The following is a 57012-nucleotide window of genomic DNA, read 5'->3' as shown; positions in this document are numbered from 1 at the left end:
TCCGGTGCAAGGAACATGAAGGATGTCCGCCACGGGTCGCTCGCCTCCCCCTCCCGGGAGTGTCTCCGCGGGGTGCTCAGAACCCGGGATACATCGTGCTCATGGCGTTACAGGACGGGTGTGAAACAACGGCCGGCCCATCCAGACGAGGATGGACCGGCCGAGTCTCCGAGCCGCGTGAGCGGGCTCAGTTCACGCTGACGGCGGTCCAGGCCGCGCCCACCGCGGTGTACTGGGTGCTGGGATTGCCGTAGAGGTCCTTGGCCGCGTTGAGCGTGGCCGTGCGCGCCGCCTTGTAGTTCGTCGAAGACGTCATGTAGACGGTCAGCGCGCGGTACCAGATCTTCGCGGCAGCGTCGCGGCCAATGCCGGCGACCGCCAGGCCGTTGCAGGTCGGGCTGACGGGGTTGCCCGCGGAGCCTTCCGCCAGCAGGTAGAAGAAGTGGTTGGCGACACCGCTGGAGTAGTGCACGTCCAGCGAGCCCACGGTGCTGGACCAGCAGTTGGCCGAGGAGCCGTCCGTGTTCGGCTTGTACATGTAGCGGAGCGCGTCGCCGGCCTTGGTCGGCGTGTAGATGACCTCGCCAATGAGGTAGTCACCCGGGTCGTTCGCGTTGTTGGCGTAGAACTCCACCATCGAGCCGAAGATGTCGCTGGTGGCCTCGTTCAGGCCGCCGGACTCACCGGAGTAGACGAGGCCCGCGGTGCGGCTCGTCACGCCGTGAGACATCTCGTGGCCGGCCACGTCGAGCGCGGTGAGGGGACGGAAGGTGGTGCCGTCACCGTCGCCGTACGTCATGCAGAAGCAGCTGTCCTGCCAGAACGCGTTGTTGTACTTCGTGCCGTAGTGCACGCGGCTGTAACCGGTGTTGCCGGCGTTATCGATGCCGTTCCGGTTGTGCACGTTCTTGTAATAGTCATACGTGACCTGCTGGCCGTAGTGCGCGTCCACGCCCGAGGACGCGGCGTCGCTCGTCGCGCCGTTGCCCCACACGTTGTCCGCGTCGGTGAACACCAGACCGGTCGCGTAGTTCATCGTGTAGAAGCCGTTGCCGCGCGTCACGTCGCGCATCTCGTAGCCACCGGAGATGGTGTTCGTCCCGATGCTCACGGTGCCCGAGTTGATGGACTTGCCCGTGCCCACCGCCGCGGTGGTCTCCACGCCTTCCCACGAGCCGCGCAGCTCGCCGGTGCGCGCGTCCACCAGCACGTGCAGCTCACTCGGCGTGCCGTCCGGGCGCACGCCCTCGAGCACCACCTCGTAGGACACCGCCGGCTTCAGGTCCGGGCGCGCGTCCACCATCAGCTCCGCGCTGGACGGGCCGCTGCGCTTGCCCACGAAGGCCTTCTCCGCGTACGTCGTCGCCGCGGCCGCATCCAGCACCGGCTTGGTCGACAGGCCCTTGAGCGACACATCCGAGGCCCACGTCACATCCGAGGCCAGCCCCGCGCCCCGGTTGTGGACCACCACGTCACCCCCCAGCACGCGCAGGCCGCCGAGGGTGCGGTCGAACCGCACGTGCTCCGCGCCGGTGTCGTCCACGAAGACGGTCCGCGTCACGAACTTCTCGGAGGCGTCGCTGCTCGCAACCAGCCCCATCGCCCGCGAGGCGATGACGGACTGCTGGGACGCGTCCATGACCTCACGCGAGTCATTGACGATCGCGTGATTCGAATCACCACAACCCCACAGCGCAAGCGTAGCGACAGCGGCCGGCAGCATTCGCTTCATTCGGTTTGCTCCTCCAGGGGTGAGTCGGCCGGCCTTATATTCATCAATTGCTCGACTTTAATAGATGACACGTTTTTCACGGTAAACAACCCTGGAGTCGGAAGCGCCCCGCTCAAAAGGCAGGCGGGCGTGCGTCCGCGACACCCGAGGCGCGCTCCAGGGCGATACCGACTCGCCCGAGCGTGCCCTCGTCGAAGAGTCGGCCAATCAACGTCACCCCGTGCGGAACGCGGCGCGGCGGCGCGAAGGATGGCAGGGGGCGTCGCGGGTTCGGCGCCCAGTCGCTGCGCGCGCGGGTGATGTCGACGAAGCCCGTGCGCACGGTCAGCGAGGGGTGACCGGTGAAGTTGGTGAGCGTGAGCATTTCGTCACGCAGCGAGGGCACGAGCAGCACGTCCACGTGAGACATGACGCGCGCCATCTCAGCGGCCATCTTGCGACGCAGTCGGTCCGCCTGAACGAAGTCCACGGCGGACAGGAAGCGCGCCTGGCGAAAGAGATTGGGCCACGCATCTGGCACCTGCATGGTCAACGCATCCACGCCGTGAGACAGCGTGAGGTCCTCGAAGGCCGCGGCGGCCTCGGCGAAGGTGATGACCTGGAGGGAGGAGTACGGCCAGTCCGGCAGGGACACCTCCACGGGCTCCAGGCCCTGCCCTCGCAGCGTCTCCAGCGCGGCGCGATCCACCTCGGTGGCGGGGCTCTGCTCCATCCACGCCGGCACGTAGCCCACGCGCAGGCCCTTCACCTTCGCGGTGGCGTCGAAGTCGAGCCTGGACGGCACGCTCGCCACGTCTCCCGCATCCGGCCCGGTGAGCGCGGAGAGGACGAGCAGCGTGTCCTCCACGCCGCGCGCCATGGGCCCCAGCTTGTCGAGCGACCAGCACAGCGTCATGGCCCCCGTGCGCGGCACGCGACCAAACGTGGGGCGCAGGCCCGTGACGCCGCAGCGCATGGACGGCGCGATGATGCTCCCGCCCGTCTCGCTGCCCAGCGCGAAGCCCACCAGTCCCGCCGCGGTGGCCGACCCAGGCCCCGCGCTGCTCCCGGACGAACCTTCTTCCAGACACCAGGGGTTCTTCGTCTCGCCTCCGAACCAGATGTCGTTGAGCGCGAGCGCCCCCAGGCTGAGCTTGGCGACGAGCACCGCGCCCGCGCGATGCAGTCGCTCGACCACGGTCGCATCGGCGGTGGGCACGCGGTTGCGGAAGGGCTCGGCGCCGTACGTCGTGGGGATGCCCGCGGTGTCCACCAGGTCCTTGGCTCCCCAGGGGATGCCATGCAGGGGGCCCCGGTACTTGCCCGCGGCCAGCTCCGCGTCCGCGCGGCGCGCCTGCGCGAGCGCCAGCTCCGGCGTCAGGGTGATGACACAGCGGAGCTGCGGGTCGAAGCGACGCAGGCGCTCCAGGTAGATGTTCGTGAGCCGCTCGGAGGACAGCACGCGCGACTCAATCCACCGCGAGAGCTGGGTGACGGGAGCATGGGCGATGTCCTCGTCACGCGCGGGCAGCGGCGTCGCCGTGGCGCGGCTCCGCACGAAGCGGTCTCGCGTGGGCCCCACGTTCGTGCTGCCCATCGCGGGGCTCCACTGCGACGCGGGCGCGAGCGACGGCTCCAGCGCCACCTTGCGAGGTCCGGTGCGGCGCTCCAGGAAGGGCGCCATCGACTCGCGCCAGTTGCCCACGGCCTGGGCACGCTCGGCGGGCGTGTAGTGCACCTGCGCCAGCTTCTCGGCCTCGGCGAAGGTGGCGGCGCTCACCTCGGGCCCCACGGTGGGGCCCGCGCCGAAGGTGGGCGGTGCGCCCGGCGGGGGAGACGAGCCCGCCTCGGTGGATGCGGCGGCGGGGACTGCGGTGGCGGCGAGCCCCAGGGCGGCATGGGTCAGGAACTGCCTGCGCGAGCTGGACATGGGCGTCCTTGCGGAGAAGAGGGGCCGCGAGTCTGCCATGCCCATCCAGGGGCTCAGTCCTGGTGCACATCCTTGAAGGCCAGCATCTCGGGGAGCCGCTGCTCGCGTGCATCGTCGAAGCCGCACGTGGCGTCCCAGCGCGGCGGGTTCTCATACGTGCCGAAGAGCATGTCCCACCACGGGATGTCGCCGTAGTTGTTGCGGTGCTTCCCATGCTCATGGTGGATGCGGTGCATCTCCGGGCGCTGAAAGAACCAGCCCACCCACTGCGGCGTGCGCACGTTGGTGTGGTAGAAGAACTCGCCCAGCGCGGTGCAGGCCGTGTAGACGGCGCCCGCCGCCGGGCTCAAGCCCAACACCGTGTAGACGAGCAGCCCGCCGATGATGCTGTTGACCGTCATCTCCAGCGGGTGCTTGTAGAAGCTGGTGATGACCTCCAGCCGCTGCGGGCTGTGATGAATCTGGTGGAACAGCCGCCACAGCACATCGTTCGTATGTCGCACGCGGTGCCACCAATAGAAGACAAACGTCGCGATGAAGTACGCCACGACCCCGCCCACGACGGGAGACACGTGCGCGGACAGGTGAAGGAGGGACCTCGCGGACAGCCATCGCTCCCACGTGAAGCCCGCCAGCACGACCACCGCCACCTGCACCAGGTTGATGGCCACCACACGCAGGTGCCAGCTACGCACACGAGGCAGCGTCCAGCCACGGAAGACGTGCTCGATGACGAAACAGACCCCGGCGATGGCGACAAGGATGGGCAACATGGGACCCCTCATGGATTGCGGCCCCGTCATGACTCCCGGGAACTCGCGTCGGTTCCAGCGGATGCCACAGACACTGTCACTTCGCCGCGGCTCGCTCCGGAGAGACCCTGGCATGCTGCCGTCCATGGCACGCCCCTCTGCTCTCTCCGCGCGGCTTGGCTACGTGGACACCCAGGCCACCTTCGTTCAGGCCGCCTTCCTCGCGGCCCATGGCGCCTGCGCGCGGGCCGGCGGGTTCCGCGTCTCGGACGTGCGCTTCTACTTCCTGCTGTTCACCAACTGGGCGGAGCACGACGTCACCCGCCCCTCGCAGGACATCGACCTCACGCAGGTGCGGCGCACGCTGGAGCGCCTGCGCCGCGCGGGCTACGCGGAGGCCAGCACCCGCATGAAGGACCGCGGCGTCGCGCGCGGCCAGCGCTACATCCTCACGGACGAGGGCCTCGCGCTGCTCGCGGAGGGGGTCGCCGCGAGAGACCGCGCGCCCCTGGAGGAGGCCCTGTTCGTCGTCTGCTTCGCGGCCAGCTATCGCGCCGCGGTGCTCTCACGCGTGGAGGGCCGAGCCCGCGCGCCGTCGCTCTCCGTCCGCCGCCGCGTGGAGCGGGCATTGGATCCACTGCGCCTCGTGCGCGAGGCCCACCGCACCGCGAGCGCCGTGCTGCAGGACCTGGAGGAGCGCGTGAGCGCGGGACTGAAGTACGAGTCGAGAACCCGAGATGCGCTCGCGCGCGGCATGCCCGAAGCGGACATCGCCCGCGAGTTGGAAGCCGCGGGCTCGTACCAACTCCACCGCGTGCGCCCGCTGGCCGAGCTGCTGCTCGCCCTTCCCGAGGACCTCCGCCACTTCGAGCTGACGCAGGGCATGGGCCTGCGCTCGCGGCTGCTCTTCTCCCCGCTCGCGGAGAGAGCGCGCGCGGAGCGGGACGTGCTGGCGAGGCTGGAGCGACACCTCGCGGGCTGAGCGGCGCGGCCGGGAAGATTCGGCCTCGCGCGCGTTCGGGAGACGCCACCCCGAAGTCGCGAGGAATGACATGAAGCCTGTCCTGATGACCGCCGCGCTCGCCGCCGTCCTCTGCACCACGTCCGCCCACGCCGACACGTTCCAAGGCTCCGTGCCGCTGCCGGCGCACTATGCCGGCAACATGCCGTCCAACGCGCTGCAGGTCATCTCGACCCAGCCGTACATCGCGCTCGATTGGAGCGGCTACACCGCGCCCGCCGGACAGAGCCTCTATGCGCGCCTGTGCATGTCCTATACAGACAGCGGCTCGCTCTCGGCGAACGAGGGCATCTGGGTCGCCATCATCCCGTACCTCTACACGGGCTCGAACGCGCACTACTGGCTCTTCAACACCACGGGCTCGTCCTCGACGGTGTCGAAGCAGGCGTGCTCCAACTACAGCGACAGCGGGGCCGTGGTGAACGGCTGGATTCCCACCAGCGCCTTGTCCTGCCAGTCCTCGCCGCTGAACGCGAGCTGCACGCTCAAGGCCTACGCGAACGCGAGCGCCGCCACGCTGCCCGTCACCATCAACTCCGTCTGGTTGGAGGTCGTCTCGCGCTGACGCTCACGCGGCAGCGGCGCGCCCCTCTTGGAGAAACGCCACCGCGTCCCGCACCACGTCCGGATGATGCAGGATGCGGTGGTGGCCCAGCCCCGTCGTGCGCGTGATGCGAGCCCCCGGCCACAGGCGCGCGTAGACCTCTCCGGACGCGAGCGGCACCTCGGCGTCTCCCTCATCGTGGAAGACATGCAGCGGCACGCGCATCCGCGGCGCGAAGAGCCATGCCTGGTCCTCCGCGAGGCGATGACCCGCGCGCGCCTCCATCTTCCCCATCAGCCGTGACTCCACGCGCTCCGGCAGCCCCACGTGGTCCGAGAACCAACGCACGGTCGTGGTGGGGTCCGACGGCGGCGCCAGGAACACCGCGCGCTGCACCGCCAACCCATCCCGCATGGCCAGCGCCGACGCGGCCGCGCCAAAGCTGTGCCCCACCACCGCGTGCGGCCCACCCGTCGCTCGCGCCACCGCCGACACCATGTCCTTCATCTCGGGCAACGAGCTGGTGCGTCCCGACGACTCGCCATGCGCCGGCGCGTCGTACGTCACCACCGAGAAGCCCGCATCCACCAGCGGCGCCACGAAGGCGGTGAGCTGCCCACCGTAGCCGCTCCACCCGTGCACCAGCAGCACGCGCGGCCCATGCCCCCAGCTCCACACCGCCACCTGCTCGCCCCCCAGCCGGAGGAAGCGGCGGCGGCCCGTCGCCAGCACCGCCTCGGACGTGCGCGAGCGGCGCGGACGCCGAGGCGTGAGGAACGCCTGCTCCGCCCAGGACGCCACCCACCCCGGCGCCACCGTGCCCGCGCCCTGCACCGCCACCCGCAGCGCCTGGGACATCACTTTAGTGCGAACGTTCGTGCTATTTTCAGCCATGACGTGGGCCTCGGACAGGGAGCCCCAACGGGCTCCGGGAGAGTCGAAAGACGCGCGGCCCTAGGTGGGCCGGGCGCGAACAAAGGAGAGCAACACCTCGAAGGCACGCCGGGCGCGCGCCTCACCTCGCGGGTCCCTCAAGAGGCGCGCCGCGTGGTGGTACCCCAGGAACACCGCGTACTCGTCATGGGCGAACTGGTCCACGTCCGTGTCCGCCCGGAAGTGCCCCTCCGCCACCGCGATGCGGGCCGCCTGTGCCAGGCAGTCCAGCCAGTCCCGCTGCGTCTGCACCAGCCGGTCTCGCGCGGGCCCGGGCGAGTCATCCAGCTCCACCGACGCCGCCACGAAGAGACAGCCGCCCTCCAGCTCCTCGTCGCGCGCCCAGTTCGTCAGCCAGTTCTCGAACAGGGCCCGCACACGCGGCTCGCCACGCGGCTGCGTCAGCGCGGGACGGATGACCCGCTCGGTGAACCGCGCGCTGGCCGCCTCCAGCACCTCCACCTGGAGGGAGACCTTCGAGCGGAAGTGCGCGAACAGGCCGCTCTTGGACAGGTTCAGCTCGTCCGCCAGCCCGCCAATGCTCAAGCCCTGCAACCCCACGCGGCTCGCCACGCGGACCGCCCGCTCGAGAATCGCCTGGTGCGTCAGCTCGCCCTTCCGCATCACGCTCCCTGAGATAAAACGGTCGTGCTTTTTTCGCAAGTCCGTCGCCCCCGTGGGCGGCCGACTCAGCCCTCGGTGTTCCGGAGGAAGTCGGCCACCTGGGCGAACCGGTCATCCAGGAAGCGGCGCAGGCCGCCCGTGACGCCGCGCGAATCCAGGGCCCTGGCCATGCTGCGCAGCCACGCATCGCGCATGGCGACATTCACGGGCACATGGCCATGGCGCATCCGCAGGCGGGGATGGCCGTGCTGGGCGGCGTAGTGCTGGGGGCCTCCCAGCCATCCGATGAGGAAGAGGCCGAAGCGCTCGCGCGTGCCGCGGTTCACCCGGCCCGCCTCATCCAGCTCATGGATGCGGGCGAGCGCGGGCTCGGTCGCGTCCATGGCGTCATAGAAGGCCTCGGCCAGCGCGATGACGGCCGCTTCGCCGCCCAGGCGCGCGAAGGGCGTGTCGTCCAGCGTGGGCACCCAGTCATCAGAGGGGGGCAGCTTCAACTCGATGGGCATGGTCTCCTTCAACGTCGGGCCGGGCTCGGCCATTCGCGCCGGCGGAGTGTGCCCCAACCCAGCGCAGGGGACACGGCCGGAAGCACGGGCTCACTTCGCCCAGCGCTTGGGGCGCTTCTTGAGCGTGGTGAGGCCCAGCCCATCGCAGAAGGCCAGGAAGGCCGCCTCGGGGACCCCCTTCCACTCCAGGTCCGCGAGTGACCGCGTGTCCGGCAGCGGCGCATCCGTCACCAGGGTGGCCAGCGTGCGGTAGAGCCGCGCCTCCTCTCGGTGCGCGCGCAGCGTGGCGGCCAGCTTCTCCGCGCCTCGGGGCTTCGCGCCCCACGCCGAGGCGTCATCGGGGATGGACTCCAGGTGGCCATGCGCGGACAGCACCGCCGCCGCGCCCTTCTCTCCGAAGCCCGGCAGGCCCGGGATGCCGTCCGCGTCGTCGCCCATCAGCGCGAGCAGGTCGGGGATGCTCGCGGGCGGCACGCCCAGCTTCGCGCGCACCGCGTCCTCGTCCAGCTCCTTCTCCTGCCGTCGGTCCACCTGCACCACCTTCCGGCCGCGGACGCACTGTCCCAGGTCCTTGTCCGGCGTGAGCAGGCGCACCTGCTCCACCTCGCCCGCGAAGCGCGCGGCGGCGGTGGCGAGCGCGTCATCCGCTTCGTGCTCCTTCATGGACCACACGCGGACGCCCAGCGTGCGCACCGCCGCTTCCACGAGGTTGAACTGCGCGAGCAGCTCGGGCGGCACGCCCTCGTCGCTCTTGTAGCCCGCGAACAGCGCGTTGCGGAACGAGCGGATGGGGTTGTCAAAGGCCACCGCCACGTGCGTGACGGCCTCGGCCGGGTCGTGCAGGAGCGCCAGCAGCGACGACATCACGCCCACCGTCGCCTTCACGTCCCGCCCATCCGGAGACACCGTCCCCGGGCGCGGCGAGAAGTGCGCGCGGAACAGCTCATACGTGCCATCCACCAAGTGCAAGCGCATGGGCTCCCCTCTACCGCTCCTCGCGCGCGGCGGCCAGCAAGGAGCGCGCCCGCCGGGCGGGACGGTCATGCCCACCCGCCCGGCACGCGAGCGCCTCTGCCCCCGTTGTCATGCACCCAACGGGGACACACCTCTCGTCCTGTGAATGAAGGCGCGGTGCGCTCGCGCGCCCCCTCGCGCCTCGGCCGGAGGTGAACGATGCGACCGAAGCTTTGTGCCAGCTTGCTCTGCCTCACCCTCGCGGGCTGCGCCGGCAGTCAGGTGCGTCCCGCGACCCAATCGCAGCGCGTCCACGCGGAGGCGTCCCTGCGCGCCGCCGAGGAGTCCGGCGGCGAGCGGATCCCCGAAGCCGCGCGACACATGACCTACGCGCGCCAGCAACTCACCCGCGCCGAGCACCTGCTGGGCCAGGGTGAACAGAAGAGCGCCGCGCTCCAGTTCGAACAGGCCGCGGCGGACGCGGACCTCGCGCTGGCGTTGGCCCGAGCGGTGCCCCTCGAGGAGCAGGCGCGCCGCACCACCGATCAGGTCGAGGCCCTGCGCCGAGGCCAGCAGTAGAGAGCCGAGAGGAGAGAGCGTCATGTTGCCTTGGAAGCACGGATGGAAGGTCATCGCCGGAGCCCTGGCGCTCACGGCGGTGGGATGTGCCCATGCGCCGGCGCCTCGCGAGCTGGTCGAGGCGCGCTCGGCCTATCAGCGCACCGCCGAGAGCCCCGAGGGCCAGGCACGTCCCAAGGACGTGGCCGCCGCCCACGCAGCGCTCGAGCAGGCGGAGAAGGAGTACGCGAAGAGCCAGGACTCGGCGCGCACGCGCTCGCTGTCCTACGTGGCCCTGCGCAAGGCGCAGCTCGCCCAGGTGCGAGGTGGGGCGGAGCTGGCCGCGCGTCAGCAGGCCCTGTCACAACAGGCGCTGCTGGAGGCGCAGCAACAACAACAGCAGCGCACGCAGGCGGAGCTGGACTCCACGCGCCAGCAGTTGGCGGCCGCGGAGAACGCCCGGCAGGAAGCCGAGCGCCGGCATTCCGAGGCCAGCTCCATGGCGCAGACCCAGCAGTCCGCGTCGCAGCAACAACTGGAGGCCGAGCGTCAGGCTCGCGCCGAGGCGGAGCAGCGCGCCCAGGATGCGGTCAACCAGTTGGACAAGCTGTCCAACGTGAAGGTGAAGGAGGAGGCCCGGGGCACCGTGGTGACCCTGTCTGGCAGCGTCCTCTTCGCCTCGGGGCAGACGGACCTGCTGCCCGCCGCGCGCAACCGGCTCGCGGATGTGGCCGGCGCGCTCAAGGAGTCCAGTCGGCCGCTGCTCATCGAGGGCCACACGGACTCGCAAGGCTCGGATGCCTTCAACGAGCAGCTCTCGTTGCACCGCGCCGAGCGCGTGCGCGACTTCCTGGTGAGCCAGGGCGTGCCCGCGGACCGCATCGACGTGCGCGGTCTGGGGAAGCACCAGCCCGTGGCGAGCAACCGCACGCCCGAGGGCCGCGCCAACAACCGCCGCGTGGAGATTGTCGTCGAGCGCGGCATGGCGAACGCAGGCGGGCAGCAGCCCGGCGGCGTGGGCGGCAGCGGCGCGAAGGGCGAGAAGCCACCGCACCAGCAGCCGTCGCACGGCAAGTCGTCGCACGCGCATCCGTCGCACGACACGTCGCATGACACGTCGTCGCACGAAGGCTCGTCGAGCGAGAGCCCGTCATCGCCGCAGCAGGACTCCGCCCCCACCTCGCCTCAGCCGTGAGGACCTGGACGCTCCGGCCGGAGCTCCCTCCGGCCGGGGCGTCGTCACGCGGACGGAACAAGCAGGCGCTGTCGTCAGGCGCGCACCTCACGCCTGGACGCGCTAGCGTTCACCCAGGTCCGCGCCATGACGAGCGACAGCCCTCCCCTCTTGCTCACCACCGAGCGCCTCCACGTCACGCAACTGCCCTCGGATGCGGCGGCGCGCGTGCTGGCGTACTACGACACCAACCGTGAGCACCTGGGCGCGGTGTCCCCCACGCGGCCCGCCACCTTCTTCTCCACGGCGTACTGGCGCACGCGGCTCGCGCAGGACCGCGAGGACTTCCGCCACGACATCTCCTTGCGCCTGTATGTGCTGCCACGCGATGCACCGCCGTCCTCGGCGCCCGTCATCGGCAACATCTCACTCACCCATATCCGCCGGGGGCCGCTCCAGGCCGCGGACCTGGGCTATGGCCTCGACCGGAACCACACGGGACACGGCTTCATGACCGAGGCCCTGCGCGCCGTGTGCGACTACGCCTTCAGCGGCATGGGCCTGCACCGACTCCAAGCCAACCACCTGCCGGAGAACCTCAAGAGCGCCGCGGTGCTGCGGCGCCTGGGCTTCGCCGTGGAGGGCTACGCGCGGGACTTCCTCCTCATCGACGGACACTGGCGAGACCACGTGCTCACCTCGCTCGTGGCGCCACCGGAGCCCGGCCTGCTCGCGGGCCCCTGAGCTCGCGGCGTCACCCGCGCCGGGTCATGTCGAACAGCGCGCGGGCCTGCGGCCCCAGGAAGCCGTCGAAGTGGGGCGCTCGCTGGGCGATCTCGAAATACGCATAGGGCCACGCGCGCGTCGCGCCGCCCTGGAGCAGCACGGGCAGCGGTGAGGCGTGCGTGGCCGTCTGCCGGAGCGCCGTGCCGGGCTCGCCCTCGATGTCCGCCTTCATGGGCACGCCCGCCTCGCGCATGCGCCGCTGCCAGACCTCCACGTCATCCACCGCGCCGGTGAAGTGGTTCACCTTGCGCCCGAAGGCCAGGAGCCAGGCCCCGTACTGGCTCTCCTTCTCCAGCTCCAGCAACGCGGCCTCGGACGGAGGAGGCGGCGCGTGGAACCACGCGGCCAGCGCGTCCACCTCCTCGGGCGGCGGCGGATCCTCCGGCAGCGTCGCGAGCAGCTCGCGGGCCCGGGCCGACAGCTCCTCCGACCTCAGCTCGGAGATGAACACGCGCGGCAATCCTTCCGGATGGGCCAGGTAGATGGCGGACAGGCGTGCATCCGGGAACGTGTACGCGCCCGCCGCGCGCCAGCCGAGCCGCTCGAACGGGCGGGACATCAACGCGATGCCGCCCCCGGGGCGAGCCAGCGAGCGCAGCGCGACGTGGTCATTGCGGAAGGTGCCTCCACAGAGCGTCACGAAGGTGCGCGCGTATGGCACCTCGGAGGCGTAGCGCTCCCACAGCAGGTCCAGCAGATGCGAGGCGGCGGTCGTCGACATGCGCGCAGTCTATGCACCGCTCATGCGCCAGAAATGAGCGGCGGCGCGCGACTCCCGATCCTTGGAGGGGATTTCATCGGAGTCGCGCGCCGCCGAGAGCGACCTGCGAAGACCTATGGCTTCCCGCCGACACCCACCCACTCCCAGTACGCGTTGACATCCGTCAAGCGATCCTGCGGCGGCGCTCGAAAGCGCGCGGGGGAATAGGGTGTGCGGAGGAGAAAAGCCAGACCGTTGCAAGGTCTTTCATCAGAACCACATCGCACCGCCATTAAGTCTGTCTAATTTACTCTTTCTTGACCGTAAGATTGCGCCATGGGTGTGTATTGTCCCCACTCACGCAACCCGCCGTCACTCCAAGACTTTTCTGAGAGTCCCCCTGCCCTGCGCCGGCGCGTCACGTCCTCCCCGTGTTTCCAACGTTTCAGGTCACTGACGCTTTCTCGGAATTGTTGAAAGACAGTCGCGCGGCAGCGAGCCGCCGCCCTCAGTGCAGATGGTCGGGGAGCATGGGCAGACCGTGGAAGAAGCGGCGCCCGTTCTCGAAGCGGCGGTGAAACGCGGAGCGATCCACCAGGTAGAGCCGGGCCATCTCCTCTTCTCCGTAGGCGCGGAAGAAGACGGCGCGGGCCTCGTCGCAGGCTTCCTCGTAGGCGGCGCACAGCGCCTCCCAGTCCTCGGGGGGCGGCTCGTCCTCGGGCCAGCCCTCGTCACCGAGGCCATATTCGCGCTCCAGCGCGTCCAGCTCTCGCGCGAGGAAGCGAACACGCGCGTCATCGGAGATGGACTCATCCGCCATGGCGGTGAGCAGGTGGGCCACGAGGAAGAAGCCCGCGTCCGGCGGCACCGAGCCCTCGTCCCGGGCTCCGCGGAAAGCGACCAGGAGCTGCGCGTCCATCGCGTCGTCGCCGAGTTCCATGAGGCGCGCGGCCAGTCCGCGCCACCGGGCCTCGGTCTCACGTGCCTCTTGGAGCGCCGCCGTCAGGTCGTGTTCTCGCGTCTTCTTCATCATGCCGTGCTCCTGTCGGGGAAACGCCCGAGGCTCCCATTCCGGTCTGACGCGCGGAGGCCGTCCCCTCAACGCGTGAGCAACGAGCTGCGTGTCTGGGCCGCGCGCGACCCGTGTGGCGAGCAACCCCGCGCCGACGGTGGACGCACCAAGGACCCCGGAGCCATGCTCACGAGCACCGTGCTCGCGACCCTTCGCTCCGTCACCCCCGAGGACTCCGCCTTCTTGTTCGCGCTGTACGCCAGCACCCGCGCGGAGGAGCTCGCCGCCTGGGGTTGGGCTCCCGCCCAATCGGATGCCTTCCTGCGCCTGCAATGGCTCGCCCAGCAGCGGGACTGGTCCCTGCGCTTCCCCGGCGCGGAGCACCATGTCGTCCTCCACGACGGACGACCCGCCGGACGATTGCTGGTGGCCCGCGCGGAAGACGCGGAAGCCTGGCGGCTGGTGGACGTGTCGCTCCTGCCCGAGCACCGCGGCGTGGGCCTGGGGACCCACCTGCTGAAGTCCCTCCAAGCCGAGGCGGCGCGCGCGGGACGCCCCCTGCACCTGAGCGTGCGCGCGGACAACCCGGCGCGCCGGCTCTATGCGCGGCTCGGCTTCCAGGAGCAGCCGAACCCGGAGCCGGGCGCCCCCTCCGTGGCCATGCAGTGGAGTGCCCCCAGCCGTTGAAACACGCCCCTTGAAACGCGAACGGCCCGCGAGCCATCAGGCACTCGCGGGCCGCGTCGCGATGAGCGGGGACGCTCGGGGTCACCTCACAGCAGCAGGTCCTCCGGCTCGGGCACCACCGTCGTGAAGACGTAGCCCGGGGAGCCCGCCGACGCGGCCACGAAGGCCGCGCCGAAGACGGGGTTGCTGCCGCCGTTGCCGCCGTTGCCGCCGCACGCGCCGCCGCCGCTGCCCGCCGAGTTGGAGGCGGAGCCCACGCTGTCCGCGCCCGCCGCGCCCGCGTTCACTTCAATCGTGCCCGGACGGTTGATGGAGTTCGGCGAGATGAGGTGGATGATGCCGCCACCACCACCGCCGCCACCGCCCGCGCCCGCCGTCCCCCCGTTCACGTTGCGGCCCGGAGCGCCCGCGCCGCCATTGGCGCGCAGCACGCCGCTCACCATGATGGTGCCTCGGGACGCGATGACGATGACGCCACCCGCGCCTCCGCCCGCGCCGCCCGTGTCCGCGGTGGTGCTGGCCGGATCCGTCCCGGGGTTGCCATTGGCGAGGATGGAGGCGCCAGCCGCGATGGTGACGTTGCCGCGCGCGGCGATGAACACCGAGCCGCCGCCCTCACCGCCGCTCATCGCGGGAACCCGGTCACCCGCGCCGCCCGCCGCGGCCACCGGGCGCAGCACGTGCGAGGCCTGCAGCTTGCCCAGGCCCACGCCGCCTCCGATGGTGGTGGGCGCCGACAGCGCGAGGCCCGGCGGCGCGGTGCCCACGCCGGTGTCCTGCGTCCCCGGCGCCACGAGGATGGAGCCGTTCACGACGACGTCGCCCGTGGCGCGCAGCGTGGTGCCGCTCGGCAGGACCAGCGAGCCGCTGATGTTGATGCTCGAGAACTGCAGGTGGTGGCGACCGGCGAGCGAGTCGAAGCCCGCCGCCGTGGTCAGGTCCAAGGTCGAGCCCACCGCGACGCTGAGCGCGCCGCCCGAGCCATCCCCGTAGACATTCATCGCGCCCGCGGCGCCCTGCGGTCCCGTCGCGCCGGTGGCGCCCGTCGCGCCGGTGGCGCCCGTGGCCCCCTGCGGCCCCGTCGCTCCCGTGGCGCCCTGCACACCCTGGGGGCCCTGCGCGCCGTTGCACACGTAGCGCGTGAACGCGGGATTCACCTCACCGGACTCCAGCGCGCCGTTGCCGTTGGTGTCCGTGCCAATCTGGATCCGCGTGCCGCCCGTCGCGCAGTTCGCGCCCGCGGGCTCCGCGGCGGTGGCGGACAGCGAGTGCAGCCCCTGCGCGCCCTGAGGCCCCGTCGCGCCCGTCGCGCCCGTCGCACCGGTGGCGCCCTGCACACCCTGGGGGCCCTGCGCGCCGTGGCACACATAGCGGGTCTGGGCCGCATCCACCTCACCCGGATCCAGCGTGCCGTCCCGGTCCGTGTCGAGCCCCACTTCGACCTTCACGCCACCCGTGGCGCAGTTCGCGCCCGCGGGCTCGGTGGTGGTCTTCACCAGCGCGACATCGCCCTTGTCACCCTTGTCGCCCTTCACACCCTGCGGGCCCACGGCGCCTTGAGCCCCCGTGGCACCGGTCGCGCCGGTGTCTCCCTTGGGGCCCGTCGCGCCCGTGTCGCCCTTGAGACCCTGGACGCCCTGCGGGCCCACCGCGCCCGTGGCGCCGGTGTCTCCCTTGGGGCCCACGTCGCCCTTGAGGCCCTGCGAGCCCGTGGCACCGGTCGCGCCGGTGTCTCCCTTGGGGCCCGTCGCGCCCGTGTCACCCTTCGCGCCCGTGCCGCCCATGTCGCCCTTGAACCCCTGCGGGCCCACGGCACCGGTGGCGCCCTGCGCGCCGTTGCACACGTAGCGGGTCAGCTCCGCGTCGACTTCCTCATCGTCGAGGATGCCGTCCAGGTCCTTGTCGACGCCGACCTCCAGCCTCACGCCGCCCATGGCACACGAGAGCCCCGGCAGCTCCGGGGCCGTGCGCGCGACCGCGCCCAAGCCGCGAGGTCCCACCGGGCCCACCGGGCCTTCGGGCCCCTGCGCGCCTCCCGCCTGACCTGCGGGGCCCTGCGGGCCAACGTCACCCTTGTCGCCCTTCTCTCCCTTCGCGCCGGGCGCTCCCGCCGCGCCCTGAGCGCCAGCGGGGCCTTGGGCGCCCTGCGCGCCTTGGGCGCCCTGCGCGCCTTGGGCGCCCTGCGCGCCTTGTGGACCCGTGGACTCCGAGCATCCGGAGAGGACCAGCAGGGTCGTGAGAGACAAACTGCGGAACATCTTCCAGCCCGTAAGGCTGTGCGCGCGTGCGTCGGCCATGAACAACTCCGTGAGTTCGAGAGATGCGGTCAGAGTCGGTCGACACAGCAGGTAGACCGGACCGCGGAATCACGTGCGGGGCCGCGCACACCAACTCAACGACAACGGACAGGAATCTTGCCTCGAAGGGTGATTTTTGACTAGACCATGCTTTTGCGTCCCCACGGGACGCCCAGCCGGATGCGGCCCCTTTCGCCTGGCTTTCGCTGACCCCACACCCCCCGGACTCTCCGCTCGCCTCGCGCGAGGACGCTCCCCTTGCGCGCATCGGGAACGCCCGAGTCCTCCACGTGTGGGCCCGCACGCACTGTCGACCACGCAACACCGCACCCGAGAGGTAGTCGCTCATGTCGGATCCATTCATCGGTGAAATCCGGATGTTCGGTGGAAACTTCGCCCCGCGCGGCTGGGCGTTCTGCAACGGCCAACTGCTCTCCATCGCGCAGAACTCCGCGCTGTTCTCCATTCTGGGAATCACCTACGGCGGCAACGGGCAGACCACGTTCGCGCTGCCGGATCTGCGCGGCCGCTCGCCCATGCAGTGGGGCCAGGGACCGGGCCTGTCGCCGCGCACCCTGGGCGAGCAGGGCGGCACGGAGACCGTGACGCTCGTCGCCAACCAGATGCCCGCGCACACCCACTCGCTGGTCGCGAGCGTGACACAGGCCGACGCGGCCAACCCCGAAGGCATGTTCAACGCCATCCAGGTGGATTCGAGCACGCAGCAGCCGGTCAACATGTACAACGCCACCGCCGGCACGACGATGAGCCCTCAGGCCATTGGCATCGCCGGGGGCAGCCAGCCGCACAACAACATGGCGCCGTACCTGTGCGTGAGCTTCATCATCGCGCTGCAGGGCGTGTACCCCTCGCGCAACTAATCCCACGCGCGCCCGGGCGGAGGGCATCGCACCTCCGTCCACGGCGCGACATCCGCGTCACGGCGGGGCTGGTCTCGGCCCCGCGCCATGCACATCCCGAGGGAACGGGGCGCTACGTCGAGCGGCCCCGGGGCACGGGGATGGTGGCGGAGCACGAGGCGACAAGACCGCGGTCCCAGGTGACGCCGCGCACGGTCTACACCGTGTGTTTCACCGCGCTGTCCGTGCTCGTGCTCGTCGCGCTGGTGATGCGCACGCGCATGGCGCTCACGCTGGTGGGAATCGCGGCGCTCCTGTCGCTCGCGCTGGAGCACGGCGTGTCGTGGCTGGAGCGGCGCAAGCTGCGGCGCGGACTGGCCATCGCGGTGGTGCTCACCGCCGCGCTGCTGGTGCTCGCGGCGATGGCGCTCCTGGTCATCCCCGCGGCGGTGTCGCAAGTGGACGCGCTCGTGCAGCAGTGGCCCACCCTGTGGAGCGAACTGCGCGAGGAGCGGGCGCTGCGCGTGGTGAACCAGCGGCTGCGCAGCCTGGGCTGGGCCCAGCGGCTGGAGCAGGCCACGCCGGAGCTCGCCGGCACGCTGCCCTCGCTGCTCGCCCGCGCCATTGGCGGGCTCGTGGGCGTGCTGGGCGGCGCGCTCAGCGTGTTCTTCCTCGTGGTCTTCATGCTGTCGTTCGGCGGCGGCCTCTTGCGCCGCGCGCTGGACCTGGCCGGGCCCGAGCACCGCCTGCGCTACGTGCGCGTGATGCGCAACGTGTACCGGGCGACGGGCGGCTACCTCTCCGGCATCACGCTCATCTGCACCATCAACGCCACGCTCACCACCACGTGCCTCGCGGTGTTGGGCATGCCCTTCTTCCTGCCCCTGGGCATCGCCAGCGGCTTCTCCAGCCTGGTGCCCTACGCGGGCCCCATCGTCGCGGGGGGCTTCATCACGCTGCTGACGTGGGCCACGGGCGGGCTGTGGAAGGCCGTCACGGTGCTCGTCTACTTCCTGCTGTACGGCCAGCTCGAGGGCAACGTGCTGGCCCCGCTCGTGTTCAAGCGCACCACGCACGTCAACCCGCTGGTGACCCTGCTGGCGGTGCTCTTCTGCGCGGAGCTGGGGGGCGTGGTGGGCGCGGTGGTGGCGGTGCCCGTGGCCGCCACCGCCCAAATCATCGCGCGCGAGCTCCTGCTCTTTCGTCAGGAGCGGCGCGACGCGTCCCCTCATCAGGCCCCACCGTGAGCGACAGCCCGCTGAGACTGCTGCTCGCGCATGGCTCGGCGCCGCTGCTGTATGGCGCGCTGGTGATGGGCGGCCTGGGCCTGCCGCTCCCCGAGGATGTGGTGCACCTGGCCGCGGGCGTGCTCGCGCACCGGGGGGTCATCGCGCTGCCGGTGGCCTACGCGGTGTGCATGGCCGGCGTATTGAGCGGGGACACGGCGCTGTTCCTGGTGTCTCGCCGGCTGGGCCCGGCGCTGTACACGAACCGCTACACCGGCCGCCTCTTCCCCGCCGAGCGTCGCGCGCGCGTCGAGCAACTCTACGCGCGACACGGCCCGCGGATGGTGTTCTTCGGGCGCTTCATGTCCGTGCTGCGGGTGCCGGTGTTCGCCATGGCGGCGGTGGAGGACATGCCGCTCGCGCACTTCCTGCTGTGGGACGCGCTGGCCCTGTGCATCAACTGCCCCGCGCTGGTGACGCTGGGCTACCTGGGCTCGAGCAGCGTGGATCGCCTGGCGCGCGGCGTGGGACACGTCGAGCACCTCGTCGCGCTGGTCGCGGTCTTGCTCGTGCTAGGGGGGTTGGTCGTGCGCTGGCGACGCACGCGACGCGCCAGCGCCCCGTCCCCCACGTCCCACGCGGGCCTCAGTCCTTCGCGACCTCGCGCAGGCTGTCCTCCACGCCCGCCAGCAACACGTCGAGCGCGGCGTCGGGGATGTTGAGCGGAGGCGCGATGTACACCGTGTCGCCGAGCGGACGCAGGTACAGCCCCCGGCGCCGCGCCGCCTCGTAGACGCGCCAGCCCCGGTTGGCCAGGTAGCCGCCGCCGCCCAGGTCCACCGCGCCCACCATGCCCACCGCGCGCGGCCGAGTCAGTCCGGGAATCTCGCGCGCCATGCGCTCGAAGGCCGCCTGGATGCGCGGCGCCTTGCGCACCACCTGCCCCAGCACGTCCTCGTCGCGATAGACGGCGAGCACCTCGCGCGCCACGGCCGCGCCCAGCGGGTTCCCGCAGTACGAGTGGCCGTAGTACAGCGCCCGGCTCTTCTCACCGAGGAAGCCGGAGAAGACGCGCTCGGACGCGAGCGTCACCGCGAAGGGCAGCAGTCCGCCGCTGAGCGCCTTGGCCAGACACAGCAGGTCCGGCACCACGCCCGCCAGGTCCACCGCGAAGCGCGCGCCCGTGCGCCCCATGCCGGTGAAGACCTCGTCCGCGATGAGGAAGGTGTCCACCGCGCGCGTCGCCTCGCGCACCGCGCGCACGAAGTCCGGCGAGTACATGAGCATGCCGCCCGCGCCCTGGATGACCGGCTCCAGGATGACGCCGGCGATCTCCTCCGGGTGTGCGCGCAGCGCGGCCTCTACCTCGGAGAAGGCGCGCGCCCAGCCCCCCTCTTCCGCGGGCGACGGCACGTGCACCACGTCGAAGAGCAGCGGCCCGAAGACGTCGCGGAACACCTTCACACCGCCCACGCTGGTGGAGCCCACCGTCTCGCCGTGGAAGGCCTCGGTCAGCGTGATGAAGCGCGTGCGGCGCGGGCGCCCGTTCTGCGCCCAGTACTGCGCGGCCATCTTGATGGCCACCTCCACCGCGGTGCTGCCGTTGTCCGAGTAGAAGACCCGCGACAACCTCTGCTCGGCCGGCACGTCCGCGCGGTCCGCGCCCGGGGCAATCGCCGCCAGCTCCGCGCCCAGCCGCGCCGCGGGCTCGTGGGTGATGCCCGCGAGCGACACGTGCGCCAGGCTCGCCGCCTGCTCGGTGAGCGCGCGCACCAGGCGCGGGTGGCGGTGCCCCAGCGTCGTCACCCACCAGGAGCTGTTCGCGTCCAGGTAGCGCCTGCCATCCGCATCCAGGAGGTAGGGCCCTTCGGCGCCCACCACCACCAGCGGATCCGTCTCCGCGATGTACTGCGCCATCGCGGTGTAGGGGTGCCAGACGTGCTGCTTGTCCAGGCCAATGATGTTCGCCCGCTCCACGTGCGTGCTCCTCCGGGAAGACGCGCGATGACGCGCGATGACGGGCGTTCTGCCCGCCCACCGCACCACCCGCAACCCTCACGTTCACCCGCCCTCGCTCGACCGAATGGATTGCCGCACCGCGGCTTATCCCCCGGAAGACAGGGCGCCCGCCCGCCGGCGCCAGCGGCCCGTCTCGCGGATGCCGCCCGCCCTGGGCGTCCCCACCTTCGTGCGCATCGCTGACACGCCGGTGACAGGGTCGATGTTAGCCAGACACTGCCACCGCTCGTGGAGAACTCATGGCCGTCCTCGTCTTCTTCGTCAGCCACTGGTTGCTCTGTGTCTTCTTCCAGAGCTTCTTTCAGCACCGCTACGCCGCGCACCGCATGTACAGCATGGGGCCGCGCACCGAGCGCGTGGTGCACCTGTTGACCTATCTGGTCCAGGGCTCGTCGTATCTCTCACCGCGCGCGTACGCCATCCTGCACCGCGAGCACCACGCCTTCTCCGACACGGAGAAGGATCCGCACTCGCCGCACAACTTCCGCGATGTGATGCGGATGATGTGGCACACCAAGAAGCGCTACCACGCGTACGTCCACGAGTACGAGCAGCCGGAGGCCCGGTTCCTCGGTGGCTATCCGGACTGGAAGCTCATCGACCGCACGCTGGGCATGTCCTGGTGGGCGCCCATCTCCTGGGGCGTGCTGTACTCGCTCTTCTACATCGCGTTCGCCACGTCGCCCTGGATGTTCCTGCTGCTGCCCATCCACTTCCTGATGGGGCCCGTGCACGGCGCCATCGTGAACTGGTGCGGCCACAAGTACGGCTACCGGAACTTTCAGGGCAGCGACAAGTCGCGCAACACCCTGCCGGTGGACTTCCTGTGCATGGGCGAGCTGTTCCAGAACAACCACCACAAGTACGGCAGCAGCCCGAACTTCGCGGCCCGCGTGTTCGAGATCGACCCCACGTGGCAGGTCATGCGCGTGCTGGCGAAGCTGGGCATCATCCGCATCACCACGCCCCAGCGCGCCGTGTACCCCGAGCCCCGCGAGGTCGCCGCCCGCGAGGCCCCCCAGGTGGCCTGAGTCCCACGGGCGAGGCTCTCCGCCTCGCCCCCGGCCCCACCGCGGGGGCGCGCTATCTGGCCTTCTGCGTGACGAGGGTCTTCCAGTCCATGGTGAACAGGGCCCCCAGCAGCCGGCCGGGCCCGCTGGTGGGACTCACGTTGCCGCGCGCCAGGTCATTCCAGGTGGGCGTGCCCGAGCCCAGGTACGCCACCAACATCTGGATGTCCGCGGGAGGCCGCGAGGCATCCATCAGGTCCGGATTGAGCTCCTGCTGCGGACCGCGCGGCGTGTTGACGGTGACGGTCAGCGGGCGCTTCGTGTTGAGCACCACCACGCCCAGCCCCGACCCCACGCGAACCACCGAGTGCCCGTTGTAGGTGCCCAGCACCTCCGGGGTCGTCTCCAGCAGCGACGGGTCATTCACCACGACGTTGAGCGAGTCGCCTTCCCCGGGCGTGTAGTACGTGCCGTCCGTCCGGTGCACGGTCGACTTGTCCTCGAGCCGGAGGGGGAAGGCCATCAGGTAGGTCTTGCCCGCGATGCCCTTCTCCATGGGGCCGCCCCGCGACATTCCCAGCGCCACGCCCTGCCCCAGGCTCACGCCTCGGACATTCTTGAGCGCCGGGTTGGCCTTCATCGCCTCCAGGATGCGCTGCAGCTTCTTGGACATCTCGCTGGCCCCGGGCAGCTTGAGGTCGCCCGCGCTGGCGCCCACCACCAGCTTCTTGGCCACGTAGCCCGGCGCCTGCGCCGAGGGCGTGTTCTCCAGCGGCGGCGAGTCCGGGTGCAGGCGCCAGTGCTCCACGATGTACGCCGCGGTGAAGGGCGTGCCGGACTCCAGCTTGGGGCTCGCCGCGCCCTTCCCCGTCTCGGCCTGCATCGCCAGCCGAGGCGTGGCGCCTCCCACATCCGCCCGGGCCTCGGTGGTTCCCGCGGCCAACAGCAGCGCGGACAGGGACAGGGTTCGCAACGTCGTCATGGGTTCCTCCGGTGAGCCGCCGCCTCAGGGCGACGGCAGTGTACGAGGTGACACGTCCGGAGGCCGAACAGCCCTGGGTCCCCCGGAATGCCCGGCCGCCCGTCTCATGACGGTCGAGCCTTCCGGCGCTTCACTTCCCCGCCTCAGGGCGCCTGGAGCGGCCCCCGGAACCACGCCGGCTCCGCCGTCACGTGCGTGTTACCCGCCACCATTCCTCGCGTGAAGAACGGGCTCTCGAAGAAGACGTAGGGGTGGAGCAGCTCCGGCCGGCTCGCCTTCTCCAGCCTCGCGGAAAGTTCGGCTGGCAGCGTGAAGTCCAGCGCATGAAGGTTGTCCTCCAACTGCGTGAGCGAGCTGGCACCCACCAGCGTCGAGCCCACGCCGGGCCGCGTCGCGACCCAGTTGAGCGCCACCTGCGCGGGCGTGCGCCCCACCTCGCGTGCGACGGCGAGGACCTCGTCCAGCAACGCCCACGGCCGATCCTTCAGGAACTTCTCGGCCACCAGCGGCACGGCCTGGAGAAGCGCGTGGGCGCGGCCCTCGCCCTTGGGCTGATTGCCCTGGCGGGTGTACTTGCCAGTCAGGAGGCCGCCGGCCAGCGGACTCCACGGCGTAATCGCCGCCCCCATCGAGAGCGCGGCGGGGATGTGCTCGCGCTCGATGTTGCGCTCCGCCAGCGAGTACTCCAACTGGAGCGCCACCACCCGCTCCCAGCCGTGGCGCTCCGCCAGCGTCTGCGCCCGCGCGAAGTACCACGCAGGGACATCCGACAGGCCGAGGTAGCGCACCTTGCCCTCGCGAACGAGCGTGGTGAGCGTCTGCATCACCTCCTCGACGGGCGTCAGGCCATCCCAGAGGTGAACCCAGTACAGGTCCACGTAGTCCGTCTTCAGGCGCCGCAGCGACGCCTCCAGCGCGCGGTAGATGTTCTTGCGACCATTGCCGCCCGCGTTCGGGTCCCCCGGCGAGGCATTCGCGGTGAACTTGGTCGCGATGACGGAGCGCTCGCGTCCGCCTTGCCGCGCGAAGTAGTCGCCGATGATGCGCTCGCTCGAACCGGCGGTGTAGCCATCCGCCGTGTCGATGAAGTTCCCGCCCGCCTCCAGGTAGCGCGCCAGAAGGGAGTGGGCGCGCTCCTCGGGCATGCCCCAGCCGAAGTCCGTGCCGAAGGACATGGTGCCCAATGCCAACGGGCTGACCCGCAGTCCGGATTGGCCAAGCAGGTGATAGCGCGAGAGGGATTCGATAGGTCCAACAGACATGGGGTGCGCACTCCAAGGTGGCGCCGGGGTGTTCCGACGCGAGCCAGGAGATAGGCGAGCCCCCTCGGGCAAACACTCCGGTCCTTGCCGCGCAATTCGCACGACGCCCGGAGGAATTCCTCTCACTCCGTGCGCATCAGTCCTTCCAGACGCTCCATCACCTGCATCTTGTAGACCTGTGAACTACATTGGGCGCACTCGCCCTGCGGGATGTCGGTGAGCACCACGCTGCGCTGGGCCACCGTCAATTCCACTTCGATCAACCTGTGCTCGTACGCGCCGGTGCAGGGGCACTTGCCATAGTCGATCTCATTGCCTCGATGGTTCTCCGCCATGACGTTCGGCTATTCTAGCAGATACCGTGGCTCACATCCCCCGTCGCCCGCCCCCGCTCACGCTGCGCCCCACCACGCGCCGCGAGGTCCGTCCTCGACGCAACGTCGCGGGAAAGAATGGCCCCTACGTTCCGGGCCAGGAAGAGGATGACGAGGAGGAGGACCTCACCCAGGACCCAGGCATGTCGCTGGGCCAAGGCGGTGAGCGCAAGCGCTCCGCGAGCGAAGAAGAGACCTTCCGTCAGCTCGAGGAGGGCCGCACCCGGGACCGCCAGGGCACCTCGAAGACCGAGCAGGAGAGCGGCAAGACGGGCGGCGTGGGCGGGGAGTCCTCCTCGGGCAGCCGCGCCGCGGCCATGGCCCGGACCACCACCGGCTCACAGCTCGTGGCGCAGACGGACTTCCAACCCGCCAGCGTCAACGCCCCCATGAAGGCCGCGCAGGCGCAGCGCTTGGGAACCACCTCCGCCGCCATGGGAGGCATGCCCCAGGCCACCCCCGCGAGCACGCGCGCCGCGCCGCGCATGAGCCCTCAGTTCGTGCTCAGCACCTCGAAGCCCGCGGGCACGCACGCAAGCCAGCACCCGCCGCTCTCCGCCGAGGAGTCCGCGCCGCACACCGCGGTGGGCAAGGCCCTGGCCGAGGCCGCCAAGCTGGTGACCTCCTTCCTCAAGGAAGTCGACGGCATCGAGCCCCGGAGGAACGCGGCGGGCGAGACGGTGCTGCTCGTCAAAGCCAATCGCAGCCTCAGCCAGGCCTCCCTGAAGAACATTCCGGAGAAGGTGCAAGGCTTCAAGACGGTGATTCAGCTCACCTTCGCCATGCTGCCCCTGCGCCGCTCCAGCGCGCCCGCGCTCCCTCCGCCCGTGGGCTTCGTGGTGAAGAAGTCCACGCCCGTGAACAACAAGTAGGCCATGGGGGCATGCGCCCCCGTCGTCCCGCCCCCGGCGCTCCGGGAGCGGGGCAATGTCAGACAGCGAACAGTCGCGCTCCGGGCCCCTTCAGCCCGACGGCGACATTTCATTCTCGCGGCAAGCCAGCACATCCCAGGAGGACCGGATGTGCCCTGGCGTGCAAGCCCATTCCGGGAATACCCGCGGCGCCCGCATGTCTGTGTTAGCTCTGCTTGGTCGCGCAGTCAGATTGGAGTCCGGACGCCATGAAGGCCACCCAAATCCCGAAGCCCACCCTGACACAGGTTGGAAACACGAAGCTGAAGGCCCGCGCGGATCCCCCCAAGCAGCCGCCCCCCATCATCCCCCCGCACACCAGCAGCACCGCCGCCCCGAGCCACCCTCCCATCGCGCTCGACTCCAGCGCCTTCAGCCCGGCGGGCGCGGTCTCCAGTTCGGCCAAGAAGCCCGCGGCCCCGACGCTGCATCCACAAGGTCCGGCGCCCGCGCTCGCCAAGGGCACGCGCGAAAGCAAGCCGCTGAGCATCGACAAGACCGCGTGCCTCACGCACGGAATGAGCCCGGACTTCGTCAAGGACGCGCTGAGCAACGGGCAGCTCAGCTCCGCGTACAACCGGCTGGGCAAGAGCGGAAAGTACTCGCGGGACGCGGACCGCAACGGCGGCGGCGCGCTGGGGGTCTACACCCGCGCCGTGGGCACGGAGCAGAAGGGGTGGAAGGCCGAGGGCTACGGGGTGGGCAGCAACGCGGACAAGGTGCAGCTCATCCTCAGTCCCAACTTCCTCATGAAGCCCGGCCACACCTTCGAGGCCTCCTCCAGCGGAGGCGGTGGCACCGAAGCCTGGCGCGCGTCCTCGACGGACAACATGGGCCTGGTGCCGGGCGCGGCGAAGAAGGACCAGGTGGGCCTCCCCAAGGGAGATCCCCTCACTCGGACGAAGGAGATGTGGGGCAAGCAGACCGAGTCGGGCCGCAATGACAACTTCAACACCACGGTGAGCGGCTCGGACCTCAAGGTCCAGAACGAGCAACTCCACTGGGAGAAGATTCCCCTCAAGGACAACCTCAAGGGAATGGTCTGCACCTCCGAGGCGAGCTTCAACAAGATGATGCAGATCCCCGGGTCGAAGCGCAGTCAGCTCAAGATGCCCGAGGGCACGGGCATCCAGGCCATGGGCACCGTGTTCGTGGGCGACCAGAAGATCAAGGTCGCCCTGACCACCCCTGACTCCTCGATGCTGTCCACCCTGCGCGCCTCGGGCATTGCCAACAGCAACAACCAGGTGCGCTGAGCGCACCTTCCACCCGATGCGCTGAGCGGGTGAGCGCCGTCGCTCACCAGCTCGTGGCCATGGGGGCCCACCCGGCTCCCACGGCCAGCAGGAGCGCGTCCGCGCCGAAGCCTCGCTCCGTGTTGACGAAGCGCTCGTAGGCCACGTCCGCGAAGACGTGGAAGCGCCCCGTGCGCAGGCCCAACCCCAGCCCCGCGCGCCCGCCCACCGCGCCCTGCGGAATGAAGGCGGTGGCGCCCAGCAACCCATACGGCCGCAGCAGCAGCCCGCCCGAGCCTTGAATCCCAGGCAGGAAGAGGCGCCCCTCCGCGCGCACGTCCGGCCCCGCCTTCTGGCCCAGCACCGTGAGCGCCGCGCCATACCCGAAGCCGTCCGGCGCCTCGTGGGGCGCGTGGACCACCTCGGCGGTGACCGCGGGCAACATCCCGGAGCCCACCATGTCCCGCTCGCCCCGCAGGCCCACCATGCGCAACGCCCAGCCCCCCTCGGGGGAGGGGGGCAGCGACGGAGACGCCTCGGGTGTCGGAGGCGGCGCCGCGGGGGCCGGCGGGGGCGTGACCGGAGGCGCGGGCGCGCGGGCCTGCATGCGCTGCTGACGCAGGCGAGTGAACCGCTCGCGCAGCGTGCTCGACGCGTCCTCCACCGGCAGCGACACCGTGGCGTCCTGCGCCAACGCGCGCCCGAAGGCCGCGTCGGACGGCTCCATGCGGCCCAGCCCGTACTGCAGCATGCCCTCCATCAAATCCATCCAGAGGACATCCTCGGGGCCATTGCCCGGTTGGGCACGCACCTTCTGGAGCAGCGACAGCGCCTTCTCGTACTCCAGGTCTCCATAGAGCCGCTCCACGCGGCGCAGCGAGGGATTGTGCGGACGCGGACACGTGGGACACGAGGCCGGCTCCGCGACGGCGCGCGACGGCACGGTGAAGACACACAGCGCCAGGACCACCGCGGCGCCCCGCGAGGCGCCCCGCAGCCAGCGCGCGCTCAAGAGGAACAGCGCCGACACCCAGGCCCACGGGCTGGGCGCCCCACCCGCGCTGCCGCAGCCGGCGTAATAGCTATCCGGCCGCGTCTGGATCTTGAGCGCGGGGGAGCCCTGGCTGACATTGCCCGCGACGTCCGTGGCGGTGGCGGTGAGCGCGTGGGTGCGCGAGTCCACATCCAGGCCGGACTCGACGCTCCACTTTCCATCCGTGGCCGTCGCGGTGCCCGCAAGCTCCCCATCGAAATAGACAGACACCTGGCTGCCCACCTCCGCGGTGCCGGTGATGGTGGCCAATCCCGTCACCTCGTCGCCCTCGGCGGGAGACGTCACCACGGGCGGCGCGGGCGGCTGCGTATCCAAGGTCCAGGTGCGGCGCTCGGGCGTGGCGTCCATGTTGCCGCTCGTGTCGATGGCGCGCGCCGCGAGCGTGTGCGAACCGTCCGCGAGCGCGGGGAGCGTGGGCGTCCGTCCGCAGGGCGCGAAGGCCGCCGAGTCCAGGCTGCACTCGAAGCCCATCAAATCACTGTCCGGCGAATCCAGCGTGAACGGCCCGGCGCGCACGTTGGTGATCGCCGCGGGCGCGGTCGTGAACCGCGTCTCCGGCAACGTGTCATCCGCGACGCGCACCTCGCGACTCGACGACACCCCGTTGACCAGGACGGAGAGGACATAGGCGCCCGGCGCGATGCGCGGCACCTGAACCGTGGCGGACGTGTCCGTGAAGCGGTCCACCGTGAGCGTCACCCGGGCCCCCGACTCCAGCGAGGTGAGCGCGAACAGCGGGATGCCGCTCGGCGAGGAGTTGAAGCCGCCACTGCTCGCCTCGGACAAACCGCGCAGCAGCTTGCCGGCCAGCACCACCGTCGTTCCGGGGGGCAGCAGGTCCGGCGAGGTCACCTCGGGACGCCACTCCTCCAACGCGCCGCGGTCGTCCAGCAGTTCGACGTTCGCGGTGAGCCCGCCGGTCAACAGCACCTTGCCCCGAGGCAGCAACGTCGCCGAGTGATTCACATACACGCCGCCCGCCGGAGGAATCGACGTCCACAAGCCCGTCGCCGGCTCATACAGCTCCGCCGTGAGCGGCTGTGTCGTCTTGGAGCCCCCCGCCAGCAGCACGCGGCCCGATGGCAGCAACGTCGCCGTGGCCCCTCGGCGCCCCGCCGTCATCGTGTTGGTCGTCGCGGTCCACGTCCCCGTGACGGGGTCATAGACCTCCGCCTTGGTGAGGAAGGCCGTCCCATCCGAGCCGCCCGCCACCAACACCCGCCCCGACGGCAACACCGTCACCGTGGGGTCCTGGCGCGCCACCGACATGTCGCCCGTCACGGACCACTTGCCGGTGACCGGGTCGTACAGGTCCGCCCGGCCCAGCGTCGCGGTGCCATCCGTGCCCCCCGCCACCAACACCTTGCCCGTGGACAGCAGCACGGCCACGTGCCGCGCCCGGATATTGGGCATCACTCCCGTGGGGCTCCACGTCCCCGTGGCGAGGTCATACAGCTCCGCCGTGTTGGTGAAGCCATCCTCGTTCTGGCCTCCCGTGACGAGCACCTTCCCCGACGGCAACAGCGTCGCGGTGTGATGTCCCCGACGCAGGGTCATGTCCCCCACGGGAACCCAGACACTCGCCTGCGGATCGAACAGCTCTGACGACGCGAGCACCCGCGTCCCATCGAAGCCGCCCACCGCCAACACGCGCCCGGAGGGCAGCGGCGTGAGCGTATGGTTCATGCGCGCCACGGACATGGGCGTCGCACCTGCCCACGTCCCCGGCTCCGGGTCATACAGCTCGGTGGTGGCCAGCACGTGGCCATCCTGAGCGGCCACGCCCCCGGCGATCAGGACCTTGCCCGTGGACAGCAGCGTGGCCACATGGGAGTTGCGCGCGCTCGCCACAGTCCCCGTGCTGCCCCAGTGTGGCGACTCGGCGTCATACAGTTCGTTGGTGGCCAGGGCGGTGTTCGTGTCGAAGCCGCCCACGACCAGCACCCGCCCCGAAGGAAGCAACGTCGCCGTGTGCCAGTAGCGCCCCACGCTCAGCGACGGCGCCGCGCTCCACGTCCCCGTCGCGGGGTCATACAACTCCGCCGCCGCGACGACGGGGATCGGCGCGACTCCAATCAGGCCCCCCGCCACCAGGAGCTTTCCGGACGGCAGCGCCGTGGCGGATGGATACATGCGCGCCATCGACATCGAGCCCGTCGCGCTCCAGCTGTTTGTTGCAGGGTCATACAGCTCCGCGCTGGCCACCATCCCATTGCTCGACTGGCCCCCCGCCACCAGCACCCGGCCTGACACCAGCACCGTGGCGGCCGGGTAGTTGCGCAGGGTCGTCATGGTCCCCGCCGGGCTCCAAGTCCCCGACGCAGGGTCATACAGCTCCGCGTTGGTGACGCCCGCGCCGCCGCCCACGAGCACCTTGCCAGACGGGAGCAGCGTGGCCGTGTGGCCCGAGCGCGGGTTGACCAGCGAGCGCGTGGCGGTCCAGACGTTGGTGGACGGGTCATAGAGCTCCGCCGAAGCCAGCGAGGTCGTCCCCGAGCTGCCGCCCACCACCAGCACGCGCCCGTCCTTCAACACCGTGGCCGTGTGTCCAGACCGGGCCGTCGACATCGGCCTGGCGGAGCGCCAGGTCCCGCTGGCCAGGTCATACAGCTCCGCCGTGCCAATGGGCTTCGTCCCATCCTCGCCGCCCGTGACCAGCACCTGCCCGGAGGGCAGCAACGTGGCGCAATGGACGAAGTGCGCGCCCGGCATGGCGCCCGTGGGCGTCCAGAGGCCGGTGGTGGGGTCATACAATTCCGCCGTGGCAACAGCTTGCGCGCCATTGGAGCCACCCGCCACGAGCACCTTTCCCGAAGGCAGCAAGGTGGTCGAATGGGAATGGCGCGCGGTCCCCAGGGGCTGCACGGCATCCCAGACAGGCGCGAGCGCCGCAATCGCAGGCGGGGCCGCCAACGGGCGCCCTGGGTCCGCGATGACAACTGTCTGTTTCTCGACATGGGGGGACGGTGTCGATGCGCTCTCGCCGCCAGGAGTTGGGGGCGTACACGCCATCACGAGACACAGCCACGACCAGGAAAGGCGAGCAAGAGCGGGGGTCTGCATGGTGTGCTAAGGGGGAGCACCTCCTCTCGAACCCATATCACAGCAAAAGGACTCATGGCGCAGATGGAAATGGGCCGATACCTGCTCACGAGAAAGCTCGCCACGGGCGGCATGGCTGAAGTCTTCCTCGCCAAGACAGCCGGCCCCATGGGCTTCGAGAAACTGTTGGTTGTCAAACGCATCCTCCCCCACCTCGCGGAGGACCCCCAATTCGTCGAGATGTTCCTCTCCGAGGCGAAATTGGTGGCGAAGCTGGACCATCCCAACATCGTCCAAATCTTCGACTTCGGACAGGAGGAGGACGCGTACTTCATTGCCATGGAATACGTGGAGGGCCCCAACCTCCGCGCCCTCTTCAAACGGGCGCTTCAGCAGGGCCGTCGCATTCCGCTGGAGTTGAGCACTCGCATCGTCGCGCTGGCCTGTGAGGGATTGGCCTATGCCCATGAGCTGTGTGATTCGCGCACGGGCGAGCCCCTGAGCATCGTCCACCGAGACATCAGCACGGACAACCTGCTCGTCTCACGCTCGGGCAACGTGAAGGTGATGGACTTCGGCATCGCGAAGGCCGCCAATGCCAGTCAACACACCCGCTCGGGAATCCTGAAGGGGAAGCTGGGCTACATGGCGCCCGAGTACCTGATGGGGCAGCCCGCCAGCGCGCGCTCGGACCTGTATGCGTTGGGCGTGGTGCTGTATGAGCTGGTCACCGGGCGCAAACCCTTCGAGGGCGAGAGCGACGCGCAGCTCATGCGCGCGGTGCTCCAAGAGCCGTTGATCGACGTGCGGGAGCTGAGCCCGGAGACTCCCGAGGCGCTGGCGCTCGTCATCGACCAGGCGCTCGCACGCGAGCCCGAGAACCGCTACGCCAGCTGCCACGCGTTGCAGGCGGCGCTGGATGACCTGCTCCTCCAATGGGGGCGGCGGGTCGGGATGCGCGAGATTGGCAATCAGGTGAAGGAGCTGTTTCCCACGCTCCCCTCCGATGAATCAGCGCCCCCGCCCTCATCTCCCTCCTCGCCGTCCACGCCGTCGGCCCGGGTGAACACGTCGCGCACGCCCCGCCCGGTGTCCTCGGTGAGCGGCGTCGCGTCTCATACCGAGGCCACGCACCAGTCCGCATCGAAGGCCGCGCCCGAGCACGTGGTCACCGCCGCGCTGCCTCGGCGCTCCGCCTCGCGGCCGTGGGTGGCGGGGCTCGGCATCCTCGCGGGCCTGGGGCTCGCCGCGAGCGCGGGGGCGTGGTGGGCAAACCGCAACCACGCCGAGCCCACGCCGGTCGCGCAGGCGGACGCGCCTCGGCCAGCCGCGGGCGCACAGGGCACCGCGCCTGGAGCACCGCCAGCGGCCCCTCCTCCCGCGCCCACCGAGAGGGGCACCCCGACTTCGCCCGGCGGCAATGGCACGCAGGTCGCGCGCGGCAATGACATCCAGGCGGGCAACCCCGCCGCGCCCGCGGACAATGCCCCCCACGGCGCGGACCACCCCACCGCGGTCACGGCTCGAGCCCTGGACATGGGTGAAGCCACACCGGAGGCCGACACCACGGGCACACAGGCCGCCGATGCGCCCGAGCCCACCGCCACCCAGGCGCTGCTGCGAATCGAGTCACGCCCATCCGGCCAGGTGCGACTCAATGACCGCGTCGTCGGGCGCACGCCGCTCGCGCTCTCGGTGGACCCGGGCGTGGTGCGCATCGAGCTGTCCGGCACCGCCAACAAGTCACGCTTCGACAAGTCCGCTCGGCTTCAACTCAAGGCGGGCGAGAAGCGCACCGTCTCCTTGAACCCCCAGCAGCTCAGCGTGACGCTGCGAGGCAGGCCGGACGACATGACCGTCCTGACGGTGGACGGACAGCCGCTGCACGGCCCACCGCAGGTGACGCTCTACGAAGGGCGCCACCAGCTCACGCTCCGTCACGAGCCCACGAAGCGGACCTACAGCACCGACTGCGAGGTCCGCCCCGGAGACAAGCTCTGCAAGTTCTTCGTGCGGCTGGAGAGCGCCCAGGCCCGGCCCGAGTGAGACACCGCGAAAGAGGCGCGCGCATCCGAGCGCGTCCCTCCGCGGCGCGTCTCAGCGCAGGTGCGTGAAGACACGCGGCGAGGCGGGCAGCACCACATCCGAGGTAGGGAGCAGACACGCCACCCGGCCACCGCTCAACCACGGCAGCCAGCCCGAGCGCCACATCACCTTCGAGGGCCCGCCCGCCAGGCGCAGCATCGCGGCGGTGCTCACGCCCTGCTGCTCCATGTCTTGCATCGTGACCTGGAGCAACCGGCGCTGCTCGCTTGGCGAGACGCCGTCCTTGAAGGCCATCAGGTCCACCACGCCCATCGACCGGGTCTCGCGCGCCCGCAGCTGGAGGGTGTAGTAATTGACGAGCCCCTGGATGACGCCGTCGCGCTCCAGGACGAAGGTCCTCGGCATGTCTCGATATTGAAGCTGATGCGCCAGCCGCTCCGTGGTGTACGCATAGCCAAACGTGACGGGCTTCATCACATGCTGGATGAGCGCCGTGCATTGCGGCAGGTCCGTGGGCCGGTAGAGCCGGATGCCTTCCTTCGTGGCCGCCCGGTAGCTGTGCCGCTGAAAGGGGCGCAGCAGGCGGAAGAAGGCGCGCTCGGAACGATGAAACGACCAACGCGTCATCGCCTCCGGCTCAAAGACATGAATCCACAGCCCCATCTCGTCCATGAAGCGCGTCTGTTGATTCTTCCCCCAGAACCCCGCCCCTTCGGAGCCGTGCGCCACACAGCCCAGCGCCAGCCGCGCGCCGCGCTCCCGGTGCCGATGCAACAGCTCGGCGGCGAGCTTGCGCCCGATGCCCAGCCCACGATGCGACGTGTCCACGCTGGCCCAGCTCGCGAACGTGCCATCCACCTCGCCCTCGCCCAGGCGGATCCGCGTGCGCTCGGCGAAGAGGGTCCCCACCAACTTCCCGTTCAGGTAGGCCCCCAGCAGAAAATCCGTACCCGCGTGGCGATTGCCAAAGAGAAGCCAGTCGAAATACCGCTCGTCCCACAGCGCGAGTGGCACCTTCCCCCCGTAGCTTGCTTGCCAGACCCGGTTGGTGAAGCGCGACGCCTCCGCGGCATCCCCCTCGAAGGTACGGACCTCAACCATGGCGCAATTCCAGAGGCGGCGAGCCAGCGGTGTCCGCCGGGTGGGCGCCGAAGAGGTGGGTGAAGAGCGCTCGCGTGGATGGAATCAACACATTCCAATCCGGCAGGTGCACCTTCTCCGGCCCCACCAACACCTTGGCGTAGAGCGCCTCATACACGCGCTTCACGGTGCCAGGCCCAATGGCATCCACGTCGAAGGCAGGCACGAGCCCCACCAGCTTGAAGCCATGGCGCTCGGCATTGCGCTGGGTCCGCGCGACCTTGAGCGTCGAGTAATACAACGCGACCTCCGCCCCGATGCTCCGACCCACCACCTCCAGCACGGGGACACCCAATTGGCCAATCCCCAAGCCCCGATACGTCGGCTCCACCGCGCCCATGGGGGCGGAGATCTGGAGCCCTCGCACGTTCTTCTCCAGCGTCAGCAGACCAATGATGTCATTGCTCTCCCGCGCGCGGCAGACCAGCGCGGTCAGCGGGCGGTCCTCGGACTCGCCCCGCAGGGAGAACTCGCGCTCATAGAACGCGGGCTCCAGGTGACGGCTCTCCGTCCCCACCCGGATGTCCGGATACCACGCCCGCAGCAACGCCGTGACCTTCGGGATGTCCTCCCTCGCCAACAGCTCCACGGAGTAGATCTCCGGCACCACCAGCCCCTTCAACATCTCCTCCAGACTTCGCCATTGCATCACGTTCATGGCCGATATTTGTAATCAGCCACGTCACGCCCCACAGCCGGTGCAACGAAAAAAGGGGCAGGACTTGTCAGTGGCGCGTCAAACGCATCACGAGGAACGTGCCGTGCTCTACAGGCCTTGCTCCTGAACACAGCTCACCCCGCCAATTCGTTGCAAATCATGCCGGCCTGCCTGCCCGCGCCGCGAATGACACCTCGCCGCCCGCGGGCCCGGCCCCCTCCCCCGGGACACCACACGGTGGAGCCCCTCAACAGTGGTTCCCTCTCAACCTTCTGAGGTCCAACACCTGGGTCCGCGCGGTGAGAAACGCGTGTCCGGGGGTCGGACGGGACTCGCAGTATCGAAATCGTTTGAAATATGACATGGTCCGATACGCTGGGCCGGCGCGAGCGTTCGCCACATTGCCACCCACAGACTCCCCCCTGGAAAGCGTCTCGACATGACATCAATCCCCTGGCGCCGGACATCCGGTGCCGTCCTCGTCGCGGGCCTGCTGTGCGGGTCCACGGCTCTGGCTCAATCCAGTGTCATCATTGGCACGGTCCTCAACACCGAGACCAAACAGCCAGCGGCGGACGTCGTGGTGACCGCCACCTCACCCAACCTCCAGGGTGAGCAGACCGTGGTGACAGACGCGCAGGGCCAGTACCGCATCCCGCAGCTCCCACCGGGCACGTACGCGCTCCGGTTCGAGAAGGAGTCGTTCAAGCCGTTCGCCCGGTCCGACGTGCAGCTGCGGCTCAACCGCACCATCCGCGTCAACGTCGAGCTGCTTCCCGAGGCATTCACCGAGGAAGTCACGGTCATCCCCCTCGCGCCCACCATCGACGTGGGCTCCACGAGCACCGGCGTGAACGTCGGAGACGACTTCATCCGGCGCATCGCGGTGAACCGCCCCGGCGGCAAGGGCGGCGCGGCCCGCTCCTTCGACAGCCTGGCCGAGCTGGCGCCGGGCGCGCAGACGGACACCTTCGGCGTGTCCGTGAACGGCGCCACGTCTCCGGAGAACGGGTATCTGGTGGACGGCATCTCCACCGGCGACCCGTCCGTGGGCATCAACGCCAGCCCCATGACCGTGGAGTTCGTGCAGGACGTGAACGTCATCACCGGCGGCTACATGCCGGAGTTCGGCCGCTCCACGGGTGGCGTCATCACGGCCGCGACCAAGTCAGGCTCCAACGAGTTCCACGGCACGGTGTTCGCCAACCTCACGCCGGGCGCGCTGGAGGGAAAGCGCGAGCTGGTGGTGAGCCAGGGCTCCGCCATCAGCGGCGTCACCAAGCTGCACAACCTCGGCGACTTCGGCGCCACGTTGGGCGGCCCCATCCTGAAGGACAAGCTCTGGTTCTTCGCGGGCCTGGCGCCCTCCGTGACACGCTTCGCGCACGAGCGAGCGTTCAACTCGTTCAACGTCACGTATGACGACCAGGGCAAGGCGTCCCGCGTGGTGGATGGGCGTGGCTTCTTCGCCACGACGCCCATCCCCGGCTCCCAGCGCACGTACTTCGCGGACTCGAGCTCCGTGCAGTACATGGGCAAGCTCACGTATCTCATCAATCAGGACCACAACGTCTCGCTGAGCCTCCTGGGGACGCCGTCCACCACCGGTGGCAATGGCAAGCTCCTGGTGGACCCGCAGCAGGGCACCGTCATCCTGACGCGCATGAGCTCGTCTCCCGCGTACCACACCGCGCTGGTCCAGGACGCGAGCGCCCGGACGCTGGGCGCGGCCTACGCGGGCGCGTTCATGGACAAGCGGCTGCTCGTGGACGCCAACGCGGGTTGGTTCCACCAGATCTCCTCGCAGCTCCCGTCTGACGGCAGCAAGATTGGCAGCGACGAGGGCCTCGCGGGGACCGCGCGCGTGACGTACGCCACGCTCAACAAGTTCCCCCGCGCCCTCACCGAGTTCGAGTCCGTCCCGGACGCGGACACGTACTGCGGCACCACGCTGGCCGAGCAGCGGCTGCGCTGCCAGGTGACCAACTACAACCTCGGCGGCGGCGCCATCTTCGACTCGAAGCTGGACCGCTACCAGGTCAACACCAAGCTGACCTACATCCTCAACAACTTCGGCGGCAGCCACATCATCAAGGCGGGCGCGGACGCGGAGTTCCTCAGCTACGACAACCGGAAGGCCTATACGGGCGGCGTCCTCCTCCAGGAGGCCGAGGTCGCCACGGGCGTGCTGGGCTGGACGGACGCGCGCCGCTACGGCTACCTGCACGCGCCGGATGACCCGCAGGTCTTGATGGTCCGCGAGTCCCACAGCACCAGCAACACGGTGGGCGGCTTCCTTCAGGACAGCTACACCATCGCGAGCATGGTGACGATCAACGCCGGCCTCCGCTACGACGCGCAGTGGCTCTACGGCAGCGACGGCAAGCTGGCCTTCTCCATGGGCAACCAGGTGTCTCCGCGCCTGGGCGTCATCGTGGATCCGATGCGCAACGGCCGGAGCAAGCTGTTCGCCAGCTTCTCGCGCTACTACGAGCAGGTGCCCATCCGCATGCTGGATCGCGGCTACCCGCCGGATCCGCGCTACGTGGCCAACCACTACGCCAAGGACACCAACCACCCGAACGGCTGCGACCCCTCCACCGTGGAGGGCCAGCGCGCGTGCGTGGACCCCAACAGCCACAACGAGGTGGCGACCCCCGAGTCCTCGCGCGACCCGAGCCGCCTCTACTCGGGCGGCAAGGCCGAGGCCCGGCCGGTGGACCCGGACATCAAGCCCCAGTCCTCGGATGAGCTGGCGCTCGGCGGTGAGTACGAGGTGATGACCAGCACCCGCGTGGGCCTGACGTACACGCACCGGAAGATGAACGCGGTCATCGAGGACATGAGCCGCGACGAGGGCAACACGTACTTCCTCGGCAACCCGGGCTTCGGCTTCGCCAAGGACTTCCCGGAGGCCAAGCGCGACTACGACGCCGCCACCGTCTACCTGACCCGGTCGTTCAGCGACGGCTGGCTCGCGCAGGCCAGCTACACGTGGTCGCGGCTGTACGGAAACTACGCGGGCCTCTACCGCCCGGAGACCAACCAGCTCGACCCGAACACCAACGCGGACTTCGACATCATCCCCATCCTCCAGAACCGCACGGGCCTCTTGCCGGCGGACCGCACCCACGCCATCAAGCTGTTCGGTGCCAAGGAGGTGGCGCTCACCCAGAAGCTGGTGGCGAACGTGGGCCTGTCGTACCGCGGCAGCTCGGGCACGCCCATCAACTACCTGGGCGCGTACCTGCGCTACGGCCAGGGTGAGACGTTCATCCTGCCGCGCGGCTCGGGTGGCCGCACGCCGTGGATCAACACCATCGACACGAGCCTGGGCCTCACCTACCGGTTGGCCAAGGAGCAGTCGGTGGCGTTCACGGTGGACCTCTTCAACCTGTTCAACTTCCAGGGCGTCACCAGCGTGGACAACACCTACACCACGGCCACCGTGTACCCCGTGGCCAATGGCAAGAAGGGAGACCTGCCCGGCAGCGTGCAGAAGGCGCCGGACTCGGACCCCAAGGTGTTCCTCACCGATGACGACGTGAACCCGAACTTCGGCAAGCCCACCCAGTACCAGCCGCCGCGGCAGGTGCGCCTGGGACTCCGGTACACCTTCTAGGCCCGCCCATGAGAACCCATCCCATGACCCAGCGATTGATTGCGGCCGCGCCGCTCCTGCTCCTGGCGGGCTGCGGCTTCGAGCAGCCCAACTCGGGCTGCATCGTGCAGGACAGCGCCAGTTGGATCCTGAAGTACGACGAGGTGCAGAAGGCCACGGATGACGTGTGCGTCGCCAACAAGCGCTTCGCTCCCGTCGGAGAGCTGGCGGGCATCTTCAAGTACATCGACTTGGAGAAGGGCGGCGACAGCACGCTGGCCATCCGCCCGGATGGACTGGCGAGCCGCGGCGCGCGCGACAACGTCACCAACCAGCGCGAGCAGACGGCCTTCGGCAACCTGAACCTCCAGCAGGATGCGCAGTACTTCTGCTCGGCCGATGACCTGTCGGTGGCCAAGGTGGACGCGGTGGCGCGCGAGGCGGTGCCGGGCAAGGACGGCAAGCCGGGCATCTCCGCCGAGGAGCCGAAGAAGCTCGCGTATGTCTTCACCCACGTGAAGGTGTATTCGGCGCCGTCGGCTCCCGGAACGCAGTTCAGCGCGGACCTCGAGTACACGGACAACGGCTGCACCAGCACCTACAAGGTCCGGGGCATGTGGCCGGCGGTGGCGTGCACGCCGGGCTCGGAAGTCCCCGCGCTCAGCTGCGGCCAGGGCTCGGGCGTCAACCCGGACTTCGCCGTGGTGTGTGACCCGACGCTGAAGCTCTGCGTCCCGGAGAAGGCCATCCCGTCGTTGAAGTAACCCGTTGGCAGTCACCCGTCGCGCGGGTGCCCCACCTGTTGGCGTGGGGCACCTGGCGCGCGCGCTCGAACGGTCGCTGGCGAGCCGGGCGGGTGTGAACGCGTGAGCAGCGGCGAGCCCGCGAGGTCCGCGTTAGGACTGTGCGGTGCCCGCCGCCCCCTCGCTCCGCCTCCGCATCCAGGCCGCCATCACCGACGTCCCCGCCGCGGAGTGGGACGCGCTCCTGGAGCCAGACGCCCCGCCCTTCGTGAGACATGCCTGGCTGGCCGCCATGGAAGAAAGCGGCAGCGCCACGCAGGACACCGGCTGGGCTCCGCATCACCTGACGCTGTGGCGAGGCCCCCGGCTGGTCGCGGCGGCGCCCGCGTACCTCAAGTTCCACAGCATGGGCGAGTACATCTACGACTTCGGCTGGGCCAACGCCGCGGCCCGCCTGGGCGTGGAGTACTACCCCAAGCTCATCGTCGGAGGGCCGCTGTCTCCCGCCACCGTGCCGCGCCTGCTCATCGCGCCCGGCGAGGACGTGCCCGCGCTGCGCCGCGCCTTGCTGGAAGCGGCCGTGGAGAGCGCGAAGGAGGCGGACTGCTCCTCGGTGCACGTGCTCTATCCCACCGACGACGAGGCCGGCTTCCTCGAGGAGGCGGGCCTCGCGCGCCGCATCACCCTGCAGTTCCAGTGGAAGAACCCGGGCTACCAGCACTACGACGACTACCTGTCGCGCTTCGACTCCAAGCGCCGCAACCAGCTCAAGCGCGAGCGCGGTGCCGCCGCCACCCAGGGCATCACCCTGCGCACCGTGCGCGGCGCCGAGCTGGGCCCCGAGCACGCGCGTCGCGCCTTCGAGTTCTACGCCTCCACCTGCGAGCGCCACGCCTGGGGGCAGGTGCAGCTCACGCCGGACTTCTTCACGCGCCTGTTCCGCGCCATGCCCGGCACCGTGGAGATGGTGGAGGCCGTGCGGGAGGGCAAGGTCATCGCGGGCGCCTTCAACCTGGCGACCGCGGAGCGGCTCTACGGCCGCTATTGGGGCTGCGTGGAGGAGCACCCCTTCCTGCACTTCAACGTCTGCCTCTACCAGTCGGTGGAGGACTGCATCCGCGCGGGGCGCAAGGTGTTCGAGCCGGGCGCGGGCGGTGAACACAAGGTGTCCCGAGGGTTCGAGCCGACCGCGGTGCACAGCGCGCACCTCGTGTTCGACCGGCGCCTGGACTCCGCCGTGCGCGACTTCGTCCGCCGCGAGCGGCACCAGCTACAACTCGCAGTGGAGGAAGCCGAGCGCATCTGCGGACTCAAGCCCTGGGCCCGGGCGACGCGGCCCGAGCCCAGGGCGGACTGAAGGCTGCCCGTCCGTCCACCGGGCCACGGCCCTTGCGGCCTCTGCGCTCTGAACAAGTTGTGCGGCGGGCGGGAACCTTTAGAGTCTCGTGACATGAAAGCCCCCGAGACGGACGAAGACTTCATCCAGTGGTACGAAGACTGCTGGGCCGACCGCGACGAGGTGGAGTACCCGAAGATGTTCGGCGCCATCCAGGAGAACGTCTTCACCCTCGAACAGACTGGCGCGCTCGAAGCGTGGATGGAGAGCGAGCTGGCCGAGGTGAAGGAGCTGGACCCGAACTGGGCCCCCATGGGCGTGCGCGTGGCGCCGCCGAGCCCCGAGTACCCCTACTGGACCTACGTCACCAGCGGCCTGTCCAACCCCTTCACCGTGGCCCCCGGAGAGGAGTTCCCGGACGACGCGCCCAGCGGCCTGGGCTACGAGATGGTCATCCACACGCCGGAGGAGGCGCGCTGGCCGGTGCTGCGGCTGCTGGACATGATGGCCTACAACCTCGTGTGCCTGCGGGCCTTCGCCATGGGCCACCGCTACCCGGTGGAGGGCACGCTGGACGGCGGCGAGTCCAAGCTGGGCGGCTTCGTGTTCGTGCGCGACCCCGAGCGCCCCAGCCACTTCCAGCTCCCCAGCGGCAAGGTGGAGCTGCTGACGCTGGTGGGCGTCACGCGCAACGAGATGGCCTTCGCGCGCTCCAACGGCATGAACAAGCTGCTGGAGAAGCTGGCCACGACGGGCCCCGCCTTCATCACCAACGCGGACCGCGACGAAGTGAAGCTGTAGTCGCGGCCTGAATCACTCCTCGCGCGCCGGCGGTCTCCAGGCCCCGGCGCGCGGCGGCGCCCCCTCCACCAGCGCCAGCAGGGTGCCCGGGTCGAAGGGCTTCTCCAGCCGGGGCAGCGGCACGGCCTGAAGGAAGGCCCGCGCCCGCTCGGTGAAGCTGCCGCCCGTCATGAAGACGAAGCGCGACAGCAGCTCCGGGCTGCGGCCCACCAGCGCCGCGTGCACGTCCATCCCCGTCAGGTCGGACATCATCAAGTCGCAGAACACGCGGTCGAACGCGTCGTCCCGCGCGAGCACCGCCAGGGCCTCACGACCGCTGTGCGCCACCACCACCTCGTGCTGACGGCCCAACAGCCGGCGCAGCACGCTGGCGAGCTGTGGCTCGTCGTCCACCACCAGCACGCGCTTGCGCTGGGACGCGTCCTCCACGGACGGCGGCGGCCGAGGGCGCGCCGCGGCCTCGCTGGTCAGCAGACGCACCTGGAAGGTGCTGCCCTGTCCCGGGGTGCTGGTCGCCGCCAGCTCGCCGCGCATGGCGCGCACCTGGCCCAGGCTGATGGACAGCCCCAGCCCCGAGCCCTCGCCCATGGGGCGCGTGGTGAAGAACGGCTCGAACGCGCGATGGAGCACCTCGGGCGTCATGCCGTGGCCCGTGTCGGAGACCTCCACCACTACCCAGGCATCCTCGCGGCGCGTGGTGAGCGTCACGCGGTGCAGCGAGGAGTCCCCCTCGGGGATGGCGTGCGCGGCGTTGAGCAGCAGGTGGAGGAACACCTGACCCAGGCGGGCCTCGTGCGCCATCACCGTGGGCACCTGGCCAAAGGCACGCACCACCTTCGCGCGGTGGCGCAGGCGCGGCATGGCCATGGACAGCCCAAACTCCAGCGCCGCGTGCACATCCACCGGCACCAGCTGGGGCGCGTCCGCGCGGGCGAAGGTCTGCAGGTCCCGAACGATGACGCGGATCCGCTCGGCGCCCTCGCGGGCCTCGCGCAGCGAGTCCAGCGCCTCCTGGAGCGGCGCGCACCCGACGCGCGCGGGGATGAGCTGGAGGCGCTCCAACTGCTCCAGCTGCTCCAGCGCGAACTGGATGTTGCCGGTGACGTAGGAGAGTGGGTTGTTGATTTCGTGGCCCACGCCCGAGGCGAGCTGCCCCGCCATGGCCAGCTTCTCCGACTGCACCAGCCGCTCGCGCGCGGCGACCAACTCCTGGGTCCGCTGCTGCACCAGCGCCTCGGCCTCCAGGCGGCCCGAGTGCTCTCGGGCGAGCAGCCCGTCGCGCTCTGCCTCCATGCGCTTCTTGTCGGAGATGTCGCGCGCGGTGATGCTCAAGTTGCGGCCCGAGGACCACGCATGCACCTCGTGCCAGCGCTCCGGCGCGGTGCGCAATTCGAAGAGGGCCGGCGTCCCTTCGTCCGCCACCCGACGCAGCTCGCGCTCCAGCCGCGTGCCCTGCAGCTCCGGACAGGCCTCCCACAACACGCGGCGGAAGAGGATGTCCGCGCCCCGGCCCGTGAGCGCCGCCGCGTTGCGGTTGACGTAGGTGAGGCGCCAGTCCGCATCCACGGTGAAGAACGCGTCCGGCGTGCTCTCCAGCACGTCGCTCACCCAGTCCAGCGTCTCGCGAAGCCCCTCCTCGACACGCTGCGCGCTGGTGATGTCACGAATCCGCAACAACACCCCATCGCGCAGGGGCACCGCGGTGCCGTGCAGCCAGGCGTCGCCCTCCGCGAAGCTGTCTTCTGTCGGACGTCCCGTCTCCACCACCCGGCACAAGAGCTCCAGGCGGCCCGCCAGACCTTGCGCGGAGGAGACCTCGCGCAGGCGGCGGCCCCGGAGGGACTCGGGGGCGCGACCCAGGGCGCGCGCGGCGGTGGGGTTGGCCCACAGCCACTCGAAGTCAGCGATGCCCCCGCTCCCATCCCGCACGGCCCGCAACACCATGCACCCCTCCGGGTCATGGGCCTCGCTCTCTTCCAGAGCGCGGAGGAGGACATCCGCCGGAGGCGGAGGCGCCAGCGTGATGTCAGATGCGAACATCCGCCTCCTCTGGCGGAAAGAACGGGTGGCTGGATAAGGCTTTCGGCTGGGCTCGGCGACGCGCCCCTGGAAGACAGACGGCCGAAGGGCCCGCATGTCGCCATGAAAGGGCGTCTTTCACAAGTCACCTGGGGCGTTCCACGGGCCCGGCGTATCGGCTGGGAGGCGGAATGGGCATGTCGCTGTCTGAAACAGCACCGCTGGCGGGGCGGGTGCCTTGCGGCGCGGCGCCCGGAGGCGGACCCTGCGGGCCCAAGCGTCGGGAGAGCGGTGTGGTGCGACAAGTGCTCGTACTCGAGGACGACGACGACCTCAGGGGCATGCTCTGCGACCTGCTGAGGATGTATGGGGTCACGGCCTGCGTGGACGTGGACTCCTTCGAGGCCCTGGTCCAACAGCGCGACGCGGCCCTGGGCTGCGAGCTGGCGCTCCTGGACGTGAACCTGGGCGCGGGCGTGCAGAGCGGACTGGACGCGCTCGACTGGCTCCTCGCGCAGGCCTACCGCGGCCGCGCCGTGTTCCTCACGGGCCACGCCCGCTCGCACCCCCTGGTGCGGCTGGCCTACGAGCAGACCCAGGTGAAGGTGCTCGCCAAGCCGGTGGACTCGCGGGCGCTGCGCGCGCTGCTGGAGGAACCTCGGGGTGCATAGCACGCGGCCCTCCTCACCCCCCGCGCCGGCGCCGCGCGGGTTGATGACGGTGGAGCAGGAGCGCAGGGCGCGCGCGTGGCGGTCGAGCACCGCGGCCCTCCTGCTGCTCGTGCTCTGCCAGCTGTCCTCGCTCTTCATCGACCTGACCGTGCTGCCCGTCTCGCGCCTGCTGCCGCTCTTGCGCGGCGCGCACATCGCGCTGTGCCTGGGCCTGCTGGGCTGGCTGTATGCGCGGCGGCGGACGCCCACCGGCTTCGTGTCCTCCACGGCCTTCCTGGTCGCCGCGGTGCCGCTGCTGCCCGTGTTCGCGCTCACCGAGCAGGTCCTGGCCCAGCACCACACGACGTGGGCGCCGCTCATGGGCCACCGGCTCACGCTGCTGAGCATCGGCGTGTTCGCGCCGCTGGGCTTCTGGCCCGGGACGGCGCTCATCGGCGCGTTCGCCACGGAGGCCGTGGCGCTCTGGTACGGCCTCCACCTGTCCACCCATCTGCCCGCCATGGTGTGGGAGCCGTGGGCGACGCTCGTCTACGCGGCCGCGGGCCTGGCCTTGCTGGGCTCTCGCCTGCGCAGCCGCCGCGCCGAGCACCAGCTGCGGCACGCCCGGGTGGAGGCCGAGTCGCTGGAGCGGATGGCCGCGCTGATTCTCGCCTTGCGCGACGCGGTGAGCACGCCCTTGCAGACCCTGGAGGTGGGCACCGCGCTGCTGCGCCAGCGGGCCCCGGGCTGCGAGGTGACGCTGGATGCCATGGACCGGGCCCTGGACCGGCTGCATCGGCTCACCCAGCAGATGGCCTCGTCGGACCCGCTGGTCATCTGGCACAAGGGCGAGGAGTCCTTCGACGCGGACACCGTGCTGCGCAACCTGGAGGAGTCGCTCACCCGCGAGCTTCAGCGCCGTCGGAACTAGACTGCGGCGCCATGCGCCCCACCCTCGTCACCGGCCTGTCCTTCGAGCCGCTGCACCTGCCCCTCACCGAGCCCTTCGCCATCGCCACCGGCGCGCAGCACGCGGCGGAGAACGTGCTCGTGCGCTTGACCCTCGCGGACGGCACGGTGGGCCTGGGCGAGGCGGCCCCCTTCACCGCCGTGAGCGGCGAGACGCAGGCCAGCACGCTGGCCGCCCTGGAGTCCGCGCGCGGCGTGCTCGAGGGAAAGGACGCGCGCGCCTGGCGCCCGCTGTCCGAGTTCCTCGGCGACGTGCTCGCGCTCGCCCCCGCCGCGCGCTGCGGCCTGGAGACCGCGCTGCTGGACGCGCTCACCCGGCACCACCGCGTCCCGCTCCATGTCTTCCTCGGCGGCGCCGGCACGACGCTGGACATCGACATGACGGTGACCGCCGGAGACGTGGCGCACGCGGTGAGCTCCACGCGCGCCATCCTCGCGCGCGGCATCCGCACGCTGAAGGTCAAGGTGGGCGCGCTCTCTCCGGATGAGGACGCCGCGCGGCTGGTGGCCATCCACCAGGAGGCCCCCCGAGCGCGGCTGTTCGCGGACGCCAACGGCGGCTACGACGTGGCCGAGGCGCTCGCGTTCCTCAAGGGCCTGGAGCGCGCGGGCGTGCCCCTCGCCCTGTTCGAGCAGCCAGTGTCCGCGACCGACGTCGCCGGCATGGCGGAGCTGGCGCGGCGCACCCGCGTGAGCCTGTGCGCGGACGAATCGGCGCGCTCGGCGCGGGACGTGCTGCGGCTCATCCGCGAGGGCGCCTGTCATGCCATCAACATCAAGACGATGAAGTGCGGCGTGGTGGAGGCGATGACCATGTGGAGCCTGGCGCGCGCCGCCGGGCTGGAGCTGATGGTGGGCGGCATGGTGGAGAGCGTGTTGGCCATGAGCACGTCCGCGCATCTGGCGGCGGGGCTGGGCGGCTTCGCCTACGCGGACCTGGACACGCCGCTGTTCATCGCCCGCCACCCGTTCCAGGGCGGAGGGCGCTACCAGGGCTCCACGCTGAGCCTGGACCCCGACGCGCCCGGCCACGGCGTCACGCTGGCCTGAGGCGCTAGGCAGCGGAGCATCGGCCACGGTGCCGAGTCGGGTGGCAATGCGCGCCCGCGCGGTTAGGGATAGTCCGTGCTGGATGCCCTCGCCGCTCCCTTCCGCCTCGCGCTGGTCGCCGAGGACCCGCTCGCGCGGGGTGCGCTCAGCCGCGCGCTGAGCGACCAGGGAGGCGACCAGGTGGTCCTCGCGACGGGCACGCAGGCGGAGCTGGAGGCGGCGGGCGGAGACGCGCCGGACGCGGTGCTCTGGGACACGGGGCTGCGTCCACCGGAGCGCGAGGGCCGCGTGGAGGCGCCGGACCTGGGCGCGCCGGTGCTCGCGCTGGTGACGGACGAGGCCGCGGGCGAGGTGGCCCTGACGGTGGGCGCGCGAGGGCTCCTGTTCCGAGACGCGCCGCCCGCGTCACTGCTCGCGGCGCTGCACGCGGTGGCGCGGGGGCTGACCGTGTTCGAGCCCGGCCTCGCGGAGCTGCGCGGCGCGCCCCGAGCGAGCGCGGCCTCATCGCCGACGAACGCGGAGTCGCTCACGCCTCGGGAGCGTGAAGTGCTGGCCCTGCTCGCCGAGGGGCTGTCCAACAAGGCCATCGCCGACCGGCTCGCCATCAGCGAGCACACGGCCAAGTTCCACGTGAACGCGGTGCTGGCCAAGCTGGGGGTGCAGCGGCGCACGGAGGCCGTGGTGCGCGCGGCGCGGCTGGGGCTGGTGACGCTGTGAGCAGAAGCCCCCCGGGCACGTGCGCGGGTGTTAGGCTCGGCCGCGCATGGCCAATCAGGATTGGGTGTCGCGCCTGCTGACCGGGCGTGCGTCGGCGGACAAAGGACTCAACGTCCACCTCTCCGAGCGCGACGGCGGCGGCCTCCACGACAAGATGCGGCAGGCGTACTGGTGGATCACCAACAACGCCGTCATCTGCCCCTACTACGACATCGAGTTCGGGGGCCGCGCCGCGCTGAAGAACGCCGCGGGTGACGAGGTCCACCTGCCCGAGGACATGAGCTACAGCTCGTTCGTCCTCATCCCGCTGCTCACGCTCTTCACCTGCCGCCGCGCGATGCTCGTGGGCGGCCCGGGGCGCGGCAAGACGACCTCCGCCATCCTCATGGCGCTGCTGTCCGGCATGAGCCGCGACGAGGTGCACCGCGGCATCCAGCGCGGCCATCCGCAGCTGTCCATCGCGGACCTGCTCGGCGCGCCCCTGCCCTCGGACATGCTCAAGGCCGAGGACATGGCGCAGGTGAAGGTGAGCTGGCGCAAGTGGATTGGCCAGCGCGTGAAAATCATCGACGAGTACAACCGCATCCCCACCAAGACGCAGTCCGCCCTGCTGTCCCTCATGGCCGAGGGCTACGCGGAGATGATGGACCAGTACGTCTACGCGGGGCGCTCGTCCTGGTTCCTCACCGCCAACGACGACCAGGGCGGCGGCACGTTCCAGGTCATCGAGGCGCTCAAGGACCGCATCGACGTCGTCGTGCGCGCAGTGCCCTTCAACTCGCACTTCATCGACACGCTGCTCCAGCGCATCGAGGCGGACCGCTCTCCCGAGGAGATGCTGCCGCGCGAGATTGTCTTCACGCCCGGCGAGCTGGAGAAAATCCACGCCTCCATCCTCGCGGTGGAGGTGCCCCCGGACGTGCTCGAGCGCGTGGCCTTCTTCCTCGGGCAGCTCGACTTCTGTCGCATGGCCTCGCCGCGCTTCGAGTTCAAGCACAAGGACACGCTGAAGCTGGCCGGCCAGACGGTGTCCGCCGTGTGCAACGAGCAGTGCCCGCTCGACAAGAAGGTGCACCTGTGCACGCAGACCGAGAACGGCGTGAGCGTGCGCGCGTACCAGACCATCCTCCACTTCGCGAAGGCGCTCGCGTTCTTCCGGGGCCACGCCACCGTGGAGCTGGAGGACTTCCGGCAGATTGCCCCCTGGGTGCTGCATGAGAAGCTGGTGCCCAACGCGCGCAGCCCGTTCTTCGAGGTGAAGGGCCACCGGCCGCTGCTCCAGGACCGCGTGGCGTGGATCCGTCAGATGTTCGACATGGCGGGGACGCAGTACGACGCGCACCTGCCGCTGCGCCGCAAGGTGGATGCGCTGCGCAAGGAGCTGGACAAGGGCCTGGCGGGCGTGGACCTGCGCACCACGGAGAGGCGCCTGGCCGCGGTGACGGCGCTGATGAACGACCTGCTGTCGCGCCACGAGCTGTCGGGGCCCCTCTACGAGGACCTCATCCACCTCAAGTCCATGTACAGCCGCTATCGCAACTACGCGACGTGGTTGAAGGAGAGCCCGGGCGGCACGCCATGAGCGACTTCGTACGCGAGCTGGAGGAGAACGCGCGGGCCCGCTTCGTGCGGTGGCATCCCGCGCTGTGGAGCGAGCTGCTCCAGGGGCCCGCCCAGGCGCTGGGCCAATCCCTGGACGCGGCGGGCGTCAGCGAGGACGAGGCCGGCCAGTTGATGCGGAGCTACCTCCAGCTCGGCGCCGAGGGCATCGGGCTGGGCTACCTGTACCCCGCGACCTCGGGGCGACTGAACGTCTTCACGCTGGCGTGGTCCACCCTGGTGCCGCGCTTGCTGGCCGCGGTGCCGTCGGCGCGGCGCGCGGACACGCTCGCGCAGCTGTGGAACCTGGGCGAGAACCTGGAGGCCGCGCCGCCCTGGGTGCAGCGCGTGTTCTGCCGCGTGTGCCGGGACCTGCCGTCGCTCGATGACATCGAGGCGCGCTTGCGCCGCGTGGCCGCGTCCGTCCTGGAGGCCCCGAGCACGCCGCTGCACGCGTCCGCGCAGGCGCAGTGGGTGGACCTGTCTCGCGAGGACACGCGCTTCCTCCCCGGCGCGGTGCACTTCCTGGCCCCCACCGTGGTCTGCGTTCATGACCGTCACCGCCTGGCCGCGGCGGGGCGAGACGCCGCGACCCAAGGCGTGTGGCTGACGGAGACGCCGCTCCCGCTGGGCGCCATGGGGTGCAAGGAAGCGCCGCCCCCCACCTGCGAGCCGACCGCCGCCCTGGTGAGCCTGGAGCAACGCGACGCCCGCGCCGGAGAGTGGTTCACCACGGGAGCCAATGACTGGCGCGCGGTGGCGACGATGCAAACGTCGCAGTGGCTGGCGGTGCTCGTGCCGGCATGAGGGGGAGCGCCTTCACGCCCGAGGAGGTCGAGCACTGCTGGCGCGAGGCGCTGGCGCTCTGGGACATGCGCGTCCAGCTCAGCCCGCCCGCGCCCCACCTGCCCTTCCACCCCGAAGAGCGGGGCCTGAGCGAACCGCTCGCGTACATCGACCTGGTGAAGCGTCAGGTGTTCGTGAACTTCGAGCTGCTGGTGGACCTGGGCGCGCGCGACAGCCTGACCGCGGTGCTGGCGCATGAGATTGGCCATCACGTGCGCTTCCCGCACACGCTGGGCTGGGACGCGGAGCTGCGCGTGCTGGAGCAGCGGTTGCTCCCCGGCCTGAAGCAATCCCTCACCAACCTGTACTTCGACCTCCAGGTGAACGAGTACGTGGGCCGCACGCACGCCCCCGCGCTCTGCGCCGTGTATCAGGGCTTCCTGCGCCGCCCCGGCTCCGCTCCGCCGTCCCCGCTGTTCTGCTTCTACCTCGCGCTCTACGAGGAGCTGTGGGGGCTGCCTCCGGGGCACCTGGTGCCTGCCGAGCGGTTGGCGCCGTTGGAGGAGGCGTATCCCGGCACGCGCGCGGAGGCCCGCGTGTTCGCGCAGACGTTCTATTCGCTGTCGGAGCCACGCGAGCAATTCCTCTACTTCTGCGCCACCTTCATCCGTTACCTCGACTCGCTGGACAACGCCGGGCCCACGCTTCCTCTCGGCGGGGACATCCCCTTGCCGGACGAGGCGGACCTGGACGCCGCGGTGCAATCGGGCGGCAGGTGGGATGACGCGCTGGCCAAGGCGAAGGAGCGCGGCTGGCTGACCGAGTCGCAGGCCACCCGCGAAGAGGATCCACTCACCACCATCTCGCGCGCCACGAACCACCTGCCCGGCAAGGGACAGGGCGAGGTGAGACGCGCGCTGGTGGGCCGCTACTACCGCCGGCTCGTGGACGCGCACGTGCTGCGACTGCCCACCGCGCCAACGAACCCCGAGCCGAGCCTGCGCACCACGCCCGCCGAATGGGAGCACGGCGACGACCCGAGCAGCATCGACTGGACGCTGACGGTGCTCTCGCGGGGGCCGCTCGCGGCGGTGTCGCCCTTGCGGCGCGACCTGGAGGTGGACGTTCCGCCCGCCTCGGAGCCCGGCATTCCAGCCTTGGAGCTGTACCTGGACACCAGCGGCTCCATGCCCAATCCGCAGACGCAGCTCAACGCGATGACGTTGGCCGCGCAGGTGCTGTCCGCGTCCGCGCTGCGCAAGCAGGGCCGCGTGCGGGCCGTGGTGTATTCGGATGGACCGCCCTTGGAGTCCGGCTGGATGTACAGCGAGGACACCGCCCGCGAGTTCCTCCTCCAGTTCATCGGTGGGGGCACGCAGTTCCCCATCGAGCGCCTGACGGAGTCCGCGCAACAGACGCCCGATGTGCTGCGCGTCCTCATCTCGGACAGCGACTTCCTGTCGAACATGTCGGCCCCCGGCGCGCTGAAACAGCTGGTGGAGGCGACTCGGCGTTCGCGTCTGCTCGTGGTCTTCCTCGCGCTGCCGGACGCGCAGGCCGCGCGCAGGGTGTTCGCGCCGGCGCTGGCGGACCGGCGCTTTCGCCTGGTGACGGTGGCGTGGATGTCCGACTTCGGACCCATGGCCGCGGCGCTCTCTCGGGCGCTGCTGGAGACTTGATGGCCTTCTCGATTCCTCGACTTCGTGAGCAGCTCGCCGCGGCGCCGCTCGCCTCGCCCTATCCGCACGAGCTGGCGGTGGCCGTCATCTGCGACGTGTTCCGCGCCGCGAACCAGCGGCCCCCCCGGCGAGAAGCCTTCGTCCAGTTCGAGCGGCACCGCGGCCACGCTCTCTGGCGTGAGCAGGTGAGCATGCTGGCCCACGTGCTGGCCTCCACGTCGCTGCGCGAGGAGACGGTGAAGGCGCTCGACACGACTCGCACACCCATGGCGCGCCTGGAGCAGTTCTTCCAGGAGATTGAACCGCTCACCGCGGAGATGGTGCGCGCGAACGCCTTCCGCCAGGAGGAGTTCCTCCGCGTGTGGATCCGCGCGATGGGGGGCGCGCTCGAGAACGAGACTCCAGCGGCCTCGAAGCAGCGCCTGGAGCAACTCGATTACCGCAAGGCCATGGCGGACTTCCGCGCGGCGGAGGCCGCCCGAAAGAAAGAAGCCGACCGCCGCGAGCAACTCCTCCAGGAAGCCGCGCGGCGTGAGGCCGAGGCGCGCGGCTGGCGAGAGTAAGGCCAGGCGCGCATGTCTCCTGTCTCCGTCCTCGCGCCGGACCTGGGCGTCGCGCCTCGGGCGAGGATCCGCCGAGACACCGCGACACAGCGCCCGCACATCCCCTGGGCGGAGGCCGTCGCGCGGGAGTTGTCCGCGCTCGCCTCACTCGCGGACGAGGCCCAGGCCCGCGCGCGCGTGGAGGCCCGACTCGACGGACTTCGGCTCGCCCTGCACGCCTCGCCCTTCCATGCGCGGCGGCTGCGCGACGCGGGGATGCATCCCGGCGACCTGCGTGGCCTGGACGACCTGCGGCACTTCCCCGTCCTGGAGCGCGCGACGCTCGCGGCGCACTGGGACGCCATCCCCACCCTGCCCACCGCGTCGTCGGAGTGCGTGGTGGTGCGCAGCTCGGGGACCACGGGCGCTCCCGTGAACGTCGTGCGCGACCGCCGCGACTGCCTGCTGATGTGGGCCGTGCTGCGCTTCTTGCTCGCGCGCGCCGGGGCCCGTCTGCCTCGGCGGCCCCGCGTGGTGTTGCTGGACGCGCTGCCCGGCGGACTGGAGTACTCGGTGCGCCTGCCCATCCTGGAGGATGGCGCCCTGCACCGCGTCTCCGTGCTGCGCGCCGACGCGGCCGAGCGGCTGCACCGCGTGCGTCCGGCCGTGGTGTTCTCGGACCCCGAGGGGCTGCGCTGGTGGACCGCGCGGCCGGAGCTGCCTCGGCCCGCGCTCATGCTGACGTCCGCGCAGCACCTGCCCACCGCGCTGCGCGACACCCTCACGCGCGACCTCGGCGTGCCCGTGCTCAACTACTACGCCACCACCGAGACCGGGCCGCTCGCGTGGGAGTGTCTGCGCACGCCCGGGCACTTCCATGTCTTCGCTCCCGATGTCTGGCTGGAGCCGGACTCGGACGACGTGGTGGTGACGCGCCTGCGCCCCAGCGTGCTGCCCCTGTTGCGCTATCGGCCGGGAGACCGCGGCACGGTGCGACGGGATGCGTGCGCGTGCGGCTTCCGCGGCTGGACGCTGACGGGCTTCGGCGGACGGGGCGCGTGTCGCTTCCTCGCGCCCACGGGCCGCGCGGTGGATGCGTGGGCCGTGGCGTGGGTGTTCAAGCACCACGCGCTGCGCGCCTTCCGACTCACGCAGGACGCGCCCGAGGGGTTCCTGCTGGAGCTGGCCGGGGCCTCGGAGCCGGAGGCCCACGCCTTGACGGAGCGGCTCGTCGCGGCGCTGCGAAACCTGGGCTGGGCCTCACCACGCGTGGCCGTGCGCCACGAGGACGCCGCGGCGTGGAGCGCACCCGCCAAGCCTCAGCCGTTCCGGTGCCTCGTGACACCTCAGGGGCACTGACGCGAGTACTGGAGCAGGATGTCTCGGTTCCCTTCCCGGTCGATGAGCACCACCTTCACCCAGACGATGTGCGCGCGCCCCTGGCTGTCCACCGAGAGCAGCCGCTCACTCGCCAGGTTCACCGAGTAGGGCTTCATCCGAGACGTCACCGGCAGCTCGCGCCACGCCCCCTTCGCGTTGGTCATGTACAGCACGAAGGTGCCCTGGCTGTCCGCGCCCACCAGGTGCGCCATGCCGAGCTGATCCACCGCGAGCGTCGTCTGCGCGTCCGCGCCCGTGCGAATGCGCGACAGCGACCAGGCGCCATCCCGTCGCACGCCATACCAGAGGTCGCCGTCCGAGAACGTCACGTGGGGCACGCCCATGACATCCAGGTCCAGGGACTGCCCATAGCCGTACGCGCGGACCTCCTCATCCACCCACGCGCCCGAGGCATTGGTCAGGTAGTGCAGCCGCGAGTCCTCCAGCGTGCTGTACACCACGTGGCTGTTGCCCAGACCGTCCACCCGCAGCACCGCGCCTTCCATGTCGGTGGCGACGCCCAGGTCCGTGGCGGTCCACACCCCGAGCCGGTCGTTCGCGTAGTACAGCTCACCGCCCTGCGCATCGCTGACGTAGAGGACGTGCGTGACCCCTCGCGAATCCAGGTCGAACGCCATCGCGGTGCCCGTCCCCACCAGGCTGCGCCGCCACCGCCCGCCGGCATTGCTGCCCGCGTACACCAGCGACGGCGCGCTCAGTTCCGAGTCCTCCGCGCGGGCGTCATAGAGCAGATGCAACGCATGGGAGGCATCCACCTTCAGCCCCGCCAGGTGCGGCGTGCCGCGAAACCCCGGCTCCTCCAGCCACGGGTCCGATGACACGTTGCCGGTCTTGATGCCGCCCGGGCGAGAGTACGCGTAGAGCCCCTCGTCCCCCGCCCCCAGCGTGAAGCCCGCGGAGATGGTGCCTCGCGCCAGCTCCATGCTCTGCCAGCCGCCGATGCACGCGCCCCACGCAGGCAGGGCCTGCGGCCGGCGCTCCAGGCCTGGCGGAACCGGCTCCGCCCACCCTCCATCCAGCACGTCGCCCACCGGGTTGTGACTGGAGCCGCCGCCGTTGGGCGGGAACTTCGCCATCGGGACGTCCAGCGGCTTCACGACGATGGGGTCGCACGCCACCACCCCCGCGGCGGCGGCCAACAACGCGAGGCACAGGCGGGGAACCGACAGTCCCACGGGGTAGCTCCCAGACATGCGGCGCGGGCCGCGCACCGGCCCGTGTCGGGACAATACGGAAGAATCCTCCCGAGCAGGAGATGTCCCCCCGGGAGGGCCCGTTTCCGGCCCGCCTCTGGGGCTCCCGCAGAACGCGCCGTGAAGAACCCGAGGACTCGGAGCACATGGAGACGCGCAGGCTGGGGGCTCAAGGGCCCGTCGTCTCAATGTTGGGATTGGGCGGCATGGGGGTGTCCGACTTCTCTTCCAGCCACGACGACACGGAGTCGGAGGCCACGCTGCTGCGCGCGCTGGAGCGGGGCATCCCCTTCTTCGACACCGCGGACATCTACGGCCCCGGTCGCGACGAGGAACTGGTGGGCCGCGTGCTGAGCCCGCACCGCGCTCCGGTCCTCGGTCCGGCCTCGTGCTCGACCCGAACGCCCCGCGCACGCGCGGCGTCAACGGCCGGCCCGAGGACCTCGAGCGCCTGACACTGAAGAAGCGCTGCACGCCCACGCAGCTCGCGTTCGCCTGGGTGTTGACGCGGGGCGAGCGTTCCCCGGAGGCGCGGCTGGGGCTGGTGCGGACCCAGGGGTCAGGCGGGCCGCGCACGCGCTGGGGGCAGACCCCGGTCCAACACCCGACATCGCCACCCACCTCCGGGCACACCGGTGTCGGCCCCTCGGAGACCGCGGCGTGTCCGATTCCTCGCGCCGCCGCTCAAGTGAACGCCTCAACAAGGGGGTCCCTGCCGCCCAGACACGTCCGTCGCTACGATGGGACCGGGGGGAGGCCATCACCTTGTCCATGCCCGCACAGTCCGAGCCCACAGCTCGAGCGTCTGGCGTTGTCGCACATGAGAATGTCGCGTCGCCCAGGGTCCCCGAGGCTCGGGGACAGTCACGCACGGGACTCGCGGTGGTCCAGGTGAAGACGTCCGCGGTCGGACAGTACAGCGTGGCGCTGTTGGCCTTCGGCATCGCGCTGTTCCTGGAGCGCGTCCTGGGCGTCTTCATGGCCACCCACCCCTTCCTGTTCTTCTACGGCGCCGTCGCCATCGCGGGCTGGTGGGGAGGCTGGGGCCCGGCGCTCATGAACACGGCGCTGTCGCTCATCTCCTTCAGCGCCTTCTTCCCCCTGGGGCACCAGGGGGACTGGGTGCGTCCTTCGGACGTCGTGTCGCTCGGCATCTTCGCGATGCTGTCGCTGCTCGTGACGAAGCTGAACGTGAGCCTGCGGCAGACCAACGCCGAGCGCGCGCTGCTGCTGGAGCGGGAGCGCGCGGCCCGCAGCGAGGCCGAGAACGAGCGCGCCCGCCTCCACGCGCTCTTCATGCAGGCCCCCGCGCACATCGCGCTCTTCCGAGGCCCCCAGCACATCTACGAGCTGTCCAATCCGCCGAACAACGAGCTGCTGGGCCACCGTCAGCTCGTGGGGCGCACCGTCCGGCAGGCCGTGCCCACCGCCGAGGCCGAGGTCATCGCCTCGCTGCTCGACCGCGTCTACACCTCGGGCGAGCCGTTCGTCGGGAGGGAGATGCCCATTCGCGTCCCGCGCTCCGACGGCGGCGAGCACGAGGTCTATTTCAATCTGGTGTACCAGCCCACGCGCAACTCGCAGGGGCAGGTGGATGGAATCGCGGGCTTCGGCTTCGACGTGACGGACCTGGCGCAGGCCCGCCAGCGCGCGGAGGCGCTGACCGCCGAGCTTCGCCACGGAGAAGAGCGGCTGCGCATGCTGGCCGAGGCGGGCGCCACCCTGGCCTCCTCGCTCGACTACGAGGCCACGCTGAAGAACATGGCGAGGCTCGCGGTGCCTCGGCTGGCGGACTGGTGCTTCGTGGACGTGGCGATGGCGGACGGCACCTTCAAGCGGGTGGAGGTGGCGCACGCCGCGCCCGAGGACGCGCCCCTCGCGGAACGCGCGAGAGGGTTCACCGCCGTGCTGGCCGGCAATCCCTTGCATCCCCCCACCCAGGCCCTGCTGCGTGGCGAAGCGCTCATCATCGAGGACTTCACGGATGCGCGCCTGGAGGCGAGCGGCCACAGCGTGGAGCACGTGAGCATCATGCGCGCCATCCGACCTCGCTCGTTCGTGATCGTCCCCTTGGTGGTGCGAGAGCGGACCATGGGCGTGCTCACGTGCTTCACGACCCACTCGGGCCGGCACTACACGAACATCGACCTGTCATTCTTCCGCGAGCTGGCGAGCCGGGCCTCGCTCTCCATGGAGAACGCGCGCCTGTATCGCGAAGCCCAGGAAGCCATCCACCTCCGCGATGAGTTCCTCTCCATCGCGAGCCACGAACTCAAGACCCCGCTCACGCCGTTGAGCCTCAAGCTGCAATCCCTCTCACGCGAGCTGAGCCGTACCGCCGGGATGCTGCCGCGCCCGCTGGTGGAGAGCTACGTGGAGGTGGGCTCGCGACAGGTGAAGAAGCTCTCAGAACTGGTGAACACGCTGCTGGATGTCTCGCGCATCGCCTCGGGGCGGCTGCGGCTGGACGCGGTGGAGGTGGACCTGGCCGCGCTCGTGCGGGAGCTGGTGGGACGGCACGAGGCGCAGGCCGTGCGCATGGGCTCACCGCTCCAACTGGAGGGTGCGGACGTGCCCATCATCGGGTGGTGGGACCGGCTCCGGCTGGAGCAGGTGGTGATGAACCTGGTGGACAACGCCATCAAGTACGGCCAGGGGCGTCCCATCCACCTGCGGCTCGCCGAGGGGCCCGAGCGCGCCCGGCTCACGGTGCGCGACGAGGGCATCGGCATCGCGCCCGAGCACCTGCCGCGCATCTTCGGCCGCTTCGAGCGCGCGGTGTCCGACCGCCACTACGGCGGCCTGGGGTTGGGGCTCTACATCACCCGGACGCTCGTGGAGGCCATGAGCGGCACGGTGCGAGTGGAGAGCCTCCTGGGACGAGGCTCCACGTTCACCGTGGAGCTGCCCCGCGCGCATCACGCACGCGACTCGTGAGCGCTCACGGCGCCGCGCCACACTTCGCCGGCCCCAAAGTGGGAGCGAAGTACGCGCCGTAGAGGTCCGGAGTGAGCGAGAAGTTGCACGTGTTCGTGTCGCGCGGAGAGAGGTTGGAGTGCGCGGTCAGATAGCTCGCGATGTAGTCGCGAACGCCATCGGCGGAGGTCCAGAGCACATGGCCCTCGCGGAACATGTCGTAGCCGCCGCCTCCGCCCGCGCGGTAGTTGTTGATGGCGATGTGGAAGACCTGGTCGTCGGTCACGTCCTTGCCGAGGAAGCGCAGGTGGGTGAGGCGAGCGCCCGCGGGCCGCGTGAGGTCGTAGCCGTACTCGATGCCTGAGTAGAGGTCCCAGTTGAAGTCCGGCACGCTGGGCGCGGTGGCCTTCGCGTCCTCGGGCTTCGCGGGCAGGTGGTTGCCATCGAGCGTGGCGAAGTAGCGCGCATTCACCTCCAACGCACGGCGCAGGATGGAGCCGTTGATCTCCATCACATACAGCGTGTTGTCGTAGATGTAGATGCTGTATGCGTCGCGCAGGGTGAGGTCTCCGGCCGGCAGCGCGCCCTCGTTGGAGAAGAGGGCCGCCAGGGACAGGTCCACGTCAAAACCCGCCTGATGCGCGGCCTCCTCCTGCACGAGGTTGATGAGGTCCGCGAGGGGACTGTCGACGTATCGCCCAGCGAAGCCCCCGGGGAACGCCTCGGTGGTGTGGCCCACCTTGCGATTCACATACGCGAGGGTGGTGTCGTGCGCGGCCTGGGAGAGCCGCGCCACCTCCGCGTCCTCCGAGACCGCCGCATCCACCGCGAGGAGCCGCGAGTCATGGCCGTTGACGATCCAGTGGGCATCATTCCAGGTGAGTTGGAGCTGGACCTCCGCGAGGTGGCTGCCCCAGCGGTTGGGCTGGGTGAGGAGGACCTCGCGCCCATCCTTGTTGTGGAGCAGCATCTTCGGGATGGGCTGATGGGTGTGCCCGGTGA

General features: G+C 70.4%; 48 protein-coding genes (1 of these 48 cut by a window edge). 28 read left to right on the top strand and 20 right to left on the bottom strand.

Going from position 1 to position 57012, the window contains the following annotated elements:
- Positions 1 to 187 precede the first annotated feature (187 nt).
- The 3 genes from KRR26_RS08835 to KRR26_RS08825 form a co-directional block, all read right to left on the bottom strand.
- Positions 188 to 1732, bottom strand: coding sequence for a M4 family metallopeptidase (locus tag KRR26_RS08835; protein ID WP_217079598.1), 1545 nt, complete (start codon positions 1730 to 1732; stop codon positions 188 to 190).
- 112 nt (positions 1733 to 1844) lie between these two features.
- Positions 1845 to 3641 (bottom strand): amidase, encoded by a 1797-nt coding sequence (locus KRR26_RS08830; protein WP_217079597.1) that lies wholly within the window; start codon positions 3639 to 3641, stop codon positions 1845 to 1847.
- A 53-nt stretch (positions 3642 to 3694) separates the two neighbouring features.
- A complete protein-coding gene (locus tag KRR26_RS08825) occupies positions 3695 to 4414 on the bottom strand; it encodes a sterol desaturase family protein (RefSeq protein WP_120207414.1) in 720 nt (239 codons plus the stop codon).
- A 112-nt stretch (positions 4415 to 4526) separates the two neighbouring features.
- Here KRR26_RS08825 and KRR26_RS08820 point away from each other — a divergent pair, with 112 nt between their 5' ends.
- On the top strand, positions 4527 to 5375 hold the full coding sequence (locus KRR26_RS08820) for a hypothetical protein (RefSeq protein WP_233577176.1): 849 nt from the start codon (positions 4527 to 4529) through the stop codon (positions 5373 to 5375).
- Positions 5376 to 5445: 70 nt separating this feature from the next.
- Entirely contained in the window at positions 5446 to 5979 is a 534-nt protein-coding gene (locus KRR26_RS08815) for a hypothetical protein (RefSeq protein ID WP_217079596.1), read from the top strand.
- A gap of 3 nt (positions 5980 to 5982) precedes the next feature.
- Here KRR26_RS08815 and KRR26_RS08810 read toward each other — a convergent pair whose 3' ends face one another.
- From KRR26_RS08810 to KRR26_RS08795, 4 genes are all read right to left on the bottom strand, one after another.
- Positions 5983 to 6816 carry an alpha/beta fold hydrolase gene (locus KRR26_RS08810; RefSeq protein ID WP_236068429.1) on the bottom strand — a complete coding sequence of 278 codons (834 nt, stop codon included), beginning with the start codon at positions 6814 to 6816 and terminating at the stop codon, positions 5983 to 5985.
- Positions 6817 to 6912: 96 nt separating this feature from the next.
- On the bottom strand, positions 6913 to 7515 hold the full coding sequence (locus KRR26_RS08805; RefSeq protein ID WP_120207409.1) for a TetR/AcrR family transcriptional regulator: 603 nt from the start codon (positions 7513 to 7515) through the stop codon (positions 6913 to 6915).
- Between the two features lie 65 nt (positions 7516 to 7580).
- Positions 7581 to 8021 carry a group II truncated hemoglobin gene (locus tag KRR26_RS08800; protein WP_120207407.1) on the bottom strand — a complete coding sequence of 147 codons (441 nt, stop codon included), beginning with the start codon at positions 8019 to 8021 and terminating at the stop codon, positions 7581 to 7583.
- Positions 8022 to 8111: 90 nt separating this feature from the next.
- Positions 8112 to 8996, bottom strand: coding sequence for a 5'-3' exonuclease (locus tag KRR26_RS08795; protein WP_120207405.1), 885 nt, complete (start codon positions 8994 to 8996; stop codon positions 8112 to 8114).
- 198 nt (positions 8997 to 9194) lie between these two features.
- Here KRR26_RS08795 and KRR26_RS08790 point away from each other — a divergent pair, with 198 nt between their 5' ends.
- From KRR26_RS08790 to KRR26_RS08780, 3 genes are all read left to right on the top strand, one after another.
- On the top strand, positions 9195 to 9554 hold the full coding sequence (locus tag KRR26_RS08790) for a DUF4398 domain-containing protein (protein ID WP_120207403.1): 360 nt from the start codon (positions 9195 to 9197) through the stop codon (positions 9552 to 9554).
- A gap of 22 nt (positions 9555 to 9576) precedes the next feature.
- Positions 9577 to 10728 carry an OmpA family protein gene (locus tag KRR26_RS08785; RefSeq protein WP_120207401.1) on the top strand — a complete coding sequence of 384 codons (1152 nt, stop codon included), beginning with the start codon at positions 9577 to 9579 and terminating at the stop codon, positions 10726 to 10728.
- 126 nt (positions 10729 to 10854) lie between these two features.
- Positions 10855 to 11451 carry a GNAT family N-acetyltransferase gene (locus tag KRR26_RS08780; protein ID WP_120207399.1) on the top strand — a complete coding sequence of 199 codons (597 nt, stop codon included), beginning with the start codon at positions 10855 to 10857 and terminating at the stop codon, positions 11449 to 11451.
- Between the two features lie 10 nt (positions 11452 to 11461).
- Here the strand turns inward: KRR26_RS08780 and KRR26_RS08775 are convergent, their stop codons facing one another.
- A complete protein-coding gene (locus KRR26_RS08775) occupies positions 11462 to 12214 on the bottom strand; it encodes a DUF1338 domain-containing protein (RefSeq protein WP_217079594.1) in 753 nt (250 codons plus the stop codon).
- Between the two features lie 487 nt (positions 12215 to 12701).
- Positions 12702 to 13226: a hypothetical protein gene (locus KRR26_RS08770; protein WP_233577172.1), complete on the bottom strand. Its 525-nt coding sequence runs from the start codon at positions 13224 to 13226 to the stop codon at positions 12702 to 12704.
- 162 nt (positions 13227 to 13388) lie between these two features.
- Between KRR26_RS08770 and KRR26_RS08765 the strand changes: the two genes are divergently transcribed.
- Positions 13389 to 13892 carry a GNAT family N-acetyltransferase gene (locus KRR26_RS08765; RefSeq protein ID WP_120207680.1) on the top strand — a complete coding sequence of 168 codons (504 nt, stop codon included), beginning with the start codon at positions 13389 to 13391 and terminating at the stop codon, positions 13890 to 13892.
- An 86-nt stretch (positions 13893 to 13978) separates the two neighbouring features.
- On the opposite strand, the gene KRR26_RS37375 is transcribed toward KRR26_RS08765, so the two are convergent.
- Positions 13979 to 16189 carry a DUF7151 family protein gene (locus tag KRR26_RS37375; RefSeq protein WP_268905791.1) on the bottom strand — a complete coding sequence of 737 codons (2211 nt, stop codon included), beginning with the start codon at positions 16187 to 16189 and terminating at the stop codon, positions 13979 to 13981.
- A 347-nt stretch (positions 16190 to 16536) separates the two neighbouring features.
- Here KRR26_RS37375 and KRR26_RS08755 point away from each other — a divergent pair, with 347 nt between their 5' ends.
- The 3 genes from KRR26_RS08755 (at position 16537) to KRR26_RS08745 (ending at position 18997) form a co-directional block, all read left to right on the top strand.
- The gene (locus KRR26_RS08755; RefSeq protein WP_120207393.1) at positions 16537 to 17070 is read left to right on the top strand and encodes a phage tail protein; all 534 of its coding nucleotides are present in this window, start codon (positions 16537 to 16539) and stop codon (positions 17068 to 17070) included.
- A gap of 179 nt (positions 17071 to 17249) precedes the next feature.
- A complete protein-coding gene (locus KRR26_RS08750) occupies positions 17250 to 18296 on the top strand; it encodes an AI-2E family transporter (RefSeq protein ID WP_233577163.1) in 1047 nt (348 codons plus the stop codon).
- Positions 18293 to 18997 (top strand): DedA family protein, encoded by a 705-nt coding sequence (locus KRR26_RS08745; protein WP_199723821.1) that lies wholly within the window; start codon positions 18293 to 18295, stop codon positions 18995 to 18997. Before KRR26_RS08750 ends, KRR26_RS08745 begins: the two co-directional genes overlap by 4 nt.
- On the opposite strand, the gene bioA is transcribed toward KRR26_RS08745, so the two are convergent.
- Complete coding sequence (gene bioA / locus KRR26_RS08740; protein WP_217079593.1) at positions 18921 to 20252, bottom strand: adenosylmethionine--8-amino-7-oxononanoate transaminase; 1332 nt, start codon at positions 20250 to 20252, stop codon at positions 18921 to 18923. The two genes, KRR26_RS08745 and bioA, sit on opposite strands and share 77 nt — an antisense overlap.
- Positions 20253 to 20533: 281 nt before the next feature.
- Here bioA and KRR26_RS08735 point away from each other — a divergent pair, with 281 nt between their 5' ends.
- Positions 20534 to 21325 (top strand): acyl-CoA desaturase, encoded by a 792-nt coding sequence (locus KRR26_RS08735; RefSeq protein ID WP_120207387.1) that lies wholly within the window; start codon positions 20534 to 20536, stop codon positions 21323 to 21325.
- A 52-nt stretch (positions 21326 to 21377) separates the two neighbouring features.
- On the opposite strand, the gene KRR26_RS08730 is transcribed toward KRR26_RS08735, so the two are convergent.
- From KRR26_RS08730 to KRR26_RS08720, 3 genes are all read right to left on the bottom strand, one after another.
- Positions 21378 to 22286: a hypothetical protein gene (locus tag KRR26_RS08730; protein ID WP_120207385.1), complete on the bottom strand. Its 909-nt coding sequence runs from the start codon at positions 22284 to 22286 to the stop codon at positions 21378 to 21380.
- 143 nt (positions 22287 to 22429) lie between these two features.
- Positions 22430 to 23548: an aldo/keto reductase gene (locus tag KRR26_RS08725; protein ID WP_217079592.1), complete on the bottom strand. Its 1119-nt coding sequence runs from the start codon at positions 23546 to 23548 to the stop codon at positions 22430 to 22432.
- Between the two features lie 122 nt (positions 23549 to 23670).
- Complete coding sequence (locus KRR26_RS08720; RefSeq protein WP_120207381.1) at positions 23671 to 23883, bottom strand: hypothetical protein; 213 nt, start codon at positions 23881 to 23883, stop codon at positions 23671 to 23673.
- Positions 23884 to 23909: 26 nt separating this feature from the next.
- On the opposite strand from KRR26_RS08720, the gene KRR26_RS08715 reads away from it, so the two are divergent.
- Complete coding sequence (locus KRR26_RS08715) at positions 23910 to 24794, top strand: hypothetical protein (protein WP_217079591.1); 885 nt, start codon at positions 23910 to 23912, stop codon at positions 24792 to 24794.
- A gap of 248 nt (positions 24795 to 25042) precedes the next feature.
- Positions 25043 to 26089: a hypothetical protein gene (locus tag KRR26_RS08710; RefSeq protein ID WP_120207377.1), complete on the top strand. Its 1047-nt coding sequence runs from the start codon at positions 25043 to 25045 to the stop codon at positions 26087 to 26089.
- A 43-nt stretch (positions 26090 to 26132) separates the two neighbouring features.
- Here KRR26_RS08710 and KRR26_RS08705 read toward each other — a convergent pair whose 3' ends face one another.
- Positions 26133 to 30134 (bottom strand): Kelch repeat-containing protein, encoded by a 4002-nt coding sequence (locus tag KRR26_RS08705; protein WP_268905789.1) that lies wholly within the window; start codon positions 30132 to 30134, stop codon positions 26133 to 26135.
- A gap of 105 nt (positions 30135 to 30239) precedes the next feature.
- Here KRR26_RS08705 and KRR26_RS08700 point away from each other — a divergent pair, with 105 nt between their 5' ends.
- On the top strand, positions 30240 to 32210 hold the full coding sequence (locus KRR26_RS08700) for a serine/threonine protein kinase (protein WP_217079589.1): 1971 nt from the start codon (positions 30240 to 30242) through the stop codon (positions 32208 to 32210).
- Between the two features lie 51 nt (positions 32211 to 32261).
- On the opposite strand, the gene KRR26_RS08695 is transcribed toward KRR26_RS08700, so the two are convergent.
- The gene (locus KRR26_RS08695) at positions 32262 to 33311 is read right to left on the bottom strand and encodes a GNAT family N-acetyltransferase (protein ID WP_120207373.1); all 1050 of its coding nucleotides are present in this window, start codon (positions 33309 to 33311) and stop codon (positions 32262 to 32264) included.
- On the bottom strand, positions 33304 to 34008 hold the full coding sequence (locus KRR26_RS08690) for a hypothetical protein (protein WP_233577161.1): 705 nt from the start codon (positions 34006 to 34008) through the stop codon (positions 33304 to 33306). The genes KRR26_RS08695 and KRR26_RS08690 overlap by 8 nt, the downstream gene beginning before the upstream one ends.
- A 439-nt stretch (positions 34009 to 34447) precedes the next feature.
- Here KRR26_RS08690 and KRR26_RS08685 point away from each other — a divergent pair, with 439 nt between their 5' ends.
- The 4 genes from KRR26_RS08685 to KRR26_RS08670 all read left to right on the top strand — a co-directional run bounded on the left by KRR26_RS08685 (position 34448) and on the right by KRR26_RS08670 (position 40489).
- Positions 34448 to 37630, top strand: coding sequence for a TonB-dependent receptor (locus KRR26_RS08685; RefSeq protein WP_217079588.1), 3183 nt, complete (start codon positions 34448 to 34450; stop codon positions 37628 to 37630).
- A gap of 23 nt (positions 37631 to 37653) precedes the next feature.
- Positions 37654 to 38373, top strand: coding sequence for a hypothetical protein (locus KRR26_RS08680; RefSeq protein WP_217079587.1), 720 nt, complete (start codon positions 37654 to 37656; stop codon positions 38371 to 38373).
- A 145-nt stretch (positions 38374 to 38518) separates the two neighbouring features.
- Positions 38519 to 39709, top strand: a complete 1191-nt coding sequence (locus KRR26_RS08675) for a GNAT family N-acetyltransferase (protein ID WP_217079586.1) — start codon at positions 38519 to 38521, stop codon at positions 39707 to 39709.
- 93 nt (positions 39710 to 39802) lie between these two features.
- Positions 39803 to 40489 (top strand): suppressor of fused domain protein, encoded by a 687-nt coding sequence (locus tag KRR26_RS08670; RefSeq protein ID WP_120207364.1) that lies wholly within the window; start codon positions 39803 to 39805, stop codon positions 40487 to 40489.
- Between the two features lie 12 nt (positions 40490 to 40501).
- Here KRR26_RS08670 and KRR26_RS08665 read toward each other — a convergent pair whose 3' ends face one another.
- Positions 40502 to 42529 (bottom strand): ATP-binding protein, encoded by a 2028-nt coding sequence (locus KRR26_RS08665; protein ID WP_120207361.1) that lies wholly within the window; start codon positions 42527 to 42529, stop codon positions 40502 to 40504.
- Between the two features lie 275 nt (positions 42530 to 42804).
- On the opposite strand from KRR26_RS08665, the gene KRR26_RS08660 reads away from it, so the two are divergent.
- From KRR26_RS08660 to KRR26_RS08620, 9 genes are all read left to right on the top strand, one after another.
- Positions 42805 to 43179, top strand: coding sequence for a response regulator (locus KRR26_RS08660; protein ID WP_120207674.1), 375 nt, complete (start codon positions 42805 to 42807; stop codon positions 43177 to 43179).
- Positions 43172 to 44089 (top strand): hypothetical protein, encoded by a 918-nt coding sequence (locus KRR26_RS08655; RefSeq protein WP_233577159.1) that lies wholly within the window; start codon positions 43172 to 43174, stop codon positions 44087 to 44089. The genes KRR26_RS08660 and KRR26_RS08655 overlap by 8 nt, the downstream gene beginning before the upstream one ends.
- Positions 44090 to 44100: 11 nt before the next feature.
- Positions 44101 to 45177, top strand: coding sequence for a dipeptide epimerase (locus tag KRR26_RS08650; RefSeq protein WP_120207359.1), 1077 nt, complete (start codon positions 44101 to 44103; stop codon positions 45175 to 45177).
- 75 nt (positions 45178 to 45252) lie between these two features.
- Positions 45253 to 45894, top strand: a complete 642-nt coding sequence (locus KRR26_RS08645; RefSeq protein ID WP_120207357.1) for a LuxR C-terminal-related transcriptional regulator — start codon at positions 45253 to 45255, stop codon at positions 45892 to 45894.
- 46 nt (positions 45895 to 45940) lie between these two features.
- Positions 45941 to 47476 carry an AAA family ATPase gene (locus KRR26_RS08640; protein WP_217079585.1) on the top strand — a complete coding sequence of 512 codons (1536 nt, stop codon included), beginning with the start codon at positions 45941 to 45943 and terminating at the stop codon, positions 47474 to 47476.
- Positions 47473 to 48300 carry a hypothetical protein gene (locus KRR26_RS08635; RefSeq protein ID WP_199723820.1) on the top strand — a complete coding sequence of 276 codons (828 nt, stop codon included), beginning with the start codon at positions 47473 to 47475 and terminating at the stop codon, positions 48298 to 48300. Before KRR26_RS08640 ends, KRR26_RS08635 begins: the two co-directional genes overlap by 4 nt.
- Complete coding sequence (locus KRR26_RS08630; RefSeq protein WP_120207351.1) at positions 48297 to 49958, top strand: M48 family metalloprotease; 1662 nt, start codon at positions 48297 to 48299, stop codon at positions 49956 to 49958. The genes KRR26_RS08635 and KRR26_RS08630 overlap by 4 nt, the downstream gene beginning before the upstream one ends.
- Positions 49958 to 50521: a hypothetical protein gene (locus KRR26_RS08625; RefSeq protein WP_217079584.1), complete on the top strand. Its 564-nt coding sequence runs from the start codon at positions 49958 to 49960 to the stop codon at positions 50519 to 50521. Before KRR26_RS08630 ends, KRR26_RS08625 begins: the two co-directional genes overlap by 1 nt.
- A 12-nt stretch (positions 50522 to 50533) precedes the next feature.
- Complete coding sequence (locus KRR26_RS08620; protein ID WP_217079583.1) at positions 50534 to 51859, top strand: phenylacetate--CoA ligase family protein; 1326 nt, start codon at positions 50534 to 50536, stop codon at positions 51857 to 51859.
- Here the strand turns inward: KRR26_RS08620 and KRR26_RS08615 are convergent.
- Positions 51847 to 53076 carry a hypothetical protein gene (locus KRR26_RS08615; RefSeq protein ID WP_147422993.1) on the bottom strand — a complete coding sequence of 410 codons (1230 nt, stop codon included), beginning with the start codon at positions 53074 to 53076 and terminating at the stop codon, positions 51847 to 51849. The two genes, KRR26_RS08620 and KRR26_RS08615, sit on opposite strands and share 13 nt — an antisense overlap.
- Positions 53077 to 53240: 164 nt before the next feature.
- Between KRR26_RS08615 and KRR26_RS37600 the strand changes: the two genes are divergently transcribed.
- Positions 53241 to 53549, top strand: a complete 309-nt coding sequence (locus tag KRR26_RS37600) for an aldo/keto reductase (RefSeq protein ID WP_217079582.1) — start codon at positions 53241 to 53243, stop codon at positions 53547 to 53549.
- Between the two features lie 436 nt (positions 53550 to 53985).
- On the top strand, positions 53986 to 56031 hold the full coding sequence (locus KRR26_RS08605; protein WP_233577157.1) for a sensor histidine kinase: 2046 nt from the start codon (positions 53986 to 53988) through the stop codon (positions 56029 to 56031).
- Positions 56032 to 56035: 4 nt separating this feature from the next.
- On the opposite strand, the gene KRR26_RS08600 is transcribed toward KRR26_RS08605, so the two are convergent.
- Positions 56036 to 57012 carry the 3' portion of a bifunctional metallophosphatase/5'-nucleotidase gene (locus tag KRR26_RS08600; RefSeq protein ID WP_236068428.1) on the bottom strand. Its footprint extends 883 nt past the window's final position, so 977 of the gene's 1860 nt are visible here — the last part of the coding sequence; its start codon lies beyond the right edge, outside the window — the gene reads right to left on this strand; the stop codon is at positions 56036 to 56038.

Source organism: Citreicoccus inhibens, from assembly GCF_019039035.1.
In the GTDB taxonomy this organism is placed as follows: domain Bacteria; phylum Myxococcota; class Myxococcia; order Myxococcales; family Myxococcaceae; genus Citreicoccus; species Citreicoccus inhibens.
Note: the sequence above shows the minus strand (reverse complement) of the source record. Positions and strands in the feature narration are given on the sequence as shown.

Excerpts from the sequence above, each read along its gene's own strand:
- KRR26_RS08835 (WP_217079598.1), bottom strand. The coding sequence starts at position 1,732 with ATGAAGCGAATGCTGCCGGCCGCTGTCGCTACGCTTGCGCTGTGGGGT.
- KRR26_RS08830 (WP_217079597.1), bottom strand. The coding sequence starts at position 3,641 with ATGTCCAGCTCGCGCAGGCAGTTCCTGACCCATGCCGCCCTGGGGCTC.
- KRR26_RS08825 (WP_120207414.1), bottom strand. The coding sequence starts at position 4,414 with ATGTTGCCCATCCTTGTCGCCATCGCCGGGGTCTGTTTCGTCATCGAG.
- KRR26_RS08820 (WP_233577176.1), top strand. The coding sequence starts at position 4,527 with ATGCTGCCGTCCATGGCACGCCCCTCTGCTCTCTCCGCGCGGCTTGGC.
- KRR26_RS08815 (WP_217079596.1), top strand. The coding sequence starts at position 5,446 with ATGAAGCCTGTCCTGATGACCGCCGCGCTCGCCGCCGTCCTCTGCACC.
- KRR26_RS08810 (WP_236068429.1), bottom strand. The coding sequence starts at position 6,816 with ATGTCCCAGGCGCTGCGGGTGGCGGTGCAGGGCGCGGGCACGGTGGCG.
- KRR26_RS08805 (WP_120207409.1), bottom strand. The coding sequence starts at position 7,515 with ATGCGGAAGGGCGAGCTGACGCACCAGGCGATTCTCGAGCGGGCGGTC.
- KRR26_RS08800 (WP_120207407.1), bottom strand. The coding sequence starts at position 8,021 with ATGCCCATCGAGTTGAAGCTGCCCCCCTCTGATGACTGGGTGCCCACG.
- KRR26_RS08795 (WP_120207405.1), bottom strand. The coding sequence starts at position 8,996 with ATGCGCTTGCACTTGGTGGATGGCACGTATGAGCTGTTCCGCGCGCAC.
- KRR26_RS08790 (WP_120207403.1), top strand. The coding sequence starts at position 9,195 with ATGCGACCGAAGCTTTGTGCCAGCTTGCTCTGCCTCACCCTCGCGGGC.
- KRR26_RS08785 (WP_120207401.1), top strand. The coding sequence starts at position 9,577 with ATGTTGCCTTGGAAGCACGGATGGAAGGTCATCGCCGGAGCCCTGGCG.
- KRR26_RS08780 (WP_120207399.1), top strand. The coding sequence starts at position 10,855 with ATGACGAGCGACAGCCCTCCCCTCTTGCTCACCACCGAGCGCCTCCAC.
- KRR26_RS08775 (WP_217079594.1), bottom strand. The coding sequence starts at position 12,214 with ATGTCGACGACCGCCGCCTCGCATCTGCTGGACCTGCTGTGGGAGCGC.
- KRR26_RS08770 (WP_233577172.1), bottom strand. The coding sequence starts at position 13,226 with ATGATGAAGAAGACGCGAGAACACGACCTGACGGCGGCGCTCCAAGAG.
- KRR26_RS08765 (WP_120207680.1), top strand. The coding sequence starts at position 13,389 with ATGCTCACGAGCACCGTGCTCGCGACCCTTCGCTCCGTCACCCCCGAG.
- KRR26_RS37375 (WP_268905791.1), bottom strand. The coding sequence starts at position 16,189 with ATGGCCGACGCACGCGCGCACAGCCTTACGGGCTGGAAGATGTTCCGC.
- KRR26_RS08755 (WP_120207393.1), top strand. The coding sequence starts at position 16,537 with ATGTCGGATCCATTCATCGGTGAAATCCGGATGTTCGGTGGAAACTTC.
- KRR26_RS08735 (WP_120207387.1), top strand. The coding sequence starts at position 20,534 with ATGGCCGTCCTCGTCTTCTTCGTCAGCCACTGGTTGCTCTGTGTCTTC.
- KRR26_RS08730 (WP_120207385.1), bottom strand. The coding sequence starts at position 22,286 with ATGACGACGTTGCGAACCCTGTCCCTGTCCGCGCTGCTGTTGGCCGCG.
- KRR26_RS08725 (WP_217079592.1), bottom strand. The coding sequence starts at position 23,548 with ATGTCTGTTGGACCTATCGAATCCCTCTCGCGCTATCACCTGCTTGGC.
- KRR26_RS08720 (WP_120207381.1), bottom strand. The coding sequence starts at position 23,883 with ATGGCGGAGAACCATCGAGGCAATGAGATCGACTATGGCAAGTGCCCC.
- KRR26_RS08710 (WP_120207377.1), top strand. The coding sequence starts at position 25,043 with ATGAAGGCCACCCAAATCCCGAAGCCCACCCTGACACAGGTTGGAAAC.
- KRR26_RS08705 (WP_268905789.1), bottom strand. The coding sequence starts at position 30,134 with ATGGCGTGTACGCCCCCAACTCCTGGCGGCGAGAGCGCATCGACACCG.
- KRR26_RS08700 (WP_217079589.1), top strand. The coding sequence starts at position 30,240 with ATGGCGCAGATGGAAATGGGCCGATACCTGCTCACGAGAAAGCTCGCC.
- KRR26_RS08695 (WP_120207373.1), bottom strand. The coding sequence starts at position 33,311 with ATGGTTGAGGTCCGTACCTTCGAGGGGGATGCCGCGGAGGCGTCGCGC.
- KRR26_RS08690 (WP_233577161.1), bottom strand. The coding sequence starts at position 34,008 with ATGAACGTGATGCAATGGCGAAGTCTGGAGGAGATGTTGAAGGGGCTG.
- KRR26_RS08685 (WP_217079588.1), top strand. The coding sequence starts at position 34,448 with ATGACATCAATCCCCTGGCGCCGGACATCCGGTGCCGTCCTCGTCGCG.
- KRR26_RS08680 (WP_217079587.1), top strand. The coding sequence starts at position 37,654 with ATGACCCAGCGATTGATTGCGGCCGCGCCGCTCCTGCTCCTGGCGGGC.
- KRR26_RS08670 (WP_120207364.1), top strand. The coding sequence starts at position 39,803 with ATGAAAGCCCCCGAGACGGACGAAGACTTCATCCAGTGGTACGAAGAC.
- KRR26_RS08665 (WP_120207361.1), bottom strand. The coding sequence starts at position 42,529 with ATGTTCGCATCTGACATCACGCTGGCGCCTCCGCCTCCGGCGGATGTC.
- KRR26_RS08650 (WP_120207359.1), top strand. The coding sequence starts at position 44,101 with ATGCGCCCCACCCTCGTCACCGGCCTGTCCTTCGAGCCGCTGCACCTG.
- KRR26_RS08640 (WP_217079585.1), top strand. The coding sequence starts at position 45,941 with ATGGCCAATCAGGATTGGGTGTCGCGCCTGCTGACCGGGCGTGCGTCG.
- KRR26_RS08635 (WP_199723820.1), top strand. The coding sequence starts at position 47,473 with ATGAGCGACTTCGTACGCGAGCTGGAGGAGAACGCGCGGGCCCGCTTC.
- KRR26_RS08630 (WP_120207351.1), top strand. The coding sequence starts at position 48,297 with ATGAGGGGGAGCGCCTTCACGCCCGAGGAGGTCGAGCACTGCTGGCGC.
- KRR26_RS08625 (WP_217079584.1), top strand. The coding sequence starts at position 49,958 with ATGGCCTTCTCGATTCCTCGACTTCGTGAGCAGCTCGCCGCGGCGCCG.
- KRR26_RS08620 (WP_217079583.1), top strand. The coding sequence starts at position 50,534 with ATGTCTCCTGTCTCCGTCCTCGCGCCGGACCTGGGCGTCGCGCCTCGG.
- KRR26_RS37600 (WP_217079582.1), top strand. The coding sequence starts at position 53,241 with ATGGAGACGCGCAGGCTGGGGGCTCAAGGGCCCGTCGTCTCAATGTTG.